The sequence below is a fragment of the Nitrosomonas sp. JL21 genome (assembly GCF_009833095.1).
Classification (GTDB): Bacteria; Pseudomonadota; Gammaproteobacteria; order Burkholderiales; family Nitrosomonadaceae; genus Nitrosomonas.
Genome location: NZ_QRCB01000039.1, coordinates 1 through 57,671 on the forward strand (window position 1 = coordinate 1; position 57,671 = coordinate 57,671).

46 protein-coding genes and 2 pseudogenes (1 of these 48 running past the window's edge) are annotated in these 57,671 nt (G+C 50.1%); 26 read left to right on the plus strand and 22 right to left on the minus strand.

Annotation, left to right across the window (positions count from 1 at the left end; all coding sequences use genetic code 11):
- Positions 1-128: 128 nt before the first annotated feature.
- Positions 129-452, minus strand: coding sequence for a hypothetical protein (locus ABF87_RS11510; RefSeq protein WP_160829268.1), 324 nt, complete (start codon positions 450-452; stop codon positions 129-131).
- 106 nt (positions 453-558) lie between these two features.
- A complete protein-coding gene (locus ABF87_RS15345; protein ID WP_275689466.1) occupies positions 559-687 on the minus strand; it encodes a hypothetical protein in 129 nt (42 codons plus the stop codon).
- A 319-nt stretch (positions 688-1,006) separates the two neighbouring features.
- Here ABF87_RS15345 and ABF87_RS11515 point away from each other — a divergent pair, with 319 nt between their 5' ends.
- The 3 genes from ABF87_RS11515 (at position 1,007) to ABF87_RS11525 (ending at position 3,623) form a co-directional block, all read left to right on the plus strand.
- Positions 1,007-2,077 (plus strand): glycoside hydrolase, encoded by a 1,071-nt coding sequence (locus tag ABF87_RS11515; RefSeq protein ID WP_160829269.1) that lies wholly within the window; start codon positions 1,007-1,009, stop codon positions 2,075-2,077.
- Positions 2,078-2,388: 311 nt separating this feature from the next.
- Positions 2,389-2,901, plus strand: coding sequence for an MbtH family protein (locus tag ABF87_RS11520; RefSeq protein ID WP_160829270.1), 513 nt, complete (start codon positions 2,389-2,391; stop codon positions 2,899-2,901).
- Between the two features lie 302 nt (positions 2,902-3,203).
- Positions 3,204-3,623, plus strand: coding sequence for a hypothetical protein (locus ABF87_RS11525; RefSeq protein WP_160829271.1), 420 nt, complete (start codon positions 3,204-3,206; stop codon positions 3,621-3,623).
- 162 nt (positions 3,624-3,785) lie between these two features.
- Here the strand turns inward: ABF87_RS11525 and ABF87_RS11530 are convergent, their stop codons facing one another.
- Both ABF87_RS11530 and ABF87_RS11535 read right to left on the minus strand, forming a co-directional pair.
- Positions 3,786-4,946 (minus strand): sialidase family protein, encoded by a 1,161-nt coding sequence (locus ABF87_RS11530; protein ID WP_160829272.1) that lies wholly within the window; start codon positions 4,944-4,946, stop codon positions 3,786-3,788.
- A 202-nt stretch (positions 4,947-5,148) separates the two neighbouring features.
- The gene (locus ABF87_RS11535) at positions 5,149-5,643 is read right to left on the minus strand and encodes a redoxin domain-containing protein (protein WP_205012692.1); all 495 of its coding nucleotides are present in this window, start codon (positions 5,641-5,643) and stop codon (positions 5,149-5,151) included.
- Positions 5,644-5,964: 321 nt separating this feature from the next.
- On the opposite strand from ABF87_RS11535, the gene ABF87_RS11540 reads away from it, so the two are divergent.
- The 5 genes from ABF87_RS11540 to ABF87_RS11560 all read left to right on the plus strand — a co-directional run bounded on the left by ABF87_RS11540 (position 5,965) and on the right by ABF87_RS11560 (position 11,309).
- A complete protein-coding gene (locus ABF87_RS11540; protein ID WP_160829274.1) occupies positions 5,965-6,645 on the plus strand; it encodes a 4'-phosphopantetheinyl transferase superfamily protein in 681 nt (226 codons plus the stop codon).
- 278 nt (positions 6,646-6,923) lie between these two features.
- The gene (locus ABF87_RS11545) at positions 6,924-7,109 is read left to right on the plus strand and encodes a hypothetical protein (protein ID WP_160829275.1); all 186 of its coding nucleotides are present in this window, start codon (positions 6,924-6,926) and stop codon (positions 7,107-7,109) included.
- A gap of 356 nt (positions 7,110-7,465) precedes the next feature.
- Entirely contained in the window at positions 7,466-8,233 is a 768-nt protein-coding gene (locus ABF87_RS11550) for a hypothetical protein (protein ID WP_160829276.1), read from the plus strand.
- A gap of 47 nt (positions 8,234-8,280) precedes the next feature.
- The gene (locus tag ABF87_RS11555) at positions 8,281-10,497 is read left to right on the plus strand and encodes an integrin alpha (RefSeq protein ID WP_160829277.1); all 2,217 of its coding nucleotides are present in this window, start codon (positions 8,281-8,283) and stop codon (positions 10,495-10,497) included.
- Positions 10,498-11,105: 608 nt separating this feature from the next.
- Entirely contained in the window at positions 11,106-11,309 is a 204-nt protein-coding gene (locus ABF87_RS11560) for a cold-shock protein (RefSeq protein ID WP_160829278.1), read from the plus strand.
- A 134-nt stretch (positions 11,310-11,443) separates the two neighbouring features.
- On the opposite strand, the gene ABF87_RS11565 is transcribed toward ABF87_RS11560, so the two are convergent.
- The gene (locus ABF87_RS11565; RefSeq protein ID WP_240143652.1) at positions 11,444-12,721 is read right to left on the minus strand and encodes an MFS transporter; all 1,278 of its coding nucleotides are present in this window, start codon (positions 12,719-12,721) and stop codon (positions 11,444-11,446) included.
- A 362-nt stretch (positions 12,722-13,083) separates the two neighbouring features.
- Between ABF87_RS11565 and ABF87_RS11570 the strand changes: the two genes are divergently transcribed.
- The gene (locus tag ABF87_RS11570; protein WP_160829279.1) at positions 13,084-14,172 is read left to right on the plus strand and encodes an acyltransferase; all 1,089 of its coding nucleotides are present in this window, start codon (positions 13,084-13,086) and stop codon (positions 14,170-14,172) included.
- A gap of 325 nt (positions 14,173-14,497) precedes the next feature.
- On the plus strand, positions 14,498-15,625 hold the full coding sequence (locus ABF87_RS11575; RefSeq protein ID WP_160829280.1) for an ADP-ribosylglycohydrolase family protein: 1,128 nt from the start codon (positions 14,498-14,500) through the stop codon (positions 15,623-15,625).
- Between the two features lie 72 nt (positions 15,626-15,697).
- Here ABF87_RS11575 and smbP (ABF87_RS11580) read toward each other — a convergent pair whose 3' ends face one another.
- The 3 genes and pseudogenes from smbP (ABF87_RS11580) to ABF87_RS11585 all read right to left on the minus strand — a co-directional run bounded on the left by smbP (ABF87_RS11580) (position 15,698) and on the right by ABF87_RS11585 (position 17,949).
- Positions 15,698-16,063 (minus strand): small metal-binding protein SmbP, encoded by a 366-nt coding sequence (gene smbP / locus ABF87_RS11580; RefSeq protein WP_160829281.1) that lies wholly within the window; start codon positions 16,061-16,063, stop codon positions 15,698-15,700.
- A 117-nt stretch (positions 16,064-16,180) separates the two neighbouring features.
- Positions 16,181-16,360, minus strand: a pseudogene (locus tag ABF87_RS15130) (hypothetical protein); the annotation flags it as partial.
- Between the two features lie 38 nt (positions 16,361-16,398).
- A complete protein-coding gene (locus tag ABF87_RS11585; protein ID WP_160829282.1) occupies positions 16,399-17,949 on the minus strand; it encodes an NAD(P)H-hydrate dehydratase in 1,551 nt (516 codons plus the stop codon).
- A gap of 84 nt (positions 17,950-18,033) precedes the next feature.
- Between ABF87_RS11585 and purL the strand changes: the two genes are divergently transcribed.
- From purL to ABF87_RS11625, 6 genes and pseudogenes are all read left to right on the plus strand, one after another.
- Entirely contained in the window at positions 18,034-22,029 is a 3,996-nt protein-coding gene (gene purL, locus ABF87_RS11590) for a phosphoribosylformylglycinamidine synthase (protein WP_160829283.1), read from the plus strand.
- A gap of 35 nt (positions 22,030-22,064) precedes the next feature.
- Entirely contained in the window at positions 22,065-23,294 is a 1,230-nt protein-coding gene (locus ABF87_RS11595; RefSeq protein WP_160829284.1) for a ChaN family lipoprotein, read from the plus strand.
- A gap of 17 nt (positions 23,295-23,311) precedes the next feature.
- Positions 23,312-25,354: a M1 family aminopeptidase gene (locus ABF87_RS11600; RefSeq protein ID WP_240143654.1), complete on the plus strand. Its 2,043-nt coding sequence runs from the start codon at positions 23,312-23,314 to the stop codon at positions 25,352-25,354.
- 535 nt (positions 25,355-25,889) lie between these two features.
- The gene (gene smbP / locus ABF87_RS11610) at positions 25,890-26,219 is read left to right on the plus strand and encodes a small metal-binding protein SmbP (RefSeq protein ID WP_160829286.1); all 330 of its coding nucleotides are present in this window, start codon (positions 25,890-25,892) and stop codon (positions 26,217-26,219) included.
- Between the two features lie 495 nt (positions 26,220-26,714).
- Positions 26,715-27,712 (plus strand): annotated as a pseudogene (locus tag ABF87_RS11615) (DDE-type integrase/transposase/recombinase).
- 717 nt (positions 27,713-28,429) lie between these two features.
- A complete protein-coding gene (locus tag ABF87_RS11625) occupies positions 28,430-32,194 on the plus strand; it encodes an ATP-binding protein (protein WP_160829288.1) in 3,765 nt (1,254 codons plus the stop codon).
- Positions 32,195-32,227: 33 nt separating this feature from the next.
- Here the strand turns inward: ABF87_RS11625 and ABF87_RS11630 are convergent, their stop codons facing one another.
- Both ABF87_RS11630 and ABF87_RS11635 read right to left on the minus strand, forming a co-directional pair.
- Positions 32,228-33,460 (minus strand): EAL domain-containing response regulator, encoded by a 1,233-nt coding sequence (locus ABF87_RS11630; protein WP_160829289.1) that lies wholly within the window; start codon positions 33,458-33,460, stop codon positions 32,228-32,230.
- A gap of 112 nt (positions 33,461-33,572) precedes the next feature.
- Complete coding sequence (locus ABF87_RS11635; RefSeq protein ID WP_160829290.1) at positions 33,573-34,172, minus strand: CDP-alcohol phosphatidyltransferase family protein; 600 nt, start codon at positions 34,170-34,172, stop codon at positions 33,573-33,575.
- Positions 34,173-34,431: 259 nt separating this feature from the next.
- Here ABF87_RS11635 and ABF87_RS11640 point away from each other — a divergent pair, with 259 nt between their 5' ends.
- Positions 34,432-35,196: an endonuclease/exonuclease/phosphatase family protein gene (locus ABF87_RS11640; protein ID WP_160829291.1), complete on the plus strand. Its 765-nt coding sequence runs from the start codon at positions 34,432-34,434 to the stop codon at positions 35,194-35,196.
- 111 nt (positions 35,197-35,307) lie between these two features.
- Here the strand turns inward: ABF87_RS11640 and smbP (ABF87_RS11645) are convergent, their stop codons facing one another.
- Entirely contained in the window at positions 35,308-35,652 is a 345-nt protein-coding gene (gene smbP, locus ABF87_RS11645) for a small metal-binding protein SmbP (protein ID WP_160829292.1), read from the minus strand.
- Between the two features lie 219 nt (positions 35,653-35,871).
- On the minus strand, positions 35,872-36,405 hold the full coding sequence (locus ABF87_RS11650) for a hypothetical protein (protein ID WP_160829293.1): 534 nt from the start codon (positions 36,403-36,405) through the stop codon (positions 35,872-35,874).
- 313 nt (positions 36,406-36,718) lie between these two features.
- Between ABF87_RS11650 and ABF87_RS11655 the strand changes: the two genes are divergently transcribed.
- Together ABF87_RS11655 and ABF87_RS11660 are read left to right on the plus strand one after the other, a co-directional pair.
- Positions 36,719-37,168, plus strand: a complete 450-nt coding sequence (locus tag ABF87_RS11655) for a universal stress protein (protein WP_160829294.1) — start codon at positions 36,719-36,721, stop codon at positions 37,166-37,168.
- Between the two features lie 22 nt (positions 37,169-37,190).
- Positions 37,191-37,961, plus strand: a complete 771-nt coding sequence (locus ABF87_RS11660) for a DUF4126 family protein (RefSeq protein WP_160829295.1) — start codon at positions 37,191-37,193, stop codon at positions 37,959-37,961.
- A 7-nt stretch (positions 37,962-37,968) separates the two neighbouring features.
- Here the strand turns inward: ABF87_RS11660 and lpxK are convergent, their stop codons facing one another.
- Complete coding sequence (gene lpxK, locus ABF87_RS11665) at positions 37,969-38,985, minus strand: tetraacyldisaccharide 4'-kinase (protein WP_160829296.1); 1,017 nt, start codon at positions 38,983-38,985, stop codon at positions 37,969-37,971.
- Between the two features lie 244 nt (positions 38,986-39,229).
- Between lpxK and ABF87_RS11670 the strand changes: the two genes are divergently transcribed.
- Complete coding sequence (locus ABF87_RS11670) at positions 39,230-40,123, plus strand: alpha/beta hydrolase (RefSeq protein ID WP_160829297.1); 894 nt, start codon at positions 39,230-39,232, stop codon at positions 40,121-40,123.
- A gap of 94 nt (positions 40,124-40,217) precedes the next feature.
- Here the strand turns inward: ABF87_RS11670 and ABF87_RS11675 are convergent, their stop codons facing one another.
- Together ABF87_RS11675 and ABF87_RS11680 are read right to left on the minus strand one after the other, a co-directional pair.
- Positions 40,218-41,900 carry an alginate export family protein gene (locus ABF87_RS11675; RefSeq protein ID WP_240143655.1) on the minus strand — a complete coding sequence of 561 codons (1,683 nt, stop codon included), beginning with the start codon at positions 41,898-41,900 and terminating at the stop codon, positions 40,218-40,220.
- A 384-nt stretch (positions 41,901-42,284) separates the two neighbouring features.
- A complete protein-coding gene (locus tag ABF87_RS11680) occupies positions 42,285-43,145 on the minus strand; it encodes a radical SAM protein (protein ID WP_160829299.1) in 861 nt (286 codons plus the stop codon).
- A gap of 43 nt (positions 43,146-43,188) precedes the next feature.
- Between ABF87_RS11680 and queD the strand changes: the two genes are divergently transcribed.
- Genes queD through ald form a run of 5 tightly spaced genes read left to right on the plus strand, consistent with a single transcriptional unit; the run spans position 43,189 to position 47,008 of the window.
- Entirely contained in the window at positions 43,189-43,638 is a 450-nt protein-coding gene (gene queD, locus ABF87_RS11685) for a 6-carboxytetrahydropterin synthase QueD (protein ID WP_160829300.1), read from the plus strand.
- Between the two features lie 18 nt (positions 43,639-43,656).
- The gene (locus tag ABF87_RS11690) at positions 43,657-44,442 is read left to right on the plus strand and encodes a TatD family hydrolase (protein WP_160829301.1); all 786 of its coding nucleotides are present in this window, start codon (positions 43,657-43,659) and stop codon (positions 44,440-44,442) included.
- On the plus strand, positions 44,423-45,079 hold the full coding sequence (locus tag ABF87_RS11695) for an ankyrin repeat domain-containing protein (protein ID WP_160829302.1): 657 nt from the start codon (positions 44,423-44,425) through the stop codon (positions 45,077-45,079). The genes ABF87_RS11690 and ABF87_RS11695 overlap by 20 nt, the downstream gene beginning before the upstream one ends.
- A 51-nt stretch (positions 45,080-45,130) precedes the next feature.
- The gene (locus ABF87_RS11700) at positions 45,131-45,871 is read left to right on the plus strand and encodes an SDR family oxidoreductase (protein WP_160829303.1); all 741 of its coding nucleotides are present in this window, start codon (positions 45,131-45,133) and stop codon (positions 45,869-45,871) included.
- A 21-nt stretch (positions 45,872-45,892) separates the two neighbouring features.
- Positions 45,893-47,008 (plus strand): alanine dehydrogenase, encoded by a 1,116-nt coding sequence (gene ald / locus ABF87_RS11705; RefSeq protein WP_160829304.1) that lies wholly within the window; start codon positions 45,893-45,895, stop codon positions 47,006-47,008.
- On the opposite strand, the gene ABF87_RS11710 is transcribed toward ald, so the two are convergent.
- The 4 genes from ABF87_RS11710 to ABF87_RS11725 all read right to left on the minus strand — a co-directional run bounded on the left by ABF87_RS11710 (position 46,997) and on the right by ABF87_RS11725 (position 50,321).
- Complete coding sequence (locus ABF87_RS11710) at positions 46,997-47,968, minus strand: BPSS1780 family membrane protein (protein ID WP_160829305.1); 972 nt, start codon at positions 47,966-47,968, stop codon at positions 46,997-46,999. The genes ald and ABF87_RS11710 overlap by 12 nt on opposite strands.
- Before the next feature lie 41 nt (positions 47,969-48,009).
- On the minus strand, positions 48,010-48,960 hold the full coding sequence (locus ABF87_RS11715; RefSeq protein WP_160829306.1) for a homoserine kinase: 951 nt from the start codon (positions 48,958-48,960) through the stop codon (positions 48,010-48,012).
- A gap of 78 nt (positions 48,961-49,038) precedes the next feature.
- Positions 49,039-49,431: a DUF2782 domain-containing protein gene (locus tag ABF87_RS11720; RefSeq protein ID WP_160829307.1), complete on the minus strand. Its 393-nt coding sequence runs from the start codon at positions 49,429-49,431 to the stop codon at positions 49,039-49,041.
- 170 nt (positions 49,432-49,601) lie between these two features.
- Positions 49,602-50,321 carry a TIGR00730 family Rossman fold protein gene (locus ABF87_RS11725; protein WP_160829308.1) on the minus strand — a complete coding sequence of 240 codons (720 nt, stop codon included), beginning with the start codon at positions 50,319-50,321 and terminating at the stop codon, positions 49,602-49,604.
- Between the two features lie 16 nt (positions 50,322-50,337).
- On the opposite strand from ABF87_RS11725, the gene polA reads away from it, so the two are divergent.
- A complete protein-coding gene (polA, locus tag ABF87_RS11730) occupies positions 50,338-53,073 on the plus strand; it encodes a DNA polymerase I (RefSeq protein ID WP_160829309.1) in 2,736 nt (911 codons plus the stop codon).
- Between the two features lie 33 nt (positions 53,074-53,106).
- On the opposite strand, the gene ABF87_RS11735 is transcribed toward polA, so the two are convergent.
- The 3 genes in view from ABF87_RS11735 to ABF87_RS11745 are tightly spaced (at most 20 nt apart) and all read right to left on the minus strand, a layout consistent with a single transcriptional unit that may run on beyond the window.
- Positions 53,107-53,913, minus strand: a complete 807-nt coding sequence (locus ABF87_RS11735) for a formate/nitrite transporter family protein (RefSeq protein ID WP_160829310.1) — start codon at positions 53,911-53,913, stop codon at positions 53,107-53,109.
- 20 nt (positions 53,914-53,933) lie between these two features.
- On the minus strand, positions 53,934-55,178 hold the full coding sequence (gene hemW, locus ABF87_RS11740) for a radical SAM family heme chaperone HemW (RefSeq protein ID WP_160829311.1): 1,245 nt from the start codon (positions 55,176-55,178) through the stop codon (positions 53,934-53,936).
- A 14-nt stretch (positions 55,179-55,192) separates the two neighbouring features.
- A protein-coding gene (locus tag ABF87_RS11745; RefSeq protein ID WP_160829312.1) for an FtsX-like permease family protein crosses the window boundary here: on the minus strand, positions 55,193-57,671 show its 3' portion. 32 nt of this gene lie beyond the right edge of the window; only the last 2,479 of its 2,511 coding nucleotides appear in the window; its start codon lies beyond the right edge, outside the window; it ends in the stop codon at positions 55,193-55,195.

Genomic DNA, 57,671 nt, shown 5'->3' on the forward strand with positions numbered 1-57,671 from the left:
CCGAAAGATTTCTCATACTACAACCTTAATTCGTGTCCGGGATTATTAGACCACTACAGTTTTAGCTTAACAATCAAGAAAACACGCTTATCTAATCATGATGTTAGGTGTTATTCAGGACAGACTAATTAGGATACAGAGCTACTGGACCCTGAGATAAGGTTGGTAATAATATTTATGAGGATTAAACCAGCCATAACAGGCTTGTACCACCGCCACAAAGGATTTTCGGGGGAATTGAACTTAGCTTTCCATTCTTCAGAATTTAATGCGGGATCACCGATGAACTTTGATAGCCAAAGCAGGCCGGAGAAAAGCACTAAGCCCGAGAGAAACAGGATGTAATCCTTTACAGTGCCGCCTTTGACGATAAAATCGCACAGTATCAAAAAAGTAATGGCAATCATCACAAGCAAAGAAAATTGAAGAACCCATCGCAGAATTTTGCTCATACTTTCTCTCTAGCCCTAATATACATAACAAGCAGAAAATTAAATGTAGTAATTCAGACCCGATCTGACAGTCGCCCGATTTGACGACGCGCCTGTTAGATCAGATTCAGTTGTTCAATGTGGGGATTTTATCGTCCCATACCTCCTTTACGTCAATTTCCAATTCGACTTTATGCACCAGCAGTTCATGGGTCAGGACTTCATTAGGCATGTTTTTGTTGGCCGACTCCTTCATCTTTGACTCCTCGTCTCGTGGTTGGGACGAGAACGTTACGACGACTGCCTTAACGGTCAAACCTTTGGGAGTCCCCGGCAGAGCCGGGGGTTTATCTGTTATTAATTAATGGTTTGAGGAAATTCCATATACCTATTTTTCCTTGAGTCCGAATGCCAGAAAATGTCTAAAATTTTTTCTGAACACTGAACGTGGCTTTCTCTTGCTAGAATTTAGAATTCCTTACATCTTAGTTATTCCCCAGAATTTTATTAACTACGATATGTTTCATTTTGCTATCATGGTAATAAGATTATAGCTAGTATTTTTTAAAAAACTTATGCCGTTAAAATTACTATTATTTTTTATCTTAATGATAGGTGCTGGGGGCACGGCGTATTCTTCTGAGAATGCGATTAAATGGCATCCCGGTCATTACTACACCATTCTTAGTTATGGTAAAAATAAACCTGGGTATATGAGGCAAGTCTATCAGGAACTTAAAACTACGCCCGCGTTGAGAGGATTGCAGGTACGCTATAACTGGAGAGAATTAGAGCCGCAAGAAGGAGTATATAATTTTTCACTAATTAATCAGCACCTTTCTGAACTTGCTGAGCAAAATAAGCGTCTTGTTATTTTATTTGAATTAAAATCTTTCGGTCCGGATGTCAATCAAGTCACGATACCTGATTATGTTAAAGCTGCTAAATATGAAGGAGGTATATATCCTTTTAACAACTATGGTAAAGGCGTGATCAGAGGGTATGGTCTAAAACTTTGGAATCAATCCGTTCTTGACCGCTTGACTCTGTTGATTCGCGCACTGGGTGAACAATTCAATTCTCATCCTTATTTCGAGGGAATTGGTTTTACTGAAAGTTCCACAGGAGACTCCAAAGATCTCACGAACAATAAAACAAATGACTACTTTAGGAATCTATTGCAATTGAATAAGGAAGTACGTCGATATTTTCCGAACACGATGACATATCAGTTTACTAATTATCCTCGCCGGATCCTTGGCCCATTCATTGAAACGCTCAAAGAAATAGGGACAGCACTAGGAGGGCCTGATATTTTCATGGAGGATCCGGGATTGCTTCATCGAGATAAGCCGAAAGGAGTCTATCATTATTATCCAGAGCTCTCTGGCATAGTTCCATTGGCCCCTTCCGTACAACACCAGAATTACCAATCTACGAGATGGGATGGAAAAGGGTATGAACCTGATATTTCTGAGCTCATGTCGTTTGCACGTGATACGCTGAAAGCAAACTACCTTTTCTGGACAAGGGACCCGAAATACTATTCCAAAGTACTACAAAAGCTAAACACATTGGATTTATCAGATCCAGCGGGAGGATTGGATTCCAAATGCCCTAAGGCTTATGGTTCATGTGTAAACTAATCTGCAGTCAATTTCCTGTCATCTGTGGAGCCTGATTCTCACGCTTTTCCTGCTTTAGATAAGATCTCTCCTTTTCTTTTTCAGAGATTCTTTTCTACTTTTTAATCTTTTTTGTGATGATTCATCGATTTATCCAAATCAAATGATATAGGAGTGGCTCAATCATGAGTTGAAACATCTAGTTGTGCGGCCTTCTACCGCGTGCGACAATTTGTCACATTGACTCTCCAATCTGACCGCTTTAGTCTAAAACCTAGTTCCTGAATGTAGAATGGATAGTTTTTAGTTAATCCGAATGAGATTATTGATTTATGGTATGGAATGAAAATGAAGTACCCACAGTAACTTATCTCGTAGTAATCAATCACGAAGAGCACTATTCAACCTGGTCCGATTTTAAGGAAATCCCCGCAGGTTGGCATGCAGCAGGCAAATCCGGCAGCAAAGATGAATGCTTTGCTTACATCAATGAATTACGACCATTAAGCCTACGCAAACAAATGGCTCAGACGGAATCACAAAAAAAGAATAGTCGTTGTTTAGCAGGAGTGATTCTCCAATGTGGTTTTCATCTACGCAGCGCAAGCCATCGGCAAAATTACGATGGTTTTACTGCTTGTGCAGAAGGGCGTGTTGGAGTATTTCGTCATCGATTCCAATATTTTCCACAAATAATGAATATCTTATTTCAACCTATTGCATTTTCTGATTTGGAAGGTCTTGTTGCTTCAAAGATTGCTCATCGAATATACAAACGACGCGGTTTGCAAGCAGAGTATCGTATCGACTTGTTCAGCGTCCAGCGAATTAACGTATCAAAGTAATTTGAGTGCATTGTCTAATTCAGCATCATTCAGCAATCGAACAATTTCAAAGAATCATATGGTTAAGTTTCCTGCAAGTTTCTCGAATGCCCCTAGATAGTTTTTCAATGATTGCACATCTGTATAAATCGCAGAGAAATTGATAGCGCAACATGAGGAAACTCCGCTGAATGTCGGAAGATTATGGTAATTCCATTCGCTACGAGGGAGTTCAGGTAATTTGCAATATTCTGTAATTCAATCTACGGCACGACAATTTTCAACGACAACAGGAGCAATCAACCTTTATGAACCATCGATTCATGACAAAAAACGTCATCCTTACGGCCGGTCTGGCGGCAATCTGCCAAGCCTACGTTGCATCATCGCATCAGTTAAACAACAGCCTGACAGCAGCAAATGCTACCGATCATTTTCTGGTGACCTGCGGAGAAGCGGATAATCATCATCTGTTTGTGCAGATCAATGATCTAAAGGTGGTGGATGGCCGACAATTCAATGTCATCGTGGTGAAAGACAAAGCGCTTTCGAGCATTACCAATGTCGATGGGAAATCCAGTCCCGGCATCCGGGTCGCCGGAGGAACCGGTGTTTATCAGGTGTATGTCAGTCAAACTGCAACTGATGATAAAGCCGCCAATTATCAATTGATTTTTCATTGCGAAGATGCCGGCAATATGCATTTCGATACCTCGGTGTACACCAAGATCGATCAGCCCTGATTGAGGGAAATTCTAATTGATGATGACTGCACGAACGAATTGCTTCATACGCGGTACTTACTCCTCACCTTCTTGTTAATAGGTCTCGACTGTTGCGTTTCGTGCGCTTATCGCTTCGCTCACTGAATTAATCAGCGCTTTCTGAAACCCAACGGGGAGGATTCAATACTGGCCAGTTGGGATGGACTCAATGGGAATCAGCCGGTAACCGGTATCCAGGCTGCTCCAGGAGAGAAAGATCTGCTTACCGTCCGTAATCAAGGCGGGATGGGCAGATTGAGATTCTGATTCGGCAATCGCTCGCGCTGCCGACCAATGCAGTCCGCCATCCACCGAATCCATCGCTTCAATGCGGGTTTTAGCGCCATCGAATACTTTCCATACCAACGCTACGCGTTTGCCCAGAGCCAGTACTTCAGCCCGACCTGGTAGCTTATCCGGATTGCCCACTTGCATTGGCGGGGAGAAAGTCTTGCCGTGATCATCCGACCACGCATAAAAAAGCCCGCTGCGTTTTTCTCCCTGAGTGAACCAGGCCATATGATAGCGGCCATCCTCACTGATCGACAAAGCCGGGCCATGCGCCGGGCATCCTTCGATTTCCCAGTCATCGAATGTGACTCGCCAGGGCTCGCTTATTTTGCCGTCGGGCGACAGCTTGAATAATCCGTGATCGCGGATGTTGCCACGATAAACGAAGCGCGCCAGTAAGACTAAATTGCCGTCGATATCCTCGGCCATCGCAGTGCGGCAGCATGAGCAGATATTCTTTGCGAGGCGTTGATCGGCCGGCAGAGTGATGGTTTTTCCAGTTTTTGCAGCGGCATGGTATATCGATAGATCGCCACCACCTTGTTTTTTGTACTCGGCTCGATCGCGGGTATCATGCCAGGTGAAATGGATACGACCGGTTGCATCGACCAGCATTTCGGTTTGATAGTGATACCAGGTATTAGCTTCCGAACTGATTTTGACAGGAACGCTGAATTGCTCGCCGCTGTCGGAATGACTGAAAAAACTGGTGCTGGATTGCCGGTCATTGGCAAAGTAGAGCACGTAAATTCTGCCATTGCGATCTACCGACAGCGTTGGAGGATTCTCATCCCAGGCGTGGATCGGCATATCGGTCGGGTTGACGCGAACCGGCTGGCTGAATGTTTTTCCAAAATCAATTGAATAATCAACCGAAACAAATGTCTGAGACGGCAGGAGTCGCCAGAGTCGCCCATCCGGAGCGAATGCTGCTGAGGTAAAGATCTTTTGTTCAGGCAGTAGTTGCTCAGATTCGGCAATTGAATTTTCGGGTAGGGTCAAAAGCAGCATCGATAGGAGGCTGCACACGAGTCGTGAGTAGAACATAGGACGTATTTTAAAACGATTTCAATCAGAGATGTAGCCTTGAGATCAGAAACACTAAGGCTCACTATGTGACTCATTGAGCGAATCCGAATGGACATTGTCATCGAAGCAAAAAAATGACGATAATGCGTAAAGAATTCCCTGTAAACAGCGATGACTAACTGCGCTAATTGAAAATTTCCTTGAACATGGATTCAAGCTTTTCGCGAGATACAGAGCCGCTGACGCCAACACGTTGATGTTCCTTGTTCAGAAAATAAGTGCGGGGTACTTCACCGTACCATTTGGGATCAATTTCATACCGCAGCTTTTGGGCGTTGGCATCAGCAAAGATCCAATTATCGGTGTGGCTAAGTTCGTTGCCGGTCAATATGGATTTGACTTGATCAGTTGCCGACGCATCATCTGTGGCGAGCATGATGAGATTGACGCCCGGCATGCTTTTCTGAAGTTCGCTCATGACCGGCATTTTTTTAAGGCAGGAAGCGCAATGAATCGACCAGATCATCAATATAAAGGGCTTGTCGGCATATTCTTTCAGCAATTGCTGATAGCTGCCGGAAGTAAAATGTTTCAAGTCAGCTTGTTCTGCGCGAGCAAGCGAGCTCATGCTCAATATCGCGATGAGCAGATAAATAAAAAGGAATGTAAATGATTTCATGGTGTTAATCATTAAATATAAAAGTGGGAAACGCATACCATTCAGCAATGCACGTCAATGCCAAGATCATGCGATTAGCCGGTATCAAGGATCTAATAAATTATCTACAAAATTTGCTGCATTGACTATGCGACCAATTGTCGCAGTTACGCACCCAAGATTGAGCTGAAGCACTTATTATCGATAAAGAATAATTAAATAAACAATCACTTGAATATAATCATTCAAATCTCTTGTGTCCTATTATCCAATTGTAATTTTTGAGTTAATATGACGAGCGTTTTAATCCTCGAATTCTGGTGCCCTTGATTTGAGTAGATTATGCATACACTCCAGCATTTACATTTACCCGATGATGTTCCCGATCAGATTGAAGCTTGGCAGCTTAAACTGGATTTGCGGATGCCTTTTTTGGATTCGGATTGGATACTGCTGAGCAAATCCGAACGTGATCATGCCATGCGGTTTCATCTGCATGCAGATCAAGTGCGCTCGGTGGCGACCCGTGCTTTGCTGAGAAAACTTCTCGCTGAAAAGACTCTGGTGCGGCCGGAAGCATTGCGTTTCGTGATCAATGACTATGGCAAGCCTGCTTTGCAAGATCATGATCGTATTGAATTCAATGTCTCACATTCCGGCGATTTTGCGTTGATCGCCATCTCCATGGCGGGATCGGTAGGCGTGGATATCGAACGCTACGATCGGCGAATCGACGTGAAGAGCTTGGGCGAATTCGTGTTTACCCCTGCAGAACGAAAAATCCCGTTGAAAACGACGGAAGCATTCATCAACCAGTGGGTCATGAAAGAATCGGTATTGAAAGCGCTGGGGGTCGGAATCGCTGATCATCTTCAGTCGATTTCAATCGTACCGACTGATAGCAAACATTGTCAGATTGTTCATACCAGTCCGCAATGGGATAGTCTGAAAGTATGGCGTATTCAAGCTCCAGAAGGGTATGCGGCGGCGCTTGCAATCATCAACCGAGCGGCTGAAGAATAGGGAAACCGAAGTGATCAGTTGTGAAGATGAAGCGTGAGAATCCCATGATCATTTTCCCATGACTGATTTCATGCGTGCTCAATATCATCGCCATCTTGAGCAAGCGTAGCGATGAGTTGAGTTTTGATCCTAGTGCGATGGAATATCAGTCGTTGCGATGTTTCTGGCGCTGCTTGAGCCACCAGTCAACACTTTTCTGTTGAACTTTAAATCCCTTTTTGTCTACCGATACAGGTCTCAGGTACTGGTCGATATCTTCGCGGGAAGGGTAAATTCCGATGGTTTCACCGTTGCCGCAGTTGCTGGGTCACGGCTTGGTTTTCAGGCCGCGCAGCATGCTGACTACCCATGATCACTGCACTGTCGATTCGCCGAGTATTCCTTTGAACCATCTGCCAGTGGTGCCGAGCAATCAACCGAAAACCGAATTGGGCTGTCCGACGGTACTGCAAAAGCGTGGATGAGAAGAAATATTGGACTTCCTTGACGCACGATACGGCGGGAATTTCAGGGAAACTCTGGATAATGAGAGTGCTCGGATAAGAACTTGATTTCTAGGAATATTCAACAGTAAAGCTGAGATTCAGATTCCGTCATTATGCTGATTGATGATCAAGGGCAAATCAACGCGACAAATTGTCGCATGCGGCAATTTGTCACATTGTTAGCCATACATCAATCACAGATAATGCTTCGCTATTAATCGAATAGCCCATCTTTTTCTGTAAAGATTGTTGCTTCACATTCATCTTGTGATTTCAGCAGCATGCAGTCCGACGCTATTTCGAACGTCAAAATAATTCATCAAGGAGGAGTACGCATGCGTACCGTATTGTCACGATCCCTATTCAACAGTCTGTTGGCGTTCATTGCAATCATTGGAGTTGTCCATCAAAACGAGAGTGCGTTCGCGCATACCGTTATTCAACCCACCGAAGTTACCGAAGGCAAGTCATCAGAAAATTATCTGGTCATTACGCACGGTTGTAGTGAAAATCCGGTCATGGGCTCGAGCGTCGTGTTTCCAGATGGACTGGATTCAACCATTGCGGTCAATGGTAATCCTCATACGGGTCCATTGAGCGACTTCGTTACCAATTGGGGAAATTCCATCCAGCTGTATCAGGATCGTTCGGTTTTCAGTGAACAGGATGTGAAGCGGGATTCCAAAAGCAATGTGGTGGGATTCTGGGCAGGGGGCGGCCGGACTGTGGCCCCTCATTTGTTTGCGCGTATCGCATTTGTGAGCAGCTCAGTGTTGTTCAATTCGGAATCATGCGCGCAAAAAATCCGATTCGCTGTTGCTGTGGCCGATATTTGCAAAATTACCGCCATAGACGATATGAGTACGGATAACGCCGTGAGCCTGTGGGTACCTGCCGTAGGATCAAAATTCGATGGAACGCCGGGAGGGCATGCATTCGATTTTCCGGCGTTTTTCACGATCACACGTGACTTGACCGAAAATCCATTGCCGGAATCATGCGGGGGAGTAGGTCAGCAAATCTCGGTGCGGCCATCAGCCGCTCAAGTCGATCGCGATATGCCGATCCAGTTCAATGGCGCTCAAGTATGGCCGCAACCGTGATTTTTCCTGTCCAGACTTCAAAATTCTAAAATGTAAGGTAAACAGCAATGGCACTGACAGAACAACAACAAACCTCCCTCCTCCAACTGGCCCAGGCGATGTTCAATGCATCGCCTGGCGCAATTTATCTGGGAGCGTTGGGAGAACAGCTCGAAGCCGGGCAGACACTGGCCAGTATGGCGCAAGCCTTGAGAGGCAATGAATTATTCTGGGGCAAAAGCTATGCCGGTGATTTGACCCCGACGGCATTTGCAGAAGCCTTCCTTGAAGACTTGATTGCAGACCGTGCAACGGTGGACAATAAAACGATCGCCGCAGGCTATATCGTCAACCGCATGAATGATGGAGCACCGCAGGCCGACATCATCGCTGAGGTTACCGGCCTGCTGTCGAGTTTTCCAGCCTCCGATGCCGACTGGGGCGAAGCTGCGCTAGCTTATAATACCGGCAATGCCGACAAGCTGGCCGATAATCTGCTGGGCGATAGTGTTTCTGAAGCTGATAAAACTGGAGCAGTCGATTACATTCTTGCACAGCAAGCTTCCGGTCAGACCTTCGGGCAGATGACCGAGTGGGCGATTACCGCACTCGACGGTATCGATCATGCCGATCCGGTATGGGGAAATGCCGCCGCTTTGTTCGACAATCGCATTGAGGTATCGCGTTATTACACGATTGAAAAAGCGGGATCATCGACCAATTTGTCAATGCTCCAGCAAGTACTGGCAGACGTGACGACCGAAGCGGCGTCGGTGACAACTGCCAAGACGGCGATTGATAATCTGCTGAACAATCCTGGCGGTTCGATCAATCTGACAGAACTGAACGGCACGAATGGTTTCCGATTGGACGGTATCGGCACCAGTGACGATACCGGTGAATTCGTCGGCAGCGCAGGCGACATCAATGGTGATGGGTTTGATGATCTGATCATCGGCGCGCCGCATAACTTCGATGATTTTTATTCCGGCAACAGTTTCGTCGTTTTTGGGAAGGCATCCGGTTTCACCGCGGCATTGACTCTGTCAAGCCTGGACGGCAATAACGGTTTCCGCATCAATGGCGTGGCCGGTGGGGATGCAGCCGGTCAGGCCGTCGGCAGCGCCGGCGATATCAACAATGACGGGTTCGATGATTTGCTGATCGGCGCGCCGTTATCGGATGTTCCTTCAAAGGACACCGGCTATACCTATGTCGTGTTCGGCAAAGCGGCGGGGTTCAGTGCCACGATGGATCTGTCGAGTCTGGGTGGCAGCAATGGTTTTCGCGTCAAGGTCGATGAAGAAGATGTGCTGCTGGGATGGTCGCTGGACAGCGCAGGCGATGTCAACGGCGATGACATTGATGATTTCATTATCGGTGCGCCCCGGAAAGATAATCCCAATGGCGAGAACACCGGCAGCAGTTTTGTTATCTTCGGTAAAACCACGGGTTTCGATGCCGACCTCGATGTATCCGTTCTGAATGGCAGCAACGGTTTCAGAATCGACGGGGCGGTCTCCGGTTCATCCTTCGGCAATGGCGTCAGCGCTGGGGATGTCAATGGAGACGGCTTCGGTGATTTGATCGGCGGCTCTTATTATGGAGGCGCTGGCACGAGCTATGTCGTATTCGGCAAATCGTCAGGTTTCGATGCGGTCATCGATACGGCAAATCTGGACGGCAACAATGGATTCAGCATCGAAGGCGAAGCTGAGGGCGATGAAGCGGGCTATTCGGTCGATAACGCCGGGGATGTCAATGGCGACGGCTTTGATGATGTGCTCATCGGCGCCAGAAGCTCGGGCGCGAGCGGCGAATATTCCGGAGCAGCCTATGTGGTATTTGGCAAGGATACCGGGTTCGACGCTACCGTCAATTTAGCCAATCTGGACGGCACGAATGGTTTTCGCCTGGAGCGCGGCATTGCTGGAGAATTATTCGGCAGAGCGGTGAGCGCCGCAGGTGATTTCAATGGCGACGGGAATGACGATTTGATCATCGGCGCCTATGCCGCCGATCCGAATGGCCAGGATTCCGGGGCTGGTTATGTGGTGTTTGGCAAATCGTCCGGTTTCAGTGCGTCGATCAATATTGAAGAATTGAGTAATGATGAAGGCTTTGCGCTGAACGGAATCGCCGCGGGCGATTCGTTGGGTAAATCGGTGAGCAGCGTTGGAGACATCAACGATGACGGCTTTGCTGATGTGATCATCGGCGCGCCCTTCGGTGATGGCGCCATCCCCAATACCGGTGTCGGTTATGTGATATTCGGTGGCAGCTAAGGCTGGATACCACGTCGCGGAGCTAGAAACAGATCTACGACAACCCTCTTCCTGGAATTGGCGAGGTCTGAATAATCAGCAAGCTTTCAAATTTTCCTGATTGCTGGCATTCTTCATGAGGAACTGCGACAAAATGCCGCACAACTTCAGTTGAGGTAATTACTAGAATAAGCACCTCTCCTATTATCGATAAAAATATCCATCAATGAGTGCGATAGCGAGTATCGCGGTTCGGATCATCTTTTTCATCTTACTAATGGGCATAGGCGGCTGCATGACGCCGCCGCAGCGGTCGTTTCAAGAGGTTGGGGCGCAGTTAATACCCCGTTTCTTGCGACGGGGTGCTTTATTGAATGTCACGAGTAAAATTTCAATGGCATAAAGGCTCAAGCCATATCTGAAGAACCATTCCGCGGCTAGGTAAAATATAAGCTCATCTGTTCGTTAACGTACAGAATGTCCGCTAAAAAAAACATAGCATTGATATTTGTTTCTAAGTTTTTGCATTTAAATGACTGGCAGCACTTTGGCTGGAATTCCATGTGAACACTTCGATTCAAACAGCACGGCGAAATAGTTTTATATTCATTTAAAAAAGGAATGAGCACATGGCAACAGGCACAGTGAAATGGTTTAATGCAACGAAAGGATTCGGTTTCGTTACTCCTGATAATGGGGGAGAAGATTTATTCGTGCATTTCTCAGCGATCAATTCGGCTGGTTACAAAACTCTTCAAGAAGGGCAGAGAATTTCGTTTGACGTGACTCAAGGTAAAAAAGGCAAACAAGCCTCGAATATCCAAACTGCTTGATAGTAGCCGACGTTAATTCCAAAGTCGCACTTAGAAAGCTTTTGAGGATTTTACAGTGGCGATTGGGGATCAGTAAGGCGAAATCATATAGTAAGCTCAGTTTCCCCTGAAAAATTGAGCTGACTATGTTTGCTTCACTCGGCTTTAGGCTGTCGAGCAAGCATCAGCCCCGCCAGACTCAATACCCCTGCAATCGTTAAATAAATACCGACAAGCGAGGTGCCGCCCATTTCACTAAGCGCCTGCGCGGTAATCGGAGCCGCTGCGCCACCGAGAATTCCGCCCGCGTTAAAGGCAACGGATGCTCCGGTATAACGCACACGGGCAGGGAACAGCGATGGCAACCATGCGCCGAGTGGGCCGTAGACAAACCCCATCACGAATAGCGCCAGCGATAATGCCGCCCATACCAGCCATAACGATCCCGAACCCAGAAGCGGTCCGAATGCCAATCCCATGACGATGGTTGCCGCGCATCCCCATGTCAGAACCTGCGCCGCACTGGTAGCGTCGGAGCGCACACCCGAGGTAATGATGCCCAGTACCAGGAATAGAATTGCGGCAAGCTGGATGAACAGAAAAACCTCCCGCTTGTATGCAAGCTCAGTCGTACCATGGGCGAGCGCAAAAGCGGTTGAAAGATAAAAAATCGCGAAACAGGCCACCACGGCGAAAGTCCCGGCAAACGTGGCAAGCGCATGATTACGGAGCAATTCACCGATCGGAATCGGGATCGGGGGATCCTTTGCCAATGCCTGAGAAAATTCAGGCGTTTCGTTGATTTTCAGGCGCACCCACAGACCGAGCCCGACCAGAATGGCGCTGGCCAGAAATGGAATGCGCCAGCCCCATGCTGCAAAATCCGCTTCGCTCAATGCCATGCCGATCAACAGGAATAGTCCATTGGCAGCAATAAACCCAACCGGCGCGCCCAGTTGCGGAACCATGCCGAAACGCGCTCGCCATCCGGGGGGAGCATTTTCCACTGCCAATAAGGCCGCACCTCCCCATTCTCCGCCAAGCCCCAGTCCCTGACCGAAGCGCAGGATGCATAACAATAGCGGTGCGACCCAGCCCACCATTGCGTAAGTCGGCAGGAACGCAATCAATAAGGTCGAGATTCCCATCAGCATTAGCGACGCGACCAGCGTCGATTTCCTCCCGATCCGGTCACCGAAATGACCAAACAATATCGCCCCGAATGGGCGAGCGATGAACGCCAGGCTAAAGCTCATGAATGACAACATTAATTGCGCGGCCGGCGAGCTGGCCGGAAAAAATAACGGTCCGAATACCAGGGCTGCCGCCGTCGCATAAATGTAAAAATCGTAAAACTCCACAGCTGTTCCAACCAAACTCGCAACGAGTATCCGGCGATGCTGACGATAGGGATGGGTCATATCAGTTTTCATTCAATACTCTGAAAGTCATCATGAGAAAGAGAGAAGGTTCTGCCATGAAAGTGCAAATCCTGAGGCAGATGACGGGTACAAATAGGAATACACGGTCAAAAATTCAAAAATTGCGCCAGGCCGAATTATAAGGGCAGATTGCTTATTTTTTTGTTTTGAACAGCGGGAATCTGAAAAAAGCTAAATCATAATTGGCTCAACGGAAGGGATGAATTGTTAATTGGTCAACTGATATGCAGATTTTTTATTAATAGGATGCCAATGAATGTTCAGGTTGCGACTAATATATTTTCAGTTTGACTGCGGTTGCCTCCTGAGAGATCATTCTGAGCAGCAGCGTAATTTTCTCAGAGTTGAATAATGTGATCGTACTTGGCAACCCAAACAGCAGAATTAACGAATTAGATCTTCTGAGATTTCTTGCAGCATTAGCGGTTGTTTTTCATCATTATTCCCTCGTCGGTTTCGCGATAAATTCTCAAACCATCGCCCCCTATCCCATAGTTTCTTCCATATTCAAATATGGCTATTTGGGGGTAGATCTGTTTTTCATGATCAGCGGCTTCGTCATTTTAATGACCGCTTCCAGCGGGGGGTTGCGGCATTTCATTATTTCCAGGCTGGTTCGGCTCTACCCGGCATTCTGGATCTGCTGCACCATCACATTCGTTGCCATTCTGATCATTGGATCAACGGAATATGAGGCAACCTTCAGCCAATACCTTGCCAACATGACGATGCTGAGCGGTTTCATGGGGATAGAGTCGATCGACAATGTGTATTGGTCGTTATTTGTAGAACTCAAATTTTATGCATTGGTGGCAATCGTGCTGCTGATGGGCAGAATCCAACAGATCGAATTGTTATTTTCTTTCTGGCTGGTGGTTACGATGATATTGTTGATTTTTCCGGTGTATCCGCTGACTCGCTTCCATTTCATACTGCTGGACGGCTATTCCGCCAATTTTATCGCCGGCGCGGCATTTTTTCTTATCTGGAATCGAGGCATGAGCTGGAACCGAGGTTTGATGATCGCCGCTGCATGGGGTTGTGCCGTGTATCAGTCGACAATCGATGCGCATGAATTCGAGATGCGCATCAAGAATGACTTAAATCCAATTGTCATTGCTGCGATTGTAAGCGCATTTTTTTGGATCATGGGAATGATTGCATGCAGAAAAACAGGCATGGTCGCGCGCGCAAACTGGGTTTGGCTGGGCGCAATGACTTATCCTCTCTATCTGTTGCATCAAAATCTGGGTTTCATGATTTATAACCAGACGTATGCTCAAACTGATCCCGAAATTTTGTTCTGGAGCCTCATTATCGGCATGATGCTGCTGGCGTTGTTGATTCATATTGCCGTGGAGCGGCCCACAGCGAAATCCATGAAAACTGCCTTGAATAAAATGGTAGACAAATTGAAATATCAGCTCCAGCTTAGAATTTGATTTGCAATCTGCTAAAAATGGAAACCACAGATCGGCAGCCGATTGATGGCATGTCCAGAACCTGTCTGTGGATAGAGGGTAGCTGTCATACAGATTTGCAATAGAACGTCTGCCGGTTGCAGCATTCCAATGAATCCACCAAATCATGACGGCATGGGCATGATTCAGGGTGGTTTTACCTCATCCATTGTCCACAGTGCCCACAGCATCCAGAAGCAGGCAACGAAAACTATCGGACTGGAATAGAGTCCATCTTCAGAGGTGATTCAAATCATGGCACTTCGAAAATCATTTGGCTGATGTCAACCAACATGAGGATCAGAACATGCTCGACTCCATTAATCAAGACGCAGACGTTAAAGATCGTGCTGCTGGCGCCATCATGGGCGCCTTCATCGGTGATGCGTTAGGACTGGGCCCCCATTGGTACTACGATCTGGCGGTGCTCCGCCGTGACTACGGCGACTGGATCACAACGTATGCCGATCCCAAACCCGGCCGCTACCATAGTGGACTCAAAGCGGGTCAACTCTCGCAAGGAGGCATTCTTCTCCACCTGATGCTGAGCTCGCTCATTGAATGCGGCGGCTATGATGAAGCCGATTTCTGCCGGCGCATGGACGAGGAAATATTTCCGTTGCTCAACGGCATGCCGGTCAATGGGCCGGGAGGATATACTCAGCAGTCGATTCGAGATGCGTGGCGCAAACGGGTTCAGCAGAACCTGCCGTGGGGGGAAACGGGAGGGCCCGCCGACACTACCGAGGCGATAGGCCGAACGCTCGCGCTGGCAGTCCGTTACGCCTTTCAACCGCAAGAAATGGCAACCGCCATCATCAGCAATACCCGCCTCACGCAGAACGACGGAACCGTTGTTGCCCTTACTGTGGCCTACGGCGCGGTGCTGGGGCAATTGGTGCAGGGAAACAAGCTCGACGGCAATCTTTCCAATAAGCTTCTACGGCTGGCAAGAGCAAGAAAACTGCCCTTTCATACGATGGCGCATACCGACCTGCAACCGCCGCAGAAGGATCGTCCGCTGGAAAACGGATATTTTGTCTCGCCAGATGCTTTGCTTACTCCTTCGTATGTCGCGAATACCGCTGTGGATCCTGATGTTCGCATAGAACCCGCCTGGAAGGTTTCCATGGTATATGGCATGACTTGCGCCATTTATCACCAGCTTCCCGCAGCCTATCATCTTGCCGCCCGCTTTCCGGACGATTTTGAATCGGCTGTGCTGCACGCCGTGAATGGCGGCGGTGAAAATCAGGCGCGCGCTATGTTGACCGGAGCCCTCGTCGGGGCTCAGGCCGGACTATCGGGCATTCCCGGACGCTTTTTGGAGGGGCTTCATGAAACCGACATGCTCCAGCGCCTTGCGGTGGATGTGGCCTTTAAAGTCGGTGCTTTGCCCGCCGCCGCTGATGGCGGTGATCAAATGCATCACTGATCGGTTGGAATCGTTGCAATCGTCTCAACAGTTGCCAGCGTGAAAACTGAGACTGCTACCGTAAGAGGATGCTCAATGATAAGAACGAGGAATGATAGATGATGCCCGTTTGAAATGCTCATACGCTTTTCTTGCCGCTTCCTGAGCCGCCTCAACTTCTCCATTGTTACCTTCTTTCACAGCTTCATCCAAAGACCTGAGCCCTTCGTCGATATAATTTGCGTCTACGTTATGCTGTTGGTCATTCTTTGCGGCATTGGCATGAGTTATTGCTTCTGTTACGTGCTGGACTATAGCCTTTTTATCGGTTGACGACATCACAGCTTCGGTATGTTTCATGGCTTCATCCATATAGCTCCCGGTTCCAGCTAGTACACTGAACGAAATGAAAGATAAGCTTAAGAAACTGACCAGAGTCAATAAAGTGATCTCATTCATATCCAAAATCTCCAGGATTGATTTAATGTAAATAATGAAGATGGTTGTTTTCTTGCTCGGTATGTTGAAATCATAATTACAGAACAAAGACTGATCTGTACGAAAACAAACATATTTTCAGTTTTGGCAGATAAAAGAGAAATTTATAGACCAGTGTCCTGCAGGATGACAAAGGGTGAAAGCGGGGAGAAGCCTCAGCTTCCTCAGAATCATCCGTAAATTGTATCCACAACCGCAGAGGATGGCATGAAAAGCGTCACCTTGTGCACCTTGCAACCCGTTTCTACATAAGCGGCCTCGATTTAAACTTTGGAACCTCGATATTCATGGCTTGCTTACGTTTTAAACGATGAATCGTTTGCGTGATAAATCCAATCATTCAATAATAGCCGAGCGGAAGCGATGATGTCCGATGCAGTCATTCCCACCGGGCCGTGATTTTGCTGCAGCAACCGGTCGGCAGCGGCGCCATGCAGATGAACTCCCAGCAACAATGCTTGCGGAGGAGTCAATCCTTGCGCGATCAGCGCTGCGATCATGCCGCTGAGCACATCGCCGGTACCAGCGGTACTCAAACCCGGATTGCCGCTGGTGCTCAGGTAGCGGTCACCGTTCGGGAAGCAGCAAATACTGCCCGCGCCTTTCAATACGACATGGCTGTTGAATTGCTGCGCGATTTGATGGGCCGCGCTCATGCGATCGTTTTGCACTGCCGACGTATCGGTATTCAGCAGCCGGGCGGCTTCGGCCGGGTGCGGCGTCAATATGGTTGCGGCGCTGCGCTGACTGAGTTGCTGACCCAGGCGAGGATATTGTGCGACGAGGTTGAGCGCATCGGCATCCAGAACTATCGCACCATCGCCCTTCAACGCATTTTCAAGCCACACCAGTGCTTGTGCCGATTGGCTCAGGCCCGGGCCGATCACCCAGCAATTGAGCGGGGTTAGGGGAATTAGGGTAAATAGCTCGGATGGAGCACGCAGCATGAGTTCAGGTTGGGAAAAATCGACTGCAGGCGCAGGATCGGCCAAGAAGCCCACATATATGCGGCCGGCGCCCAGATACAGAGCCGATCGACCAGCGAGCAGCGCAGCACCGACCATGCCGGTGGAACCGCCCAGGATTGCGACATTGCCAAAGCTGCCTTTGTGGCTGTTGGCCCGCCGCGGCGATGGCAGCGACGATTGCGCCAACGATGTATTCAACAGCCAACTGTGCGGTTGCGGCGCGGCAGAGAGTTGCGGCAGAACATCCAGATCGCGCAATATCACCGTACCGCAGTATTCAGGGCCAAAGTTGGTGAACAGTCCGGGCTTGAGCCCGATGAACGTGACGGTCATGTCGGCACGGATTGCAACGCCATGGATGCACCCATCATCGCTGCCAATGCCGGATGGCATATCCAGCGATACGATGGGCACATGCCATGAATTGGCGACTTCTATCCATTCGCGATATTGGCCTTCAATAGGCCGATGCTGCGCGTGATCCAGTCCGATGCCGAACAAGCCGTCGACGACCATGTCCCAAGTTTTATCGCCATCCGGTATATCGGGAGATAAGTCGCCGCCGATGCCGAACCACGATTGCAGCGCTTGTTTGGCATCCATTGACACGCGGTTCGGGTCGCCATTGAATACCACGGTGACGGCATGGCCCCATTCCCTCAGATAACGCGCGACGACAAAAGCGTCGCCGCCGTTATTGCCCGGCCCGGCAAGCACCACTATCGACCGATGAGGTTTTTTGAGCCACTGCGCGCGAATCACCTGGGCAGCCGCCAGCCCGGCCTTTTCCATCAGCCGAGGGGGCTTGGGCAAGCTCATCGCCTGCTGCTCAATGTCACGTATTTGCGCAGTCAGAAAAACCGCATCGGCAGAAGTCATAGTGTCTTAGTCATGGAAGATCGCTGATATGTATATCTTCTCGTGTAAAATTGCAATCTTTAAATTTTCCCTTTATTTTCTTCCATGCTTCAATTTTGTGGTGGACGCGCGCTTTCTCCGTTTCGTCTGGAAAAATTATTCAAAGAAATTAATCACCTGAATTTACCCGTCAGCCGCATTGCCGCCGAGTATTGGCATTTTTGCGCGGTGACGCGGACTTTGCATCAGGCCGAGTTGGATATCCTGCGGCAAATACTGAGCGAGACGCCGACCCAGCAGAATTCGCAGCAATCTGGCACATTCTTTCTGGTGCTGCCCCGTCCCGGCACGATTTCGCCGTGGTCGACCAAGGCAACGGATATTGCCCATCACTGCGGTCTGAGCGCCGTTGAACGCATCGAGCGCGGCATAGGATATTTCATCGAATGTGAAGCGCCGCTGTCGGTCGAGGATACAGCACGGCTTACGCCATTTCTGCACGATCGTATGACTGAAGCCGTGTTTGCGTCATTCGAGGATGCCGCGCAGTTATTCCGGCATTATGAACCGAAACCGCTGCAGACCATCGACCTACAGCAGAGCGTCGCTGCGCTGCAGCAGGCAAATCAGCGCATGGGGCTGGCTCTGTCGGCCGATGAGATCGACTATCTGGCCGATTATTTTTTGCGCATAGCGCGTAATCCCACCGATGTTGAGCTGATGATGTTCGCGCAGGCTAACTCCGAGCATTGCCGCCATAAAATTTTCAATGCCGATTGGATCGTGGATGGCAAGCCGCAGCAGAAATCGCTGTTTTCGATGATACGGAACACTCATCAGGCGCATCCACAGGGTACGCTGGTGGCGTATGCGGATAATGCCAGCGTGATCGAGGGCGCCGATATCGATCGGTTCTATCCCGGCGATCAACACCGCTATGGCTATACTTTGGAAAAGACGCATGTGCTGATGAAGGTTGAAACGCATAATCATCCTACCGCCATTTCGCCATTTCCCGGCGCAGCAACCGGCGTAGGTGGCGAAATTCGCGACGAAGGCGCAACTGGACGAGGTGCCAGACCCAAAGCCGGTTTATGTGGTTTTTCGGTCTCCAATCTGGGGATTCCCGGCTTCGTTCAACCGTGGGAATACCAGCACACTGGCGGCGCTGATGATCCACCGAGCTACGGCAAGCCCGGTCGCATCGCCTCGGCATTGCAGATCATGCTCGAAGGGCCGATTGGTGGAGCGGCGTTCAATAACGAATTTGGCCGCCCGAATCTGGCCGGGTATTTCCGCACCTTCGAAGAACGCGTCAGCGGTGAAATGCGCGGTTATCACAAACCGATCATGGTCGCGGGCGGTATCGGCCAGATTGCCGATGCGCAGGTGCATAAGCAAAAATTCCCCGCGGGTGCTCTGCTGATCCAACTCGGCGGGCCGGGCATGCTGATCGGGCTCGGCGGCGGTGCGGCATCGAGCATGGATACCGGTACCAATACCGAGGCGCTGGATTTCGATTCGGTGCAGCGCGGCAATCCGGAAATGCAGCGGCGCGCGCAGGAAGTGATCGACCGGTGCTGGCAATTGCAACGCGCGGGCGGGGAAAATCCGATTCTGTTCATCCATGATGTCGGCGCCGGCGGGTTGTCGAATGCCTTTCCTGAGCTGGTGCACGATTCCGGCAGAGGCGGGCGCTTCGATCTGCGTTTGATCCCTTCCGAGGAAACCAGCATGTCGCCGTTGCAGATCTGGTGCAATGAAGCGCAGGAGCGCTATGTGCTCGCCATCAAGCCGGAGTCGTTGCCGCTGTTTCAACGCATTTGCGAACGCGAGCGTTGCCCGTTCGCGGTGGTCGGCGAAGCCACTCCCGATGAACAACTGGTAGTGGCGGATCGGCAGTCCGTCGCGCCACCGGTCGACATGCCATTGCCGGTCTTGCTCGGCAAACCGCCGAAGATGACGCGCGATGTGACGCATATTCAGCGCCCCTTATTGTCGCTCGATTGGTCGGATGTGGCGCTGACCGAGGCGGTTTACCGGGTGTTGCGGTTACCCGCGGTGGCCGACAAAACTTTTTTGATCACGATCGGCGATCGCAGTGTCGGCGGATTGTCGGCACGCGACCAAATGGTTGGCCCGTGGCAAGTGCCGGTCGCCGACGTGGCCGTGACCAGCATGGGGTATCACACTTATCTAGGGGAAGCCTTCGCGATGGGCGAGCGAGCGCCGCTGGCGTTGATCGATGCGAAGGCAGCGGCGCGCATGGCGGTCGGCGAAGCCTTGACTAATATCGCTGCGGCGCCGATCGATCGGATCGAGGCGGTCAAACTGTCGGCAAACTGGATGGCTGCAGCAGGGCATCCGGGAGAGGATGCCGATTTATATGACGCGGTGCATACCGTTGGCATGGAATTATGCCCGCAACTTGGCATCAGCATTCCGGTCGGCAAGGATTCGATGTCGATGAAAACCGCCTGGACGGAATCCGGACAGCCCAAAGAAGTGACTGCGCCACTGTCGCTGATCATTTCGGCGTTTGCCACCGTCACCGATGTGCGTCATACCTTGACGCCGCAGTTGCGTACGGACTTCGGCGACACCGAATTGATTCTGATCGATCTGGGGCAGGGGCGAAATCGCTTGGGTGGATCTGCATTGGCGCAAGTGTACAAGCAAGTGGGCGACGTCGCGCCTAACATCGATGGTGAATCAGGCGCACGGAAACTCAAGGCCCTGTTTGAAGCGATCCAGCAGCTCAACCGCGAAAACCTACTGCTGGCTTATCATGACCGTTCGGACGGCGGAGTGTTCGTGACTCTGTGCGAAATGGCATTTGCAGCGCATGCCGGTATCACGGTCAACCTGGATCAATTATGTTTCGATGCGCAAGGCAGTGATATCGACGGTTCGGAATTGCGGCCTGAGCAATTGAGCGGGCGCTTTATGGAGCGCTTGCTGGCGGTACTGTTCAATGAAGAACTGGGTGCGGTGATACAAATCCGCACCGAGCATCGCTCAGCCGTGATGGGCATGTTGGCACAAGCGGAATTGCGCGATCACAGCTTTATCATCGGTCAGCCGAATAGCATCGATGAGATCCGTCTATTGCGCAACAACAAGCCGGTTTTGGCAGAAAAAAGGGTGGATTTGCAGCGTGCCTGGTCAGAAACCAGTTTTCGACTGCAGGCATTGCGCGACAATCCCGATTGCGCCCGGCAGGAATTCGAGCGCATTCTCGATACCGCCGATCCCGGCCTGCAGGTCGCGTTGAGCTATGATGCAAACGACGACATCGCTGCGCCCTATATTCGAACCGGCGTGCGTCCTCGCCTGGCGGTGCTGCGCGAACAGGGCGTGAACGGCCATGTCGAAATGGCGGCGGCTTTCGATCGGGCTGGGTTTACCGCAATGGACGTGCATATGAGCGACCTGATGGCCGGGCGTGTGTCGCTGGCAGACTTCAACGGATTCGTCGCGTGCGGCGGATTTTCGTATGGCGACGTGCTTGGCGCCGGCGAAGGCTGGGCCAAATCGATTTTGTTCAATCCACGCGCGCGGGATGAGTTCGAGGCGTTTTTCCAGCGCCCCGATACGTTCGCACTGGGGGTATGCAATGGTTGCCAGATGATGAGCAATCTGCAGGACATCATTCCCGGCGCGCAGCACTGGCCCCGGTTCAGGCGCAACCTATCGGAACAATTCGAGGCGCGTTTTGTCATGGTGGAAATCCAGCAGAGCCCATCGGTGCTGTTTGAAGGCATGGCCGGCAGCCGGATGCCGATCACCGTGGCCCACGGTGAGGGCAGGGTTGAATTTTCCGCGGGTTCGCCTGACAATGCAGCCGGCTTGGTGACTGTTCGTTATATCGATCATGCCGGTCAACCCACCGATAAATATCCGTACAACCCGAACGGCTCAGTGCTGGGAATCACCGGATTGACCACGCCGGATGGGCGTTTCAATGTGCTGATGCCGCATCCGGAACGCGTCTTCAGAATGACGCAGCATTCCTGGTATCCTTTGAAATCAAGAGCCGATACCCGCGAAGATGGCCCATGGATGCGATTGTTCAGGAATGCGCGGCAGTGGGTGGGGTAATGCGATCATCATTCGATTTTGAGAGACTGATTAACATGAGAAATTTTAGTGTACACCGGCATCATGTCGCCGCAAGCGCTTTCGTGCTGATTGCCAGCATGGGTTGGAGCAACGCATGGGCCAGCATCATACCGGCCAAAAAGCCAGCACCCAAGCAATGCGTTGCGCTGGGAAGCTGGGTCATTCCGGGCGCCGGCGAAACGACGCAACGCGACGTCATCGCGCGCGCAGCCAAGGCATCGATAGTGCTGTTGGGGGAAACGCACGTCAATGCGGATCATCATCGCTGGCAATTGCAGACGCTGGCGGCGCTGCATGCGCTGCGCCCGAATATGGTGATCGGCTTTGAAATGTTTCCGCGCCGCGTGCAGCCGGCACTGGACAAATGGGTGGCAGGCGAGTTGACCGAAAAGGAATTTCTTCGCGCCGCGGAATGGGATCATGTCTGGAATACCGACGCTAATTTGTATTTGCCGCTTTTTCATTTTGCGCGCATGAACCGTATCCCGATGCGGGCGTTGAATATCGAGACCAGCCTGCGCCGGCAGGTCGCCGAAAAAGGCTTTTATAGCATTCCGGTCGAAGAACGCGAGGGACTGACGTATCCGGCAGAGCCAAGCCAGGCTTATGTCGATTATTTATTTCCGATCTATAAGCAGCATGACCGGAAACACAAGAGCGACGGTGAAGTCGCGTCCGACGATCCTGATTTCAGGCGTTTCATCGGCGGGCAGCAATTGTGGGATCGCGCCATGGCGCAGATTCTGCGGCAGGCGGTGGCTGACGCCAATGGCCCGGACAAGCCACTCGTGGTCGGCGTCATGGGCACCGGTCATGTACTGCATGGTTTCGGCGTAGCGCACCAGTTGCAGGATCTTGGCATCAAGAATGTTGCAGCGCTCTTGCCTTGGGACAACGATAAATCCTGCAAGAATCTGGTCAAGGGCGTGGCCGATGCGGTGTTCGGCGTATTGCCGCATGTGTCGCAGTCGAGTCGGCCACAGTTTCAGCGACTGGGCATACGTTATGAAATGGGCCGAGGCGGTGCGGTGGTGCTGCAGGTCGAAAAGAACAGCATTGCCGATGAGGCCAAATTGATGGATTCGGACGTGATTATCGAAATGGCCGGGGTGCCGGTCAAGATCACCGACGATGTGATCGCCATCGTCAGACGCCAGGCGCCCGGCACCTGGCTGCCGATCAAGATTCTTCGCGATAACACGGAAATGCTCGTAATCGCGAAGTTTCCTGCCCATCCGTCATGATTTTTCGGAATCGATCCATGATGTTCATGTTTATACGAGCGTGCCTGCTTCTTGCGTTGATCGGCTTCATGGCTACGCCGGTCTACTCGAGACCGGTGGCGGTGAAGTTCAATGATATCGACTATGACATGGCGGTGAAAATTGATCCCATCAACCGCACGATTGAAGGAAAAAGCACGATTACCGTCAAACAACCGCGCGAGTTGCAACTAATGCTCGGCGCGGCATTTGAAGTGACCGAGGCGGTGTTCAATGATGGGCCGCTCGGAAGCGGCCGAACGGATCCTCATCAGCCGCATGTCTGGAACATGGCATCGCCGTTCAGACAGCAGATTCAATTCGTGATCCATTGGCGCGGGCCGTTGCTGCCGCTCGATACCGCACTCGACCATCAGCAAACGCTCGGCCGGCCGGTTGCGGTGACCGGCGAGGCGGGCACTTTCCTGCCGGATGGGGCGAATTGGTATCCGCGCGTGCTGGGTCAACTGGTGCGCTATAAAATCAGCATCGAATTGCCTGCTGGTCACAAGGGCTTGGCAGCGGGTCGGTTGATTGAAGAAACCGAATCCGAACAGCACTATCGCGCCTCCTTTGAATTTCCGCATCCGGCGGAAGGCATCGATGTGATGGCGGGGCCGTATGTCATCGAATCAACGACGCATCAAGGCCGCAACAACTCGCCGATACGATTGCGCACCTATTTCCACCCGGAGATTAGTAACTTATCCGGTACTTATCTGGATTCGGTCAAGCGCTATCTGGACATGTACGAGTCCTTGATCGGCGCTTATCCTTATACGGAATTCAGCGTGGTCTCAAGCCCGACACCGACGGGATTCGGGATGCCGACGATGACCTATCTCGGTATCGATGTGCTGAAACTGCCGTTCATACCCGCAACCTCGCTCGGTCATGAAGTGTTGCATAATTGGTGGGGAAATGGCGTGTATGCGGATTATCGCAGCGGCAATTGGTCGGAAGGATTGACGACCTTCATGGCCGATTATGCGTACAAAGAAGCGGAAAGCTCCGAAGCTGCGCGCGACATGCGAGTCGGTTGGTTGCGTGATTTTGCCGCATTGCAACCGGGCCAGGATGCCCCCTTGACTGCTTTTACGTCACGCACCCACAGCGCCTCTAAAATTGTCGGTTATAACAAAGCGGCGATGCTCTTTTTCATGCTGCGCGACCAATTAGGTGAAGCCGTTTTTCAGCGGGCATTGGCGGGGTTATGGAATACCCGGCGCTTCAAGGTCACCTCATGGCAAGATGTGCAAAAATTGTTCGAGATGATTTCAGGGCAAAATCTGCAGCCGTTCTTCACGCAATGGCTCGAGCGCGCCGGCGCACCGGCCATTGCGATCAACGCAGCGAAGCGTGACGCGGCAGGCTCAGGACATCAACTGACGCTCACCTTGGCACAATCCGCGCCAGCCTATCAGTTGCGTGTTCCAATCGCGATTCAGAGCCAGGACAAAACCGAGACCCATTGGTTGGATTTGAGTCGTGAACAGCAGACGTTCACGTTGGCATTGGCAGAAAAACCGCTGGCGGTATCGATCGATCCGGATGCGCGCGTGTTTCGTCAATTGCTCCGGAATGAAGCGCCGCCGATCCTGCGTGAAGCGATGGTCAATCCGGCGACGGAAACGATGATTCTGACGGAAAACGCCGAGGTGCGGAAAATTGCTGCGGTGCTGGCGGAAAAATTGCAGCAGCGTGCGCCCACCTTGAGTGACAGCGGCGATCAACTATCCGCGTCGCCCACCTTGATCATCGGTCTTCAATCTGATGTTGACGCTTGGCTCAGCACCAGAAAACTACCACCCCGGCCTGAGCAGGTTGGCATCACGGGCACTGCTCAGGTCTGGACTCAGGGACGCGACGAAGGTGCATCACTGGCCGTGATTTCGGCGAAGGATGTTGCGTCGCTCGAGGCGTTGATTCGCCCGTTGCCGCATTATGGCCGGCAAAGTTATATTGCCTTTGAGGGGCGACAAGCCATTCTGAAGGGAGTCCTGCCGCTGAACGCACAATGGATCAAGGTCGATGATCATTGAATTTTTCCATCGTTGATCGCAATTTTATAGCCCACCCATCTTCATTCCGGTGACAACTAACCCCGGTATGGAGTATTTATTCAATGCGGCGAAAATAATTATTATTTGACAAGCTCAGGAAACCTATAGGGGAAGTGCTGAACGATCTGGTGAATCAGAATATTCCGATTCCCAAAAGGCTGGTAGCAGAATTTTCAATATTTCTCTTGCACATTCACCCGAGTCAGTTTTATACCTATCAAGCGCGATAGGGATCCCTAATGACAAACAAGATAAAGCTGACATTAACTAAATGGACCAAGGATTGAGATTTCTTGATACTGCTATCAATGAAGCTACTAAGGGTGAGGTTGGAGCAGCTACTGAAGCAGCAAGAAAAGCCTTAAAGCATTTCAAACAAGCCAAATAAACCGCATTACTAGCTTTGTTTGCTACCGTACAGATGAGCTTCAACTCAACATATATCATGTGGAATGAGTGATGAGAAACAATTATCTTCATCACTTACTTTAAGTTAACCATGGAGATAATTGATATGAAACAAATTTCTATCTTAGTATTACTGATTTCCACATTCTTTTCATTCAATGTTCTAGCCGGAAGCGGACATTTGGATGAAGCAATAAAACATACTGATGCAGCAGCTTCGGCATCGGATGCAAAAGGGGTCGTTCAGCACGCCACAGAAGCGAAAGCACACGCGCAATCTGCAAAAGATGACAAACAGCATAAAGTTGACGCTAAGCATGTAGATGAAGGCATTAGCTCTTTAGATAAGGCTGTGAAAGAAGGTAATGACGGAAAAACTGAGGCCGCTCAGAAAGCTGCGAAAGAAGCATCAGAGCACTTCAAAGCTGCAAAATAGCAAGATATAACTTGATATAGTTTTGCATTTAAAACAGGGAATTGATCCCTGTTTTTTTTGTACTTCTATATCGGATGGTGTAAGTTTTTAGGTTCTGTCGCTGGAGGTTTTTGCTGGAGGAGCTTTAACTACGACAAAACGAAAATAGATCCCGGCAATTATTAGGCAAAGTGGAAGTTATTGAGATTTATTTTAGTGGGAAATGGTAGCGGTGCCACGGCAAACTCAGCGTGTTCGCGGCACATTAAAGTAACCTGCATTTGGTGTGTTTGAGCGAGATGGCAGGGGTATCTAAATGTGCCAGATTTAAACGATTGGCTCTACAAGCGGTGATATTAGGGATATGTCAACTTCTCCCAAAACGCCGCACGCATTTTTTAATGTAGTTAAGATTTATTAGATTGATTTGAGTGTATCCCGCGTCAGTTGGACAAAATGATGTGATTGCCTAAGAGAGTGTTTTGGCTCATCGTAACTCTAAAAAAGGAACGATGAATGACAGAGAAAAGTCAGCAAAACCGCAGTGTCGAGAAGACCGTACGCGATATACGCCGAGCAACGCGGCGCCAATACCCAGCAGAGGAAAAGATTCGGATCGTGCTGGAAGGTCTTCGAGGTGAAGACAGTATTGCAGAGCTATGCCGCCGGGAAGGCATCAATACCAATATCTATTACCGCTGGTCGAAGGAATTTTTGGAAGCTGGCAAGAAGCACTTGGCCGGGGATACTGCTCGCGAAGCGACGTCCGATGAACTGTCGCCCGAGGGCCGTAACGTACATTGATGAACAATCCAGCTTTGTATCGGAATCATCAGTTTATTGGCTACTAAAGGCCCATGATCTGATTACCAGTCCTGCCTATATTCTCATGCAGGCAAGAGACAAGTTTCAGCATCCCACAACACGAGTCAATGAAATGTGGCAGACCGATTTTACCTATTTCAAAATTACCGGCTGGGGATGGTACTACTTATCGACCGTGTTGGATGATTTCTCACGATTTATCATCGCCTGGTGGCTTTGTACTACATGATGTAGCAGATATGCTGGATGATGCATTACGTTTTACTGGACTCGATCAGGTCAAGATCAAACACAAGCCGCGATTACTGAGTGACAATGGCCCAAGTTATATCTCAAGCGAGTTAGCTCATTATCTTGAAAGTCAGAATATGACCCACACACGCGGCAAACCTTATCATCCTCAGACTCAAGGCAAGATCGAGCGCTGGCATCGTTCACTAAAAAACCAGATCCTGCTGGAAAATTATTACTTTCCTGGTGAATTGGAAGAACGTATTCGATAGTTTGTCGGTTACTACAACCATGAGCGATATCATGAATCACTCAACAATCTAGTACCCGCTGATGTCTTCTATGGTCGGAGCCAATCTATTTTGGATGAAAGAGAAAAAATAAAACGGCGAACCTTAGCTTTGCGACGCCAGATGTTTTATGCTAACAAATCAGTTAACCCAACCCACATGAGCTAAACCATCTCTTAATTTAACCGCTCATTAGTCCAATTTGCTTTGACGACGTACAGTACAAGCTCTTCCCCAAAAATAATATTGCTATGCCGTGGATAAAAAAATGACCTCCATTTTGCGGTTATGAGAAGGAGTAAATAAAATGCATTCAGGTGCTTGAATATACTCAGTTAATGCTCGCAATATCTCTTTCGTCCAACGAACTGAATCGGTTGCGCCATCATAGATCAAGCCGATCAGTTTATTGAGATGAGTAAGTTCGTCTTCAGAAATTTCCATTTGTTGATTATATATCAATGAAATAGGAAATTAGGAAATGGCGATTTGCTCTACATCGATATGCTATTTCAAGCATTTAAAATTTTTCTTTCAATTTCAAGACTTGGCTGAGCTCATTACTGATGTCATGTATCTGCAGTTTTTTTACTTCATGTCAGCCTGTGCACAGAAAACCCTTTTGTTTTGCAACTGCGATCCCATGATATGATAAGTTGAACGATACGCTGGATCTCATATTCCGTAAGAGATTCCGAGAAGCGACTGCGCCTTCATGCAGGATCGAAATCAGGCTCAACAGGTTTATTGTGTCACGTCAATTGCGTTTTTAAGCCGATTTCGCCTTATCCGCCTGCCGCTCGTTTTTTTCGGAGCTTTCCCAAAATACAGCGTTCCCACTGAATCGCCAGCCTGTTCAGTCGTCAAGGCTGCAAGGAGGAACTGATGAAATTTACTTCGCTCACACAGCGCTTTGCCGTTTGGTTCACATTGGTTTCACTGCTGCCTATCGTGATGATAGGCAACACGCTGTTGCATTCATTTGAGAAGGAAATCAAGAAATCCGCCATTCGCAATGTGTCTGCCATTGCCGATAAGAAAGTCGAGCAGATTGACAGTTATCTAAAAGAACGTCTACTGGACGCCAGTTTATTGCGCGATGCCAGCACGACGCACGAGGCGATGGTCAACATTACTCGGGTTTTTGAAGAAAAAGGTGTCGATTCCGATGAGTATCGCCAATTGGATGCCGCTTACCGCGAGAATTACTGGCGTTTTGTGAATGAAGCGAAATATTACGATTTATTCCTGATTTCGCCGCGCGGAGATATCGTCTATTCGCAAGCGCATGAATCTGACTTTGCAACCAATTTATTCACCGGACCCTACAGCAATACCGGTTTAGGTGAAGTTGCGCGTCATGCTTTGAGCACCCGCGAAGGGACGATATCTGATTTTGAGCGTTACGAACCTTCAAAGGGCGCCATTGCCGCATTTGTTGCAACCCCGATCGTCATCAATGGAGACCTCAAGGGTGTGTTGGCACTGCAGATCTTCAGCCAACGCGTATTCACCGTGATTGCTAATAATGTCGGGTTGACCGATAGCGGTGAGACAGTCGTGGCGCGAGTTGAAGATGATCGTACTGCGTTGGTGATGGCGCCGCTGAAGTTCGATTCCGACGCTGCGCTGGAGCGAAGAATACCATTGAACCAGCCGCCTCAGTCGGACGCCATCAAGAGCGCGCTGAACGGTGAGTCGGGCGGGGGATTGACGATGGATTACCGCGGCAAGGAGGTGGTCGCGGCATGGCGCTATTTGCCGCGCATGAAGTGGGGCATCATCGTGCACATTGATGTCGATGAAGCCTTTGCTTCTGTGTATGAAGTGCATTTCGTTGGGCTTGTAAGCTTGATCGTCACATTGGTGATTGCGGTGATCGGCGCGATATTGTTTAACCAGCGCGTTGTGAAACCGTTGAAGCAATTGAATCAAACTGCCCTAAAAATCGCTTCATTAGGTAATTGTGATCTGAGTCAGCGCGTTGCCGTTGCTGGTTGGGATGAAATGAAACAGCTCGCCCAGACTTTTAACAATATGGTGGAACAACTGGACGCCAGCAACCTAAAAAGGGACGAAGCTGAACAGAATTTGTTGCAGCTCAATCAGGAACTGGAACATCGGGTAGCGACTCGAACTGCCGACTTGCAGCGCGTCAATAGCGCGCTCGCCATCAAAGAAGAAGAAACCCGCTCGGTGGTTGAACATATGGTCGATTGTGTAGTGACGACCGATGAAATCGGAATCATTCTATCGGTCAATCCCGTCATGGAAAAATTGTTCGGTTATGATCACGATGAGATGATCGGCCAGAACATTGCCATCATCGTGCCCGAGCCGGATCGCAGCAAGCATATCGGCTACATGGAGAATTATTGCCGCACCGGGCATGGTCAGGAATATGTCGGCCGACCCTATTTGTCGGGCTCGCATGGCATCGGCCTGGGACGCGAAGTGAAAGGTGTGCACAAAAATGGCGAACGAATCGAGCTATATCTGGCGGTGAGCGAATATTTTGTCGGTGGAAAACGACATTTCACCGGTGTTCTGCGTGATATTCGTGAACATGTGCGCATGATGAACGATCTGAAGCAAGCCCGAATCGACGCCGAGCAGGCGAGCAGAGCCAAATCGTCTTTTCTGGCGGCCATGAGCCATGAAATCCGCACACCGATGAACGGCGTGATCGGCATGATCGATGTGCTGCGGCAGACCAGTCTGAGCGGCTATCAAATGGAAATGGCCAATCTGATCCGTGATTCGGCGTACGCGCTGCTGGCCATTATTGAAGACATTCTTGATTTTTCCAAAATTGAAGCCGGCAAGCTGGAGATCGAAAAGATTCCGATGCGCCTGGTCAGCGTCGTTGAAAATGCGTGCGGCATGCTGGCGCACCTGGCGCTCAGCAAAAAAGTCGAGCTCACCTTGTTCATCGATCCAGCCATTCCTGACAATGTATTGGGCGATCCGCTGCGCTTGCGCCAAGTACTGGTCAATATCGTCAACAATGCCATCAAATTTTCCAGCAACAAACCGGACAAGCCCGGAAAAGTGTCGGTACGGGTATTATTGGCGGAAACACATCCGGATGAAGTCGTGATCAGCTTTCAGGTGACCGACAATGGCATCGGCATGAATAAGGAAACGCAGGAAAAGCTCTTCAAATCGTTTTCGCAGGGGGATCCTTCCACTACGCGGCGTTTTGGCGGTACCGGCCTTGGATTGGCGATTTCCCATCATCTGGCCGAGCTCATGGATGCAGAGATCGCGGTGCAGAGTGAGCCCCAGCAAAGATCTACGTTCATGATCCAGATGCCTTTCAAACCATTGCCGCCGTCTTCGGTGGTCGATCATATAATCGAAGATCTCAGCGGCTTGAACTGCATTATCCTGGTTAATTCCGATGGCTTGAGCTGCGATTTGGCGGTTTATCTCAAAAGCGCCGGTGCGACCGTGGAAGTGACCGCAAATCTGGATTCTCTGCGCGAGCTCATTCCGACGCTGGTTCCCGGCTTGTGGCTGGTTGTCATTGATGCCGGCCAGGACGGACCATCGATCGATGAATTGCGTAAAATCTTTGCGATTCGTTCTCATGTATTGACAGGATCCCTGCAGGCACCGCTGCAATCCGATATCGAACCGCACTTTGTCATTATCAAGCGCGGACGCCGACGGAAAGCGCGCATCGAAGGCATCGACATCGTGACGCTGGATGGTGATGTCATGTACCGCCAATCGTTACTGCGGGCCATGGCGATCGCTGCGGGCAGGGTCGATGCCAGCGATGAGAAAGCATTGCCGGTGGCAACCAACAAATCCGAACCCGTGGCGATTTCCCGCGACGATGCGATACGCCAGGGCAAGCTGATCTTGATCGCCGAAGATAACGAAATCAATCAGAAAGTCATCAAGCAGCAAATGAATTTATTGGGATATGCGGCGGATATCGCCAATGACGGCAGCGAGGCGCTGAAACGCATGCAGAATGGTGAATACGGACTGCTGCTGACTGATTTGCACATGCCGGAAATGGATGGTTTTGAATTGACCAAGAATATTCGCACAAGAGAAGTCGGTCAGAAGCATATACCCATCATTGCGTTGACTGCGAATGCGCTGAAAGGCGAAAAGGAACATTGCTTGAGTGTCGGAATGGACGATTATCTGAGCAAACCGGCTCAGCTTGAAGATTTACGTTTGGTATTGGAGAAATATTTAGCCGTCCCCAAACCGGCTGCCGAAACTGTGTCAACTGCGCCAGCGCCAGCCTCAGTCCCGACCCCAGCTCCAGCCGAACACGAAGAACCGGCAGTATTACCGGTCAACATTCATGTGCTGGAAGAACTGGTCGGCGATGATCCAGCCACAATCGAGGACATGTTGCAGGACTACCAGGTCAGTGTGGCAAAAGCGGCTGCGGAGCTCAGACAGGCTTACCAATCAGGATACTATCCAACGGTAGGATCGATTGCGCACAAGCTCAAATCGTCGTCGCGCTCGGTCGGTGCGCTCGCGCTGGGCGACGTGTGCGCTGATCTGGAGCAGACCGGGAAAAATAACGATGTGCAGGCATTGGCGGTGTTATTGCCGCGCTTCGAGGTGGAACTTGCCAAGGTTGAAACTTATCTGGTTGCCCGTAAGGCTAAATAGTGAGTCATCATGTTGCGCCAAAATGATGACTGGTCATTTCTCGGGTTGGAGTAGCGATTCGGTACGTACCCGTTGTTTCCAGGTGGCTGCCCAGTTCGAGAATTCGGCGGCCAAAAGCGGCTTCGACACGAAATTTCCTTGCGCCAGGTCGCAGCCGGTCTGGCGGAGCAATTCCCAATCATGCAGATCCTCGACGCCTTCTGCAACCGTTTCCATGTCGAGTTGCTTAGCCATCGATAAACTGGCATCGTAGATCGCGCGCAACGTGACATCCGTCCAGGCGCGATGCACAAAACCTTGGTCGATTTTGAGCTCATCGAATGGGATGTCGCGTAATTGGGCCATTGAGGAATGGCCGGTGCCAAAATCATCGATCGATAAATGAAATCTTTTCAGCCGCAACCGACTCAGGATTTCGAGCGGAACCCGCGCATCTGCGCCCATGACTTGGCTTTCGGTGACTTCAAGCACGATGGTTTGCGGCGAAAGACCTGCCTGGGTCACTAAATTTACGACTAGATCCTGAAAATCCAGAGACGCCAGATTGTCCATCGAAACATTGATGGCGACACGCAGCATCAAGCCACTTTGGTGCCATATTTTGGCTTGATTGAGCGCATTCGTCAGCACCAGCGTGGTGAGTTCATTGATAAGGTGATTTTCTTCGGCGATGCGAATGAAACGATCCGGGAATATCAGTCCGTCAGTGGCGTGATGCCAGCGAACCAATGTTTCAACCCCGATGACATCGCCTGTTCTGACCGATACCTTGGGTTGGTAATAGTTGACCAGTTCGCGGTTTGCAATGGCTGCTCGTAATTCTTCAGCGCTATATAGTCTATGACTTATCGGTGTTTGATCATCCGTTGCATGAGGTTTCCATGCACTCAAGATACCTGCAAGCTTATCAGGCGTGACGGGTTTATGCAGATATCCCAACATCGGTATTTGATGCGCATGAACCAGTTTCTCGGCGGTTTTTAGTATGCGCTCATCTTCTCCACTGACCAGGACGAGATCGCCTGGATAGCTGTGCTCAACCAGATAACGCACGAATTCGATGCCATCCATATCGGGCATGTTGAGATCCAGCAGAATGAGGTCGGGTCGGGTATCGGCGTTGTCGATCACTGCGAGAGCATCCCGGCCATTATCGCAGGTGCGAACCGAAGTATAGCCTTGATTCGCCAGCATCTTGGTCAGCATCTTAAGGATGAAGGGGTCATCATCGAGGATGAGGATATTTATTTGCGAAGCGCTGTGCATGAATTATTTTTGTTATATGAGGTGAAGTTAAATACGATCATACACTGGCTTGAGGCTGCGATGATAGGAAAACGCAATGATTGCTCCGCTGTGTGCTCAGCACCAAATGCGGTCATACGTGATCAATTTTATGTCGCTGCCTGAACTTAAGCGCCTGCCACACCGTTCTGACATCCACGAGCTGATGCTGACTCAATAATGTAATGGCGATTTCTTCGATTGCAGCATACACGCAAAATGCCGCTGCCAGACGGAAGGGCCAGTCGACCAAGCCGGTGAACAGCAGGATGTAGCCGAGCACGGTAATGACTACGGCAATTTTAACGCTCCAGGTGTGATAGCTGATGACAGTATGAAATTTGATGAAACCGACCAGCACCGGCAATGTAAAGCTAAGCGTAATGACGATGAAATAAGGAAGTTTCCGAAGTAGGATGTCCGGCCATAATATCCAGGCGCAGATCGCCATGGTTGAATAAATGATGAAATCTCCCCAGCTATCCAACCGCGAGCCGATGGAAGTGATTTGATTCAGTATCCGGGCTAGAAACCCATCCAGAACATCGGTGAAGATAGCGCCCACCAATACGATGATAAACCAGTCAGGTTGTTGAGTGAGCGCAAAATAAAACAGCAGAGGCGCCAGGCATATCCGAATCAGGCTGATAAAGTTCGGTAGATTGACGATTTGATGATATATGGGATGAATCATAATAGTGCATCCTATAATTCAAATTCTATCGTTGTATTCCCAGCTCAAATGGGATTAATTGAAAATCTGAAACGGTACCCCGCTCAATGACATCTTGAAATTCGATTCAAAATGCTCATTTATCTTCATATCTTGCTCATTACTGAGCTTTTTTCGGTTTTACCGGGTTTTTCCCGTGCTTCACTTCTTTTGTGCAGAGCTTCTGGGGAGAAATTATGTATAGTATGACGAGCAAATAACGTAAAAATTCTCCATTGCCATGTCCGACACTTCGATAAGAATTTTGACCTATAACATCCATAAAGGATTTAGCGCGACCAATTTGCGATATATTCTGCACGAGATAAAAAAATCGATTCATCTTATCGATGCAGATGTGGTGTTTCTGCAAGAAGTTCATGGGGAGCATACCCTCGCCAGAAATGGATTCAAAGATGATCCCATCATCCGGCAGTTCGAATTTCTGGCCGATCAGGTGTGGCATCACCATGCCTACGGCAAGAACGTGATTTATAAATCAGGTCATCATGGCAACGCCATTCTGAGCAAATATCCCTTTTTTGATTGGGAAAACATCAATGTTTCGATGCTGGATTTCGCCAGCCGTAGTTTGTTGCATGGCACGCTGCAAATTCCTGGGGTTGACCAGAAACTTCATATGATCTGCGTTCATCTTGGCTTGTTTGCGCTGGAAAGAGAGCGGCAGCTCTCTACTTTGGTTAAGCGCATTCAATCGCATGTACCAGCCCATGAGCCATTGATCATTGCGGGTGATTTCAATGATTGGCGGGGACGTGCCGAATATCATTTGCACCATGATCTGGGCGTCAAGGAAGTTTTTAAGAATATGCACGGCACCTATGCATGTACCTTTCCGGCCTGGCTACCGATGCTGGCGATGGATCGGATTTATTTTCGCGGTCTGAATGTCATCAATTGCACGCATTTGCAGGGTCAGCCGTGGCGGCGCCTGTCAGATCACACACCATTGCTTGCTGAATTCAAATTGGAAGGGAAACGTTGAACCGGAAAAGCTTGTATTACAGTCAGCGCGGAACAGATGAACGAAGATGACGGGGAGCTTCTCAATTAGCTCTCTTCGCGTTCGGAGAGCTAATTGAGCGGTCAATATTGATTAATGACCCGATTGACGCATATGTTTCATGGCTTCTTCTGAGTGTTTGGCTGATTCGCTGCCATGGCCCATTTCAGCATGTTTGATGGCTTCTTCCAAGTGTTTGATGGCTTCGTCCATATGTTTATGGGCTTCAGCATGTTCTTTACCCGCAGTTTTAGCATGCGTCAAGCTGTCTTTAGCATGTTGTAAAGCTTCTTTGGCATGACCCATTTCTCCGTGCGCCTGGGCCTTGCCGGCATGCTCCATAGCTTCTGAAGTATGTCCAGCGTCTGCGGCCATGACTGGCGTGCTCAAAAATAAAACTAACGTTCCGGTGACGATTGTTGTTGATATAGCTCGCATGACAATTACTCCTTTTTATTATGCTGATACATTAAAAATGCGAATATTCTGCAAACCGTACTAATCAACTACATTTCCAGGAAGAGCCTTTCTCATGCTGCTTCTTTTCTTCCTTGATCAGTACATGATTCATGTTATATCACAGATCATAGGAAAATTTAATAACGTTGAGTTCAATTTTTTACGATTCAACGACAAAGCTTCACAGACATCGGCCAGTCAATGCAAAATTTCAGGTTTAGTGGTTGATAAGGTAGGATTCGCATTCTTCTCTTCCCATGGATTATGGATATCCCAGGTTTTGACCTGTTTGAGGATTTCTCCCAATAATTTGTGCAATTGTGGAATAGTAAGGATAAAAATGACTTCGGTCGTTTTGGCTGAATTCAAGAAGGCGAGCTTGATCGTGACATCCTCGGTTTTCCGATTGCCTTTCGCAAAATGGATGGTATCGATGAGAAATGATTCGAATTGCTCATGGAATTGAACCTTCCCATAGGTGACGGCGATGGTTTGCTGAGACACTTGGTGATGCAGGTGACGGATGTGCCATTGTTGCTCGGCAGTTTGCGGCAAGGAATTGCCATGATGCAGGAGAGCCAGCCATTCGGGAAGCTGGCTCAGCAAGTTTTTCAGGAGTCGTCGCACCATCACGCCGACGAGCTGTTTTTTTTCTTTATTGACGAACAACAAGTTAAGCCTGTCCTGCTGCCCGTCATAATAAGTTGTGATGGATTCTGCAATGAAAGCCATAGAATTTTTACCCGTTGGCATGAAAATTTCGGAATGCTCACAATAATGGCATTAATCCAATCTGCTTCGATCGTTCGGTTGAGATTCAATATTACTGCCTGAAACCTGCCACTTCATGATAGCTATTCTATCGCTAAATACCCGTTCAAACATGCCTATGAGCATTTGCCAGGCATTAACCGATTGAATTGGCGGTCGAGATTGGGGCGAAGAGGACGAAAATAGTTCAGTACAAACTGTGAATTGGGATTAAGATATTTCTTCGTGAAAAGGCAAGACGTTTTCACGCAGAATAACTTTTTAGAGAGGCATCGTGTATCAACGAATTTTGATCCCGGTTGACGGCAGCTCGACTTCTGAACAGGCACTGGACGAAGTCATTACATTTGTGCAGCGACAACGAGCCCAGGTGGAATTGATCCATGTCCTGGAAGAAGTTGGATATGTGGATGATGAAAATTACATTAATTATGTCGAATTACTGGATTCTATGAAGTTGAACGGGGAAAAAATTCTGACACAGGCCCAGCATAAACTGAAGGAAGCCGGATTGAACGTTCATTGCACGTTACTTGAAGCGCGCGGTGAACGGATTGCTGATGTGATCAGTACCGCAGCGAAGAATATGTCGGCGGATTTGATCATCATTGGCACTCATGGTCGAACCGGATTTAACCGCATGTTAATGGGAAGTGTAGCGGAAGGCGTAGTAAGAACCGCGCATATCCCCATCCTTCTGATTCGTGGCAGCGCGATTGACTGATGACATTACAGGTGTGGAGATTATGGAAACGTATGAAACTTTATTAGCGACAATTGCCTTGATGATGGGTACCGCCTGGGCGAGTGGTATCAATCTGTATGCTGTTTTATTGGTGCTCGGCTGGGGAGGGGCGGCAGGGCATATCACCTTGCCAGCCGAGTTGACGGTTCTCCAGGATCCGTTGGTCATCGGCGCCGCCGGAGTGATGTATTTCATCGAGTTTTTTGTAGACAAGATTCCCGGCATGGATTCGATGTGGGATTCGATCCATACCTTTATTCGTATTCCTGCGGGTGCCATGTTGGCAGCCGGTGCGGTCGGCGATGTCACCCCCGCTCTGGAAATTGCGGCTGGGGTACTCGGGGGGGGAATTGCCGCGACGACCCACGCCACCAAAGCAGGGGCCCGCCTATTGATCAATACTTCTCCAGAACCAGTTTCAAACTGGTCTGCATCATTGACAGGGGATGCCTTAGTGTTCTCGGGTCTTTGGGCTGCGCTCAAATATCCGGAAGTATTCCTGGTGCTGTTCGCAGTGTTCCTTCTTGTCTCGATCTGGTTATTGCCCAGATTATGGCGTTTCATCAAGATCGTATTTGCCAAAGTAGGTCGGATCCTCGGGCTGGCGCAAGCGTCGCCAAATGAGGATGCGAACATTTCTGTAGCTGAGACTTCCAGTGATCGGCAATTATCGGCGTTGGAGCGATTGCAGCAACTACGGGAAAAAGGGATGCTCACCGAACAGGAGTTTGAGGAGCACAAAATCAGTATTCTGAAAGGAAATAGCAAGTAAGCTCAACTTAATTCATGGATTCGTTTTTGAGCTTCTTCATGAAAGCGGTATAAAGGGCGCTATCCACCCAGATGTCATTTGGAATCGCCCACAGGGTCTGCGGTGCAAACTGCTGACATTGCAATGCATTTTCTTCAGGCATCAAGATCATATCTGTTTCCGGAAAATGAAGATCGGCCGGAAGGTAGCGATGGTTGTCTGTGAACGTGTGCAGCTCGGCGTCCAATTTCAGTGCTTGAATCAGATCAAACATTCTCATCGCGTTATTGTCATCGGTTACGATATGTATCTTGCTGTGTCTGAATGCTGAGATCAAAGTTCGAGTGTCTGGCTTGAGTACATTGTAAGCAACCTCATTGATCAATTTCATCGGATAAGTCATTCGCCACTGGCGGGTGTCGATCTGATGACGGCTTTTTCCATTGGTGACGATGAAGTCGAGGGTTTTCATCGAGCGTGGATGAGTGCGAAGCGGGCCTGCCGGCAATAGCAACCCATTTCCGAGACCTTGCTCGGAGAAGTCAACGGTAATGATTTCAAGGTCGCGACTCAGACGATAATCGTGTAGACCATCATTACTGATGATGATGTTGCAGAGGGGATGAGCCTGAAGAAGTGCCTGTGCCGTTGCGACGCGGTCATTCCCAATCCAGACTGGACAAACGGTTTCACATCGTTGCGCTAGGAAAAGTGTCCTAGCGCCCACTATTCCTGGATCGCTGGCGGAACTGACGGCGACCGGAGACCCGGGGTTGTCCGAATTGCCTCGAGTGATGATGCCGGGATGATAGCCGTGCTTTAGCAGAATCTCGGCGAGCCAAATGGTCAGTGGCGTTTTACCGCCGTCATCGACGCTGATACTATCGAGAATGACAACCGGCACGGGCAAGGTGACAGACGGAAATATATCCAGCCAATAACACAGTTTTTTGAACGTCAGGAAGATGCCATATACAACGCTGACGGGCCATAAAATCAAATGAAGGGGAGTAATCCGATGCCAGTAGAGTTCCGACAGTTTCATTTTTCAGTTCTGTTCGAGATATCGGTCATGTGATCGTTACAAAAATCCATCCTTTTCCTCTGCGCCGTCATTCATTCAATCACTTAATTTAACGAGTAAATATTTTTATGTTTCAAGAATGCAGCCGAGAGAATTTGATTTATTGTAACTGCCTGGTGGAAAATTGTTTGGATTGTTTGGACTTTATGTGCGCTTCATGAATCAATCATAATGTCATCCTATTGAAACTACGATAGAACTTATTATGAAAATACCTGTGTATCGACTATTAGTACCTACCCCATCAAGTGACGGTGAGCAAAAAAAACCTCACTCTATTGCGTATACCGATTGGGGAGATCCGCAAAATCCGCATGTCGTCATCTGCGTTCATGGATTGACCCGCAATTGCCGCGATTTCGATAATCTCGCCCGCGCGCTTGCAGCAGATTGCAGGGTAATTTGCGTCGATATCGTGGGGCGCGGTCAGAGCGATTGGCTGGAACAGGCACGGGATTATGACAATTACCGGTTGTATCTTTCCGACGCAGCGTCCTTGGTGACTCATATTCAGGCGCAGTATCAAGCGTCTGTCACGTTTGACTGGGTGGGCATCTCACTGGGTGGACTGATCGGAATGTTCATCGCCATTCAGCCTAATCAGCCCTTTTCCATCAGCAAGTTGGTGATGAGCGATATCGGACCGCTGATTCCTGCAGCAGCATTGAAGCGCATAGCGGATTACGTCGGCAAGGAGATGCGCTTCAATACTTTCGAAGAATTCAAGCAATATATGAAAATGATCTCGATATCGTTTGGGCCGTTGACTGAAGAGCAGTGGGATCATATGGCGATTCATAGTGCGCTGGAATATGACGATGGGTCATTCGGTTTTCGGTATGACCCGAAAATCTCGATAAGTTTTAAGGCGCATGAAATTAAAGATATCGATTTGTGGAAGCAATGGGATCAACTTGCGATACCGACTTTGGTATTACGGGGGACAGAATCGGACATATTGTCGGTTGAAACCGCAGCAGAAATGAAAGTGCGCGGCCCAAAAGCCCAAATTGTGGAATTACCGGGCATTGGGCATGCGCCGATGCTGATGGATGATGTGCAAATTAAAATTGTGCGGGATTTTATCTTGAATAAATAAAAAATTAGCGCGGACACAAAAGTGCCGAGGCCGCTATAGAAACAGCAACGGCAGCCTGATTGACTGCCGTTGCTGTGTTTTAGATGTTTAAACCTTAAAAGCGGAAATTGTATTGAACGTAGAATAAATCGGGATCAGCGCCTCTGCGTTGATTTTTCAAAAACTCTCCACTCCACATTTTGGAATAACCAAGCAATACATCTTGATGACGGCTTACATGCAGATTTAAGCGGAAATCGAGCTCGTCGCCGACATGGCTGCCGGATTGACCGGTGATGTCGCGCAGCGTTGCTGCGCCAGCCGCGTTGTAAAGATAATCCCGATTATTGGCTAAATAGAACCGATGATATTGGGTAATGAACGTGATCCACGGCATCGGCTGCATCGTGAGCTGAGCGTTGATATCATGAATATTTTGACGTCCTACCCGATCCAAGAAACCGAGGTAGTAATGACCGAATGGGAAAAGCTGATTGAATGTATTGCTTCTGCCATCGGTAGAACTGCTATCGCCGGATGCAAAATCATAGCGAATCCAGCCTTGTGGATTCATGGGTAACGGTAACCGGTAGCCTACCCCTGTTGCGACCGCAAAAGCGGAAACATCCAGGTTGGAACGTTGGCCGAACTGATACATACCTTCCAATTCATACAACAGATTGTCGAAGTTACCCGCCAAGCGACCGCCCAAGGTGTGCGTATCGGCGTTGCCTTGGAGAATGTTGCCCGCCTGCAGATTGGCTGCGGTCACACTGCGATCATTGATAAGGCTCAGGAAATAGAGATCGATGGTGTGACCAGGCTTGGGTTTGTTGGTAGCCCACAAACCAAAAAAGTTTTGCTGAGTATCCCAATTGTCAAGGTTACCCTTTTCGGTGATCATCGGACGAACCCAGAACGCATCCAAATCCCACTCTGGTGTGCGCCAGAATGTTTTTACACCCTGGAACGTTCTGCGCGTGTTGACCCAGTCCAAGGTTGATATCAAACGTTGCGAGCCATACATCAATTCCTGACGACCCACGCGAATATAGGCCGGACCATTATTGATATTGGCTAGCTTGATATCCGCGAACATATTCAAGATATCCGCATGGTTCCGGTCGGTGATCAACGGCGGCAATTCCGAGCCAAACGCGCGGGCGTCCAGCAATTCTGCAAATAAGCGGACTTTATCGCGATACCATAAGTCGGCATGAAAGCGGGTACGGAGCAAGTGGAAGTCATTATTGATGTCGCCTGCATTCAAGCGGCTATCGGTTTCATGTGTGTAGCGATACCAAAAATTGCCGCCGAACGATAACAGCCAATCACTGCCCAGTTCGATTCTTTTGACGGGATCAAAGATATCTTTTTCATGTCCCGGCGTGGCTAGGTAACGAAAATCAATGTCATACGCCGGTGTCGTGAGAAGCGCGAAAGGTGCATAAGGCGCTACCGGCGGTTTTTCGCGCTTATTGCTGGTGATCAGGTCCCATAGGGAATAATAACCAGGACCCGTCGGCGGCAACATGAATAGACCGGGACGTGATGGAGCGCTGACGAAAGGCACTTTGGTCTTATCGTATCCAGCACTGGTTGTATTTGCAGGAGCGGCAGCCGGGGCTGATGCGGGCGCAGAAGCTGAAGGCGCAGCACTGGGGCCGCTCGCAGGCGGTGTCGGATTGGTACTTTGAGCTTGAGACGTCAAGCACAGCAGCGCTCCGATACACGCTAAGCCGAGCTTGAGTCGCCTTGAGCGTAGGTTATTGTTCAAATGCACTTTTAATTCAGCCATTGACGCCGCTGAAAAAGAAAAAGAGCTGCATGAAATCATTACAAAACTCCTGTGGTATGGATGAGAATCAATAGTAAATTTACTGCAACTGGCGGTACCGAAATCCGGTAGTTTCCTCTCCCGATGAAACTACTGAATGGGTATGACATTGTTTTTCAACATGATCAAGGCCGCTATTATAAGAGATAACGATTTAACTTGAAGCGCAGAATAAAGTAAGAATTTTATGCACTCGTCAGAATTTTTAACCTATTGAAATCAAATGCATTAGATATCAGTAATATATGTTGCGCATGTTGATAAATATCAAAAAAAGCCGCTTGTTGTAAATTTGTTACAGAAGGGGTAGTGAGTGTGTCGCGCAAGCTTTTGAATAACTGACATTCAGGGGTTGAGCCGGACAGGCAACCCAAGCGCTTGGATTCTTTCACGATGCGCAATCAGCCAGGATTCTGTGACACGGGATAACTCGGGCGCTTCGGGTTGCAACGATGGGCGCGCTATTCCGTACAGTAAAACACCTTGGATGGGTATTTTTTCAACCATCAAGCTGCGGAGAAATTGCAGATATGCCTGGACTTCAGTGTCGCTCGGCGGTTCGCCATTGATCTGGAATACACAAGTTTGGATCCAGGTCGGGCATAACGAAGCGGCAATGCGCAGATGATCGTGAATTTTCTGCAAGCTGATGCGGTTGTTGTTGACGCGCTGCCGCTCTGCCGCCAAAGCGCGGTCAAATTTGAACCATACTTCACCATGCAATTGCGACATCCTGTGCAATCCCGCTTGCACGGTTGAACGGGAAACAAGACTGCCGTTGGTGATCAATACCAGTTTGATATCGTCGGGCAGATCGAAGTCTTTCATGATGGCACCTATCAACTCGATCACCTGTTCAAATTCCTTGGCGCTGGTGGGTTCGCCATTGCCAGATAGCGCAATATCGCGTATTTTCCGCGCTTCGGGCGGTACATGCTGATCCATGAAATCACCATGAATTAGTTCGCGCAGGAAAAAACGCAGCTCAGCTTCCAGTTTAGGGAGATTGATGCGTGGCGCAGTGCCGCGTTTGAGATTCGGCACTTGGCAATAGATGCAGCGCCAATTGCAGGCATTGTTGGGATTCAGGTTGATGCCGAGCGAAACGCCGCCGGCGCGGCGCGAAACGACTGGATAGACATAAGTGAGCCCGGCGCTGTCGCGGCGATGATCTGTGGTGCTCAATCGTTCAGAATCTGATTGCAATGTTACAATTCCACCTATTTTGTGTACTCGCGAATTTGTTGGTATGTTAATCACACGCAAACTGGAGTTTGATGCGGGGCATCGAATTTCAACCCATCTCAGCCAGTGCCGGCATCTGCACGGCCACCGCTATGTGATCGAAATTACGCTATCTGGTAACATTATCTCTGACGAGGGCGTCGCAGAGCAAGGCATGGTGATGGATTTTTCTGAAGTCAAGCGTATTGCCAAGTCAGCGCTGGTTGATCAATGGGACCATGCATTTCTGGTGTATTCGGGCGATACTCAGGTACTTCAATTTCTGCAATCCATCGAAGGTCATAAAACAGTGGTGCTGGATACGCAACCCACTGCAGAGAATCTGGTTTCCATTGCTTTTAAAATCCTTGACGAGGCATATCAGGACAATTACGGCAATCACCTGCGACTGGAACACGTGCGCTTGTTTGAAACACCCAATTGCTGGGCCGATGCCATTCGTAAGCCTCTATAACATTATTTGAAATGATCTATGTTCATTGATTCACATTGTCACTTGGATTTTCCGGATCTGGCGAATGATCTGCCGAAGCTGTTGCATAACATGCAGGACAATCATGTGACGCACGCATTATGCGTCAGCGTCAATTTGCCGGATTTCCCACGCGTAAGGGCATTGGCCGAGACGCATGAGAATTTATACGCATCCGTGGGCGTTCATCCGGATTATGAGGATCAGGTTGAGCCTGATGCCGATCAGCTTGCAGCGCTGGCCGATCATCCCAAAGTCATCGCGATCGGCGAAACCGGCCTGGATTATTTTCGCTTGCAAGGGAATCTGGAATGGCAACGGGAACGATTTCGCCAGCACATTCGCGCCGCAAAACGTGTCAACAAACCGCTGATCATCCATACCCGCTCGGCTGCAGCGGATACGTTGCGCATCATGCAAGAAGAAGGCGCGGATCAAGTCGGCGGTGTCATGCACTGCTTTACGGAAAGCTGGGAAGTCGCTCAGCAAGCCATGGCGATGAATTTTTATATTTCTTTCTCAGGAATCGTGACCTTCAAAAATGCGGTGGCTTTAAAAGAAGTCGCGAAGAATATTCCGTTGGACAGAATGCTGATCGAAACCGATTCGCCGTATCTGGCGCCCGTGCCGCATCGCGGCAAATTGAATCAACCGGCATTCGTACGCCATGTCGCGGAAGAGATTGCGCGCTTGCGGGAGACTGAGTTGGCAGAAATCGCGGCGGCAACGACGAGTAATTTCTGCACATTGTTCAAGGTGAGTAAAGATGAAAGATTGGATGGTTAACGCGTTTCTCTGCAAGATTGCGATTGCACTGACGGTGCTTTGTGTATCATCCATAGCCATTGCGGACGTTCAGGAGGACTTTTTCCGGGCCATCGACCAAGGCAATGTTTCGCTAGCTGCCAAATTACTGCAGCAGAATGCAGACATTAACCTTGTCAATCAAGAAGGTTACACCCCGTTGATGGTCGCCGCGAAAACCAATAATTTGACATTGACAAAGCTCCTGCTCGACAAAGGAGCCAGCGTAAATATCCGCAATAAATATCGGGAAACGGCGATCATGCTGGCCAGTTACCAGGGTCAAAATGAGATGGCCAAACTGCTGCATAGCCACGGTGCAGACATTCATCATGCCGGCTGGAATCCTTTGTTGTATGCGACCACCAATGGTCATGTGGCTACCATGCGCTGGCTTCTGGATGAAAAAGCTGACATCAATGCGCCTTCCGATAACGGCACAACGCCACTGATGATGGCGGTGAGAGGAAATCATATCGATGCGGTTCAATTATTGTTGAGTCGTGGGGCGGATATGCATATCAGGAATGAGCACGGCGAGAATGCCTTGGACTGGGCGAAGAAAAGAGAGTATCCGCGCATTGTTCAATTACTCAACAACCATGGCGCATCGGAATAAGCGTAAAGAAAGCCCGAAAGTGCCATCAAACAGTATCGAGAGAGACGCATAATGTCATCCTTGCATGGAAAAGTTGCCATCGTTACCGGCTCTTCGCGTGGAATTGGCGCGGATATCGCCAAAACATTAGCGATCGCGGGCGCGAAAGTGATCATCAATTATCTTCATGATATAACAGCCGCAGAGGCGGTGCGCCGGGAAATTTCTCTCGCGGGTGGCGAATGCAGAGTGGTGCAGGCCGATGTCAGCGATCCGGCCCAGGTGCAACAGTTATTTGAAACGACACTGGAATATTTCAAGCAGATCGATATCCTGGTGAATAATGCCGGCATTCTTCTGTTCAAGGAAATCGCTGATATTCAGGATGATGAGTTCGATCAATGCATCGATGTGAATATCAAGGGTGTTTTTTATACCTTGCGCGAGGCAGCGGCCCGGCTCGCCGATCATGGGCGCGTCGTGAACATTTCCAGTACCGTGACTCGGGTAATGATGCCCAAATATGGCGTGTATGCTGCGACCAAGGCAGCCGTGGAGCAATTGACGCGTATTTTCGCACGTGAGGTTGGAAAGCGAGGAATTACCGCCAACGCCATTTTGCCGGGGCCCGTGGATACCGAATTGTTCCGCACCGGTAAGACGGCTGCGGATATCGAGCGGATGGCTGCCATGGCTGCGCTGGGACGTATCGGTGAAACCGATGATATCGCGCAGGTTGTGCTGTTTTTGGTCAGCGATGAAGGCCGTTGGATCACCGGCCAGACGATAGGCGTGAATGGTGGAATTATTTAGCAAATAGTAATGGAGAATTGAATGCGTATCGGCGTACCTAAGGAGATAAAAGTTCATGAATCCCGCGTTGGATTGACCCCGGTTGCGGTACGGGAACTGGTGGCCAATGGCCATCAAGTGATGGTTCAGAAGAATGCCGGGTTTCAGATCGATCTGGGAGATTACAAATACCTCAGTGCAGGTGCCGAAATAATCGAAACGCCTCAGGAGATCTACGCCAGCTCAGACCTGATTGTCAAAGTCAAGGAACCGCAGCCATCGGAGCTTCCGTTGCTACGCGAAGATCAAGTGCTGTTCACCTATCTGCACTTGGCGCCTGATCCCGCGCAGGCTGAAGGGCTTGTGAATTCGGGTTGCATTGCGATTGCGTATGAGACCGTTACCGATAGTTTCGGGGGCTTGCCGTTGTTGTCTCCGATGAGCGAAGTGGCTGGTCGCATGGCCATCCAGGCAGGCGCGCACGCACTCGAGCTGGATCAGGGAGGCCGCGGCATGCTGCTGGGTGGCGTGTCAGGTGTGCCGGCTGCGCGGGTGGTGATCATCGGCGGCGGTGTGGTCGGCACCAACGCGGCACGTATCGCGATGGGCGTCGAAGCGCATGTCACCGTACTCGATAAATCAATCCATCGTCTGCAAAAACTGGATTCTCAGTATGGTTCGCGGATCAATACGGTCTTTTCAACCGTCGATGCCATTGAAGAACATGTCTCAACCGCAGATTTGGTCATCGGAGCGGTATTGGTACCGGGCGGAACGGCACCGAAGGTCGTCAGCCGCGAACTGGTCAGCCGTATGAATCGCGGGGCAGTGCTGGTGGATGTGGCCATTGATCAAGGTGGCTGTTTTGCTTCTTCCAGGCCAACGACGCTGGCGGATCCGATTTATACCGTCAACGGCGTCGTGCATTATTGCGTGTCCAACATGCCGGGCGCCGTGGCTCGCACGTCTACCTTCGCATTGAATAATGCGACATTGCCGTTTGTGCTGGCGCTTGCCAACAAAGGTTACCGCAAAGCCCTGATGAACGATCCGCACTTACGCAATGGATTGAATGTCTTTCGCGGCAAATTGACTCATGAGGCTGTGGCACGGGATTTGGGAATGCCGTTTACACCGGCGCTGGATTTATTGACCTGATTCCGATTTATCAGTCATTCCATGCCGCTGACGGTGTTCTTCGCTGCAGTAGTAGGCGCCTTTATCTGCATCCTTGACGGCCGAATCACGCGGAACCAGCGCATGGCAATAAGCACATTGTACTGTGTCGGGGGTTACCGCGGATGAGGCCGCTTCACTTCGGGATGAGTCGCGGTTGTCATCGGCATCGGGTGTTGCCCAGTTCGCGTGCTGATAATCGATTTCCCGTTCAGGGGTGTTGAAGCGTATCGGTTCGCCAAGAAAGATATCCTTATAGCTGACATAAATAGACGTGAACATGGTCGGGATCAGGACGATCAACCCCAGCCCGTAGGGGATAAGACTCAGAGCCGTCAAGATGATGAGCGCAAGGCCATAGATCTGAAAAGGGATAAAATTTTTCAGGCACGCGAAAAAGCTTCTCTGCATGGCCACGATCGGTGGAGTGTCATGAAAGACCACGAGCAACGGAGAGAACCAGGTCGCCATCACGAGCGGGATCGACAGCATCAGGATCAAAAGAAATGAGGTCAGAAAGCTGCTCATGACACCCACCAATTCGCGTTCATCGAATCGCTTGTCATACAGTATCATGTCGGTCATTTGGGATCCGCCAATCAGCATCGCCAATCCGAGGATGAGTATCTGGCCGATCAGAGATACGCCACCGATGGTAATCAGCGGCGCTGAATTTTTTCGGAACGCAATGAATAAATGCCCCATCTCGAGGGGCTTGCCTTGTTCCAGCGCCTTGCAGCCTTGCATTAGACCTGCTTGAAAGACCGGGGAAACCAGGACGAAAATGAACATTCCAAGTATCGGCACCAAGGACATCAAACGACCGATCAACAGCAACGTAAAGCACATGATCATCCAAGCCAGCGGCGCTTTGCGGAACAGATAGAAGCCGCTCAGGATCCATTGCAATCCTTGCTTGGCGTTGACTTGATGACTTTCCATTCATTTTCTCCCATTAAATCGATACATCAAATAGCTGAATACTAGATCCAGAGCTTTTGCAAGCCGGTCATATTTGTGATGTGGTTGTGCAGTATATCTTTGAAGTGCTTTGGATCTTTCGCATGCGTAAGTTCCCCGGAGCGCGGCAGATGATAATCATACAGTCGCGAAATCCAGAATCGCAAAGCTGCTGCGCGTAGCATGGCAGGCCATGCCGCATGCTCATCCGCAGTGAGCCGCCGAATGGCATGATACGCCTGTATCAGCGTGAGTGTACCTGATTCATCCAGTGTTTTGTCCTCGGTCATGCACCAATCATTCACGGTAATCGCCAGATCATATAAAAACGCATCATTGCAGGCGAAATAAAAATCGATGATCCCGCCGATTCGATGGTCCGTGAAGAGTACGTTATCTCGGAACAAGTCGGCATGGATGACTCCAGCGGGTAATAATGCGGTTTGATGAGCCACCTGAAAATTGATTTCCGATTGCAGCAAGGCTCTTTCTTCGGCTGAGAGGAACGGCGTAATTTCGGGCGCTTTATCCTGCCACCAGGACAGTCCGCGCGGGTTTTGCATCGTATCTGGGTAGTGGCTGCCGGCGCGATGCATGCGGGCGAGAATCGTACCGACTTCCGCGCAGTGTGTCAGCGTCGGATGCGCTACTGAATGCCCCGGCAAGCGGGTGACGATGGTGGCGGGCTTGCCGTTCAATTCTCCGGACAACGAGTGATCCAATCGTAGAATCGGTGCTGGGCAGGGAATTCCATGCTCGGATAAATACGCCATTAGATTAAGGTAATAAGGCAATTCCCGCTGAGTGAGCTTTTCGAACAACGTCAATACGAACTTGCCCTGCGTGGTCGTGACAAAAAAATTGGTATTTTCAATGCCGGAAGAAATGCCTTGCAGCTCCAAAGGTTGGCCCAGGGCATAATTCTCCAGCCAAGCCGCTAGTTGCTGATGAGTAACGGGTGTGAAAACTGACATGTCAGAAGGGAATAAAAAACGCGAAACAATACCGGTTCATTCAACAGCACGGCAAATTTTTTTGCATGTCATTGAACATCAGAATTTAAGAAGCTGCCACATCGGCGGACTCACATTGATACCGGCATCACCCGCGTGCGTTGGATTGTCGGCAATGGTATTCTTCTTCAGATAATACGGCGGGCCGATGCGTGGAATCACTTTGATCATCAGAAGCTCTCCGTTGATCCGGTGTTCTTCGATGGTGTCTTCTCCCCGTTTGATAATCGTGACGTGTGTTTCCAATTCCGGATCAGACTGGATATCCGGTGGCGTTGAAGAGGGATCTGATAACGGCGGTAATTCAGGAATGTCGGGCAATGGGATCAAGTTATCGGGCTGCGAAGGCTTTTGCTGTTGCGTGGGTTGTTCGGATTGCGCCATCGCCAGCATGGAATAACTTAACAACATGATAATGAGTAATTGATGCATATCGGTTCCCGATGGGTCAGGGTAATTGAATATTCTACCTAAAATTGCCAGCGGCGGTTAAGGAAAGTCCGGCAAGCAGATGCCCGGTCATACTGCGCTTTGATATGAGCATTCGCTCCATGATGCTCATTTTCATCGTGTCAGTGCGTTTTGTCGTACCTAAATCGTCATCAAAGGTTGAGCTGCACTTCCCGTTCAGCGACAGTCGGTTCAAATCCGCTGCTTTCATAATATTGAAATATCGCATTCACGATCTGATCGGGTTCATCGATGATCTGGATCAGATTCATGTCTTCCGCCGAAATGAAGCCTTCCGCCACGAGCATTTTTTGAAACCAATCGAGCAGTCCTTGCCAGAATTCGGAATAGACCAGAATGATCGGCATTTTTCGAGTTTTTCCTGTTTGTACGAGCGTCAACGCTTCCATAAGTTCGTCCAGCGTACCGAATCCTCCCGGCAAAATCACATACGCGGTCGCAAATTTGACGAACATATACTTGCGGGCAAAAAAATGCCGAAACGTCTGGCTGATATCCTGATAGGCATTGTGGCGTTGTTCATGCGGCAATTGAATATTGAGCCCAATGCTCGGCGATTTGCCGAAAAAAGCGCCTTTGTTGGCGGCCTCCATGATTCCGGGACCACCGCCGGAAATGACTGCGAATCCGGCATCGGAAAGCTGTTTGGCGATTCGTTCCGCCAATTGATAATGCGAACTGCTGGGATCGGTGCGGGCGCTGCCAAAAATGCTGACGGCAGGCTGAATTGCGTCGAGGCGCTCCGTTCCTTCCACAAACTCTGCCATAATTCCGAATAAGCGCCATGACTCCTTTGCCGACCACGGCTTGTCGACTCTTGGATGAGTCGCTGATTTATCAAGTAAGCTCATAGGAAATATCGTATAAATGAAAACGTTATTGTTGGTTGATGGCTCATCCTATTTGTACCGCGCGTTTCATGCTCTGCCGGATTTGCGTAACCGTAACAATGAACCGACAGGCGCCATTCATGGCGTGCTGAATATGTTGCGGCGCTTGCATAAGGACTTTCAGGCTGATTATAGCGCGTGCGTGTTTGATGCAAAAGGTAAAACTTTCCGGGATGCACTGTATCCGGACTATAAGGCTCACCGGCCATCGATGCCTTCTGATCTGGCCTGTCAGATTGAACCTCTGCATGCCTGCATTCGGGCGATGGGCTGGCCCATGCTGATCATCGATGGCGTGGAAGCAGATGATGTGATCGGCACGCTGGCAAAACAGGCGGTCGATGCGGATATGCGTTGCATTATTTCGACCGGCGATAAGGACATTGCGCAATTGGTCAATCCTCATGTCACATTGGTCAATACCATGACCAATGACGTGCTGGACGAGGCCAATGTACTGGCAAAATTCGGCGTGCCGCCGGCGCTCATGCTCGATTATTTGATGCTGGTGGGCGATGCCTCCGACAATGTTCCCGGCGTGGACAAAGTGGGACCAAAAACGGCGGTGAAATTGCTGACGCAGTATGGGTCGTTGCAGAACATCATTGTCCATGCTCACGAAATCAAGGGCGCGATCGGAGACAATATGCGCAAGGCGCTGGCGTGGTTCGATACGTCGCGGCAACTCATCACGATCAAGTGCGATGTCGATTTGCCGATCAAGGTCACCGATTTGATCTCGCAACCTCAGGATATCGAGCAACTGATCCGGCTGTATGAGCAATTGGACATGAAAGCCTCGTTGCGGGAATTGCGTCAGCAAATGGATGAGCGTCAATCGGAATTATTTGCCGCAGGCAAAATTTCAGGAATAGAGCTGCAGGTTGGGCATTCGCCTGCAGTCCACGCGGGAATTTATCAGGCCATCCTGACGGAAGCTGAATGGAGTGAGTGGTTGTTACGGCTCGAAGCCGCGTCACTGGTATCAATCGATTGCGAAACCACCAGTTTGAATCCGATGCAGGCAAAGCTGGTCGGTATTTCGTTTTGTATCGACAGTCCGCATGCAGTCTATGTGCCGCTGGCGCATCATTATGCCGGCGCACCGCAGCAACTGTCGATGGACAGCGTGTTGAGCACATTGAAACCTTGGCTGGAAAATGCGGCAAAACCGAAAGTAGGCCAGAATCTGAAATACGATAAACATGTCTTAGCGAACCATGGCCTAGAATTAAACGGCATCGCGCACGACACCTTGTTGCAATCCTATGTGCTCGAATCGCACCGTCCGCACAATATGGATAACCTGGCCATGCGTCATTTGGATATCAAAACCATCAGCTACGATGAAGTCACTGGAAAAGGCGCCAGCCGCATTGGATTTGATCAGGTCGCCATCGATATCGCCACTGAATATGCTGCCGAAGATGCGGATATCACGTTGCGCTTGCATCAGGTGTTATACCCCGGCATTCAGCAAGAAGAACGGCTGAATTACATTTACCGAGAAATCGAAATGCCGGTTCTGGATGTGCTCTACGAAATCGAACGCAATGGCGTATTGCTGGATGCGCAACTGCTGCAGAGGCAGAGCCATGAGCTGGGTAAGCGGCTATGCGATTTGGAGCAACAAGCGCATCTGCTCGCTGGGCAACCCTTCAATCTGAACTCCCCGAAACAAATCCAGGAAGTGCTATTTGACCGGCTCAAGCTGCCAGTCATTAAAAAAACGCCGACCGGTGTTCCTTCCACCGATGAGGATGTGCTGCAGCGGTTGGCGCTGGATTATCCGTTGCCGAAATTATTGCTGGATTACCGCAGCCTCGCCAAGCTGAAGTCGACCTATACCGATAAACTGCCATTGATGATAGATCCGAATACTGGCCGGGTACATACCAACTACGCGCAAGCGGTGGCAGTGACAGGGCGCTTGGCAAGCTCCGAACCGAATTTGCAGAATATCCCGATACGAACCAGCGAAGGACGCAGAATTCGCGAAGCATTCATCGCGCCGCCAGGTCATCGCATCGTGTCAGCGGATTATTCGCAGATCGAACTCAGGATCATGGCGCATATTTCGCAGGATGATGGTTTGCTGAAAGCATTTGCCGCTGGCGAGGATATTCATCGTACCACTGCCGCCGAGATTTTCGGCATTCCGCTGGGTCAGGTCGATCCAGAGCAGCGCCGTTATGCCAAGGTCATCAACTTTGGCTTGATCTACGGCATGTCGGAGTTTGGTTTGGCGGCACAATTGGGCATCGAACGCAGTGCCGCACGTGCCTATATGGAACGGTATTTCGCCCGTTATCCAGGCGTGGAAAGATACATGCAGCAAACCCGCGAAAAAGCCAAGCGGCTGGGTTATGTCGAAACTGTTCTGGGCAGAAGGTTGTGGCTGCCGGAAATCAACAGCCCGAACGGAAACCGGCAGCAGGGAGCGGAGCGGGCCGCGATCAACGCGCCGATGCAAGGCACCGCGGCCGATATCATCAAACTGGCGATGATTGCCGTGCGCGATTGGCTGCACAACGAAAAGTTGCGCAGTAAACTGATCATGCAAGTGCACGATGAGTTGGTGCTCGAAGTGCCGGATGATGAAGTCGCGCTTATAAAGGATGCTTTGCCGCAATACATGGGTCACGTGCTACCGCTCGACGTGCCCTTGTTGATTGAGGTGGGCAGTGGTGATAACTGGGATCAGGCGCATTGAAGAAGCTTTGAAAACTATTGCTTCGACCATGCATTACTTGAGCGGATTGGTTTGCTGGTGATGACTCCAATACAGCATGAATCCAGTAAAGATCATACCACCGGTGAGATTGCCGGCAATCACGGGGATGCCATTCCATAACCACCAATCAGCGAAGCTGATGGGTGCGCCGAGCCACATGCCCGCGGGAATCACGAACATATTGACAATGGCATGTTCGTAACCGAGACCGAAGAACGTCATGATCGGCAGCCACATCGCCATGATTTTGCCGATGGTTGTGGTTGACGTGAATGCCATCACCGCGCCGAGTGTTACCATCCAGTTACACAGCATCGCGCTGACGAAAGCGGTGATCGTGCCATCAAGGCCAAGTTTCGCGTATTCGAGCGTTTTGGTTTCCGCGATAGTGATCGTGCGTTGCAACGCCGGGATCGTTGCCGGATCGATTGCTCCCATCTTGGTCGCAACGATGCAATACAAATAAGCATACGTGACGCTGCCGAGCAAATTGCCGATCAAGACCCAGCTCCAGTTGACGGCTAACCGATGGATCGAGGTGCGGCGGTCCTTGACGGCGATGGGAATCAACGCGAAATTTCCGGTCGCCAGTTCCAATCCGAGTAATATGATCATCACGAAGCCGACGGGAAACACCAATGCGCCGGTAATGCCCCAGCCGGTTTGCGTTGCCGCCAGAATCGCCAGTGTTGTGGCATAGCCGAGAAACGCACCTGATAAGAATCCCCGGATCAGCAATTGCTTTACCGGCAGGTTCGCTTTCTTGGCGCCGGCCTGCAGCATGCTTTCAACGATGTCTTCCGGTTTTACATAGGCCACGTGCTGCACTCCTTGGATGATTAAGTCGGGATCGACGATTGTAGCGCATCGCCGGGGGAATTGTTTTCCGGCAAGAAGATGTGCAGCAAATCATTCAGGAAGCGTTTGCCCAGTATCGTCGGTTTGATGCGAACTCGATCGTGCACCAACAAGCCGCGTTCCTCAGCTTCATTCAGTTGATGCTGGATTGCGGAAATCGGCAAGCCGGTGCGTTCCGAGAAGAGCGACGTATCAAAGCCGCCAGTCAGCCGCAACGCATTCATCATGAATTCGAAGCTTCGATCTGCAGGAGTGAGAATCTGTTGTGTCTGAATGGTTGATGCATTGGCCTGCGATTTGGCCAGATATTCTCTGGGCTGCTTATAGCGCATCCGGCGTACGATGGAATCGGCGAAACTGATTTTGCTGTGCGCGCCGGCGCCGATGCCGAGGTAATCGCCAAACAGCCAATAGTTGACATTGTGGCGGGATTCTTTTCCAGGCCGCGCAAATGCTGATGTTTCATAGTTGCGATATTGATGGTGGGCGGTAACCTGCTCGATCATATCCTGCATCGCGGCTGCGTGTTCGTCATCGGGAAGCTGAGGCGGGAAGCGGTGAAACAGGGTGTTGGGCTCGATCGTCAGATGGTAGGCGGAAATATGGTTCACCGCTTGAGCGCAAGCCGTTTCAATATCCTGTTGCGCTTCTTTCAGCGTCTGCCCCGGTAAGGCATACATCAGGTCGAGATTGATATTGTCGAAATTCGCCTGCGCAATCTTCACTGCTTGGTGTGCGTGCTGATCATCATGGACGCGTCCGAGTGCTTGCAGATGTTTGGCATTGAAGCTTTGAATACCGATCGATAAACGATTGATGCCGGCCTGGCGGAAATCGGCGAATTTCTGCGCTTCGAACGTTCCCGGATTTGCTTCCAAAGTGATTTCGGCAAAATGCTCGACCGGCAGCAAGGTCCGCACCGCCGTCAAGATCGTGTCGATCGCGCCGGCGCTCAGTAAGCTAGGTGTGCCGCCACCGAAGAAAATGCTGCTGAGCCGCCGCCCCCAGACATCCGACAAGGCGGATTCAAGATCACGAACGAGCGCCGTTACATACGCTTCCTCCGGTATTTTTCCACTCGGACTGCGGATCTCATGCGAATTAAAATCGCAATAAGGGCATTTCTTCAGGCACCACGGAATATGGATATACAAGCTCAGGGGTGGTAATGCCTTGAGTTTGGGTGTTTGTAACCCAGGAATCGATAGGAGTGAATTTGTCGTCATGAAGAAACAGGATATTAGGCAATTTTCCGTAATGTCAGCAGCGGTGGACTCGATAATGCTGCGCGGGTTCCGAGCAATCCGCCGACCAGTACACCGGTCAGACCGATGGACGTGCCGATTACCCAGATCCACGGATTGAACGTGTAATCGAGATGCAACGCATATTTGCCGATCACATAACCCAGTCCGCTGGCGCCGGCTGATGCAAACAAACCGGATAAACCGCCCAATATCGCGAATTCAGTCGCCCATGCCCGTAATAATTGCTCGCGTCTGGCGCCAAGCGTGCGGAAAATGGCGGCTTCATATATGCGTTCATCCTGAGTGGCGGCAATCGCGGCATAGAGCACCGCAAAACCGGCAAGCACCGTGAAAATGAATACGAATTTGATCGCTTCGGAAACCTGTTGGATCATCTGTTGCACTTGACCGATCACCAGGGCCACATCCACGACGAGAATGTTAGGAAACATTCGCACCAGTTCATGGATCATCGCAATTTCCGACGGCGGCACATAAAAACTGGTGATATAGCTGGCAGGGTAATCCTCCAGCAAACCGGGTGGCACGACAACGAAAAAATTGACTCTGAAGCTATCCCAATCGACTTTGCGCAGACTCGTGATTTTGGCTGAGAAATGCTGGCCGGCAATATCAAACGTCAACTCATCGCCGAGCTTGATGCGCAATGTTTTGGCGATGTCCGCCTCGATCGACATTTCAGTGTCGCGCGTATCCTTTTTCCACCAGCTTCCCTGCACGATACTGTTGTCCCGCGCAAGCTCGTCAGTCCAGGACAAGTTGAATTCGCGGCGGATATGCCGTTCTGCGTGAGTGTCGTCCGCATAATCTTGCGGCGATACATTCTTGCCGTTAATTTTGATTAAACGCCCGCGTATCATCGGGAACAGTGGCGGTCGTTCCATCGCATACTGCTGGAAGAACTCTTCCAAAGGCTGCAATTGGTCTGCTTGGATATTGACCAGAAAATGATTCGGTGCATCCGGTGGCAGGCTTGCATTCCAATCGTTGATCAAGTCATCCTGGATCAGCGTCAGTACCAGCAATGCCATTAAGCCCAATCCCAACGCAACCGCCTGTAAAACGCTGGATGCCGCCCGCCGATGAAGACTCGCCAGACCGTAGCGCCAGGCACCACCAGCCTGATGGCGCAGATTCGACAATAATTTGATCAACAACCAACCGACGCTGCCGAATACGACGATGGCGGACACAAATCCCGCGACGATATATAAACCCAGCTTCAGATCGTGCGCCTTCCAGATGAACAATAACAACAGCGCGGCCAGGCCCGCTCCATATCCCCATAGGCTGTGGGCGTTCGGTAATCCCACATCGCGGCGCAAAACGCGCAGCGCGGGAACGCTGCGCAAATTCAATACCGGTGGCAGTGCAAAACCCACCAGCAACACCAGGCCCACCAGCAGACCATGTATTGCCGGCCACCAGGTTGGCCACGGCAGTGCTGTTTCAACGATATCGGTCAACCAGTGAGCAAGAATCTGCTGCGCGGCAAAGCCGATCAAGCAACCCAAACCGCTGGCAATGATACCCAATGTAATGAAATAGGAGACATACATCGTCAATAATTGTTTCTGGCTGGCTCCCAGGCTACGCATGATGGCACATCCATCCAAGTGTCGCAGCGTAAAACGCCGAACTGCCAGTGCGATGGCTGCGGCTGCCAGCACGACGCTGACGAGTGCCGCCAAGCTCAGGAATTTTTCAGCGCGCTCCAAGGCGGCTTTGATTTCCGGGCGTGCATCGCGTATCCCCTCAATTTTCTGGTTTTTTGCCAATCGTCCTTGTGCCCACGTGCGAAACTGCTGCACTGTTTTCATGTCACCGGCCACCAGTAACTGATAGGACACGCGGCTACCTTCCTGAATCAATTCGGTGTCAGCCAAATCCTGCGTATTGATGATGGCGCGCGCGCCCATGTTGATGAATCCAACCGAATGATCGGGTTCGCGCACCACCAGTTCAGTGACCTTTAGTTGAATGGCGCCGATATCGACCACATCGCCTATTTTTAGATCAAGCCGCGTCATGACTTTCTCATCGGCCCAGATCGTGCCGGGTACCGGAATACCTTCGGCCACTTGAATTCCTGGGTTTGCATTCGCACCGGATGATGACCGGCCTGCTACGTGCACACGTCCTCGCAACGGATAGCCTTCAGCGACTGCTTTGATTTCTGTGAGAAGATTGCCGTCACCATTTGAAATCATGCTTGGAAATTTGGTCAGCGAGGAAATGGTCAAGCCCAGTTTTTCCGCTTCCTCAGCAAAATGAGGCGGTAAAGGCTTGCTGGACATCACCAACAAATCTGCACCCAATAATTGATTACTCTCTCGAGCAAGCGCCATTCCCACTCGATCAGCGAAAAAACCCACGGTGGTCAAGCCGCTGATGGCGATAATCAGCGCGAGCACGAGTACATTGAGTTCGCCTGCGCGCCAGTCACGGCGC

Excerpts from the sequence above, each read along its gene's own strand:
- ABF87_RS11510 (WP_160829268.1), bottom strand. The coding sequence starts at position 452 with ATGAGCAAAATTCTGCGATGGGTTCTTCAATTTTCTTTGCTTGTGATG.
- ABF87_RS15345 (WP_275689466.1), bottom strand. The coding sequence starts at position 687 with ATGAAGGAGTCGGCCAACAAAAACATGCCTAATGAAGTCCTGACCCAT.
- ABF87_RS11515 (WP_160829269.1), top strand. The coding sequence starts at position 1,007 with ATGCCGTTAAAATTACTATTATTTTTTATCTTAATGATAGGTGCTGGG.
- ABF87_RS11520 (WP_160829270.1), top strand. The coding sequence starts at position 2,389 with ATGGTATGGAATGAAAATGAAGTACCCACAGTAACTTATCTCGTAGTA.
- ABF87_RS11525 (WP_160829271.1), top strand. The coding sequence starts at position 3,204 with ATGACAAAAAACGTCATCCTTACGGCCGGTCTGGCGGCAATCTGCCAA.
- ABF87_RS11530 (WP_160829272.1), bottom strand. The coding sequence starts at position 4,946 with ATGCTGCTTTTGACCCTACCCGAAAATTCAATTGCCGAATCTGAGCAA.
- ABF87_RS11535 (WP_205012692.1), bottom strand. The coding sequence starts at position 5,643 with ATGAAATCATTTACATTCCTTTTTATTTATCTGCTCATCGCGATATTG.
- ABF87_RS11540 (WP_160829274.1), top strand. The coding sequence starts at position 5,965 with ATGCATACACTCCAGCATTTACATTTACCCGATGATGTTCCCGATCAG.
- ABF87_RS11545 (WP_160829275.1), top strand. The coding sequence starts at position 6,924 with ATGGTTTCACCGTTGCCGCAGTTGCTGGGTCACGGCTTGGTTTTCAGG.
- ABF87_RS11550 (WP_160829276.1), top strand. The coding sequence starts at position 7,466 with ATGCGTACCGTATTGTCACGATCCCTATTCAACAGTCTGTTGGCGTTC.
- ABF87_RS11555 (WP_160829277.1), top strand. The coding sequence starts at position 8,281 with ATGGCACTGACAGAACAACAACAAACCTCCCTCCTCCAACTGGCCCAG.
- ABF87_RS11560 (WP_160829278.1), top strand. The coding sequence starts at position 11,106 with ATGGCAACAGGCACAGTGAAATGGTTTAATGCAACGAAAGGATTCGGT.
- ABF87_RS11565 (WP_240143652.1), bottom strand. The coding sequence starts at position 12,721 with ATGAAAACTGATATGACCCATCCCTATCGTCAGCATCGCCGGATACTC.
- ABF87_RS11575 (WP_160829280.1), top strand. The coding sequence starts at position 14,498 with ATGCTCGACTCCATTAATCAAGACGCAGACGTTAAAGATCGTGCTGCT.
- smbP (WP_160829281.1), bottom strand. The coding sequence starts at position 16,063 with ATGAATGAGATCACTTTATTGACTCTGGTCAGTTTCTTAAGCTTATCT.
- ABF87_RS11585 (WP_160829282.1), bottom strand. The coding sequence starts at position 17,949 with ATGACTTCTGCCGATGCGGTTTTTCTGACTGCGCAAATACGTGACATT.
- purL (WP_160829283.1), top strand. The coding sequence starts at position 18,034 with ATGCTTCAATTTTGTGGTGGACGCGCGCTTTCTCCGTTTCGTCTGGAA.
- ABF87_RS11595 (WP_160829284.1), top strand. The coding sequence starts at position 22,065 with ATGAGAAATTTTAGTGTACACCGGCATCATGTCGCCGCAAGCGCTTTC.
- ABF87_RS11600 (WP_240143654.1), top strand. The coding sequence starts at position 23,312 with ATGATGTTCATGTTTATACGAGCGTGCCTGCTTCTTGCGTTGATCGGC.
- smbP (WP_160829286.1), top strand. The coding sequence starts at position 25,890 with ATGAAACAAATTTCTATCTTAGTATTACTGATTTCCACATTCTTTTCA.
- ABF87_RS11625 (WP_160829288.1), top strand. The coding sequence starts at position 28,430 with ATGAAATTTACTTCGCTCACACAGCGCTTTGCCGTTTGGTTCACATTG.
- ABF87_RS11630 (WP_160829289.1), bottom strand. The coding sequence starts at position 33,460 with ATGCACAGCGCTTCGCAAATAAATATCCTCATCCTCGATGATGACCCC.
- ABF87_RS11635 (WP_160829290.1), bottom strand. The coding sequence starts at position 34,172 with ATGATTCATCCCATATATCATCAAATCGTCAATCTACCGAACTTTATC.
- ABF87_RS11640 (WP_160829291.1), top strand. The coding sequence starts at position 34,432 with ATGTCCGACACTTCGATAAGAATTTTGACCTATAACATCCATAAAGGA.
- smbP (WP_160829292.1), bottom strand. The coding sequence starts at position 35,652 with ATGCGAGCTATATCAACAACAATCGTCACCGGAACGTTAGTTTTATTT.
- ABF87_RS11650 (WP_160829293.1), bottom strand. The coding sequence starts at position 36,405 with ATGGCTTTCATTGCAGAATCCATCACAACTTATTATGACGGGCAGCAG.
- ABF87_RS11660 (WP_160829295.1), top strand. The coding sequence starts at position 37,191 with ATGGAAACGTATGAAACTTTATTAGCGACAATTGCCTTGATGATGGGT.
- lpxK (WP_160829296.1), bottom strand. The coding sequence starts at position 38,985 with ATGAAACTGTCGGAACTCTACTGGCATCGGATTACTCCCCTTCATTTG.
- ABF87_RS11670 (WP_160829297.1), top strand. The coding sequence starts at position 39,230 with ATGAAAATACCTGTGTATCGACTATTAGTACCTACCCCATCAAGTGAC.
- ABF87_RS11675 (WP_240143655.1), bottom strand. The coding sequence starts at position 41,900 with ATGGCTGAATTAAAAGTGCATTTGAACAATAACCTACGCTCAAGGCGA.
- queD (WP_160829300.1), top strand. The coding sequence starts at position 43,189 with ATGTTAATCACACGCAAACTGGAGTTTGATGCGGGGCATCGAATTTCA.
- ABF87_RS11690 (WP_160829301.1), top strand. The coding sequence starts at position 43,657 with ATGTTCATTGATTCACATTGTCACTTGGATTTTCCGGATCTGGCGAAT.
- ABF87_RS11695 (WP_160829302.1), top strand. The coding sequence starts at position 44,423 with ATGAAAGATTGGATGGTTAACGCGTTTCTCTGCAAGATTGCGATTGCA.
- ABF87_RS11700 (WP_160829303.1), top strand. The coding sequence starts at position 45,131 with ATGTCATCCTTGCATGGAAAAGTTGCCATCGTTACCGGCTCTTCGCGT.
- ald (WP_160829304.1), top strand. The coding sequence starts at position 45,893 with ATGCGTATCGGCGTACCTAAGGAGATAAAAGTTCATGAATCCCGCGTT.
- ABF87_RS11710 (WP_160829305.1), bottom strand. The coding sequence starts at position 47,968 with ATGGAAAGTCATCAAGTCAACGCCAAGCAAGGATTGCAATGGATCCTG.
- ABF87_RS11715 (WP_160829306.1), bottom strand. The coding sequence starts at position 48,960 with ATGTCAGTTTTCACACCCGTTACTCATCAGCAACTAGCGGCTTGGCTG.
- ABF87_RS11720 (WP_160829307.1), bottom strand. The coding sequence starts at position 49,431 with ATGCATCAATTACTCATTATCATGTTGTTAAGTTATTCCATGCTGGCG.
- ABF87_RS11725 (WP_160829308.1), bottom strand. The coding sequence starts at position 50,321 with ATGAGCTTACTTGATAAATCAGCGACTCATCCAAGAGTCGACAAGCCG.
- polA (WP_160829309.1), top strand. The coding sequence starts at position 50,338 with ATGAAAACGTTATTGTTGGTTGATGGCTCATCCTATTTGTACCGCGCG.
- hemW (WP_160829311.1), bottom strand. The coding sequence starts at position 55,178 with ATGACGACAAATTCACTCCTATCGATTCCTGGGTTACAAACACCCAAA.